51 protein-coding genes and 2 pseudogenes (2 of these 53 cut by a window edge) are annotated in these 57,671 nt (G+C 36.6%); 24 read left to right on the forward strand and 29 right to left on the reverse strand.

Features of this window, described 5'->3' with window-relative positions:
- The 6 genes and pseudogenes from IB67_RS01545 to IB67_RS01570 all read left to right on the forward strand — a co-directional run.
- Nucleotides 1-446: the end of a nucleotidyltransferase family protein gene (locus IB67_RS01545; RefSeq protein ID WP_498875367.1), read on the forward strand. 652 nt of this gene lie to the left of the window's left edge; the window shows 446 of its 1,098 coding nt (coding positions 653-1,098); its start codon lies beyond the left edge, outside the window; the stop codon is at nucleotides 444-446.
- Nucleotides 447-499: 53 nt separating this feature from the next.
- Nucleotides 500-2,251, forward strand: a complete 1,752-nt coding sequence (locus IB67_RS01550) for an asparagine synthetase B family protein (protein ID WP_498875368.1) — start codon at nucleotides 500-502, stop codon at nucleotides 2,249-2,251.
- Complete coding sequence (locus IB67_RS01555; protein ID WP_498875369.1) at nucleotides 2,235-3,512, forward strand: oligosaccharide flippase family protein; 1,278 nt, start codon at nucleotides 2,235-2,237, stop codon at nucleotides 3,510-3,512. Before IB67_RS01550 ends, IB67_RS01555 begins: the two co-directional genes overlap by 17 nt.
- Nucleotides 3,513-3,606: 94 nt before the next feature.
- Nucleotides 3,607-4,673, forward strand: a pseudogene (gene wecB, locus IB67_RS01560) (non-hydrolyzing UDP-N-acetylglucosamine 2-epimerase).
- A 23-nt stretch (nucleotides 4,674-4,696) separates the two neighbouring features.
- On the forward strand, nucleotides 4,697-5,803 hold the full coding sequence (locus IB67_RS01565) for a glycosyltransferase (RefSeq protein ID WP_498875370.1): 1,107 nt from the start codon (nucleotides 4,697-4,699) through the stop codon (nucleotides 5,801-5,803).
- Nucleotides 5,804-5,817: 14 nt separating this feature from the next.
- Nucleotides 5,818-6,702, forward strand: a complete 885-nt coding sequence (locus tag IB67_RS01570; protein ID WP_498875371.1) for an alpha/beta hydrolase — start codon at nucleotides 5,818-5,820, stop codon at nucleotides 6,700-6,702.
- Between the two features lie 823 nt (nucleotides 6,703-7,525).
- Here the strand turns inward: IB67_RS01570 and IB67_RS01575 are convergent.
- The 4 genes from IB67_RS01575 to IB67_RS01590 form a co-directional block, all read right to left on the reverse strand.
- Nucleotides 7,526-8,434, reverse strand: a complete 909-nt coding sequence (locus IB67_RS01575) for a D-alanine--D-alanine ligase family protein (protein ID WP_014451306.1) — start codon at nucleotides 8,432-8,434, stop codon at nucleotides 7,526-7,528.
- Nucleotides 8,412-10,067, reverse strand: coding sequence for a cobalamin B12-binding domain-containing protein (locus IB67_RS01580; protein WP_014451305.1), 1,656 nt, complete (start codon nucleotides 10,065-10,067; stop codon nucleotides 8,412-8,414). Before IB67_RS01580 ends, IB67_RS01575 begins: the two co-directional genes overlap by 23 nt.
- A complete protein-coding gene (locus IB67_RS01585) occupies nucleotides 10,064-11,143 on the reverse strand; it encodes an NAD/NADP-dependent octopine/nopaline dehydrogenase family protein (protein ID WP_014451304.1) in 1,080 nt (359 codons plus the stop codon). The genes IB67_RS01580 and IB67_RS01585 overlap by 4 nt, the downstream gene beginning before the upstream one ends.
- Before the next feature lie 220 nt (nucleotides 11,144-11,363).
- Nucleotides 11,364-11,774: a hypothetical protein gene (locus IB67_RS01590; protein WP_014451303.1), complete on the reverse strand. Its 411-nt coding sequence runs from the start codon at nucleotides 11,772-11,774 to the stop codon at nucleotides 11,364-11,366.
- A gap of 208 nt (nucleotides 11,775-11,982) precedes the next feature.
- On the opposite strand from IB67_RS01590, the gene IB67_RS01595 reads away from it, so the two are divergent.
- The 3 genes from IB67_RS01595 (at nucleotide 11,983) to IB67_RS01605 (ending at nucleotide 15,349) form a co-directional block, all read left to right on the forward strand.
- Nucleotides 11,983-13,086 carry an AAA family ATPase gene (locus tag IB67_RS01595; protein ID WP_072757219.1) on the forward strand — a complete coding sequence of 368 codons (1,104 nt, stop codon included), beginning with the start codon at nucleotides 11,983-11,985 and terminating at the stop codon, nucleotides 13,084-13,086.
- Nucleotides 13,087-13,152: 66 nt separating this feature from the next.
- Nucleotides 13,153-14,223: a non-hydrolyzing UDP-N-acetylglucosamine 2-epimerase gene (gene wecB, locus IB67_RS01600; RefSeq protein ID WP_072757217.1), complete on the forward strand. Its 1,071-nt coding sequence runs from the start codon at nucleotides 13,153-13,155 to the stop codon at nucleotides 14,221-14,223.
- Between the two features lie 172 nt (nucleotides 14,224-14,395).
- Nucleotides 14,396-15,349, forward strand: coding sequence for a Fic family protein (locus tag IB67_RS01605; RefSeq protein ID WP_072757215.1), 954 nt, complete (start codon nucleotides 14,396-14,398; stop codon nucleotides 15,347-15,349).
- A 384-nt stretch (nucleotides 15,350-15,733) separates the two neighbouring features.
- Here the strand turns inward: IB67_RS01605 and IB67_RS01610 are convergent, their stop codons facing one another.
- Nucleotides 15,734-15,946, reverse strand: a complete 213-nt coding sequence (locus IB67_RS01610) for a transposase (protein WP_498875372.1) — start codon at nucleotides 15,944-15,946, stop codon at nucleotides 15,734-15,736.
- Between the two features lie 59 nt (nucleotides 15,947-16,005).
- Between IB67_RS01610 and IB67_RS01615 the strand changes: the two genes are divergently transcribed.
- Complete coding sequence (locus IB67_RS01615) at nucleotides 16,006-16,374, forward strand: hypothetical protein (protein ID WP_498875373.1); 369 nt, start codon at nucleotides 16,006-16,008, stop codon at nucleotides 16,372-16,374.
- 78 nt (nucleotides 16,375-16,452) lie between these two features.
- On the opposite strand, the gene IB67_RS01620 is transcribed toward IB67_RS01615, so the two are convergent.
- From IB67_RS01620 to IB67_RS01655, 8 genes are all read right to left on the reverse strand, one after another.
- The gene (locus IB67_RS01620; protein ID WP_498875374.1) at nucleotides 16,453-17,886 is read right to left on the reverse strand and encodes a flippase; all 1,434 of its coding nucleotides are present in this window, start codon (nucleotides 17,884-17,886) and stop codon (nucleotides 16,453-16,455) included.
- Nucleotide 17,887: 1 nt separating this feature from the next.
- Entirely contained in the window at nucleotides 17,888-18,991 is a 1,104-nt protein-coding gene (gene glf, locus IB67_RS01625) for a UDP-galactopyranose mutase (RefSeq protein WP_498875375.1), read from the reverse strand.
- 135 nt (nucleotides 18,992-19,126) lie between these two features.
- Nucleotides 19,127-20,179, reverse strand: coding sequence for a hypothetical protein (locus IB67_RS01630; RefSeq protein ID WP_498875376.1), 1,053 nt, complete (start codon nucleotides 20,177-20,179; stop codon nucleotides 19,127-19,129).
- A 90-nt stretch (nucleotides 20,180-20,269) separates the two neighbouring features.
- Entirely contained in the window at nucleotides 20,270-21,331 is a 1,062-nt protein-coding gene (gene rfbB / locus IB67_RS01635; RefSeq protein ID WP_498875377.1) for a dTDP-glucose 4,6-dehydratase, read from the reverse strand.
- Nucleotides 21,332-22,189, reverse strand: a complete 858-nt coding sequence (rfbD, locus tag IB67_RS01640) for a dTDP-4-dehydrorhamnose reductase (protein ID WP_498875378.1) — start codon at nucleotides 22,187-22,189, stop codon at nucleotides 21,332-21,334.
- A 25-nt stretch (nucleotides 22,190-22,214) separates the two neighbouring features.
- Nucleotides 22,215-22,793 carry a dTDP-4-dehydrorhamnose 3,5-epimerase gene (gene rfbC / locus IB67_RS01645; RefSeq protein ID WP_498875379.1) on the reverse strand — a complete coding sequence of 193 codons (579 nt, stop codon included), beginning with the start codon at nucleotides 22,791-22,793 and terminating at the stop codon, nucleotides 22,215-22,217.
- A 21-nt stretch (nucleotides 22,794-22,814) separates the two neighbouring features.
- The gene (gene rfbA / locus IB67_RS01650; RefSeq protein ID WP_498875380.1) at nucleotides 22,815-23,705 is read right to left on the reverse strand and encodes a glucose-1-phosphate thymidylyltransferase RfbA; all 891 of its coding nucleotides are present in this window, start codon (nucleotides 23,703-23,705) and stop codon (nucleotides 22,815-22,817) included.
- Between the two features lie 4 nt (nucleotides 23,706-23,709).
- Nucleotides 23,710-24,672 (reverse strand): glycosyltransferase, encoded by a 963-nt coding sequence (locus tag IB67_RS01655; RefSeq protein WP_498875381.1) that lies wholly within the window; start codon nucleotides 24,670-24,672, stop codon nucleotides 23,710-23,712.
- Nucleotides 24,673-24,795: 123 nt separating this feature from the next.
- Here IB67_RS01655 and IB67_RS01660 point away from each other — a divergent pair.
- Nucleotides 24,796-25,563: pseudogene (locus tag IB67_RS01660) on the forward strand (DDE-type integrase/transposase/recombinase).
- 37 nt (nucleotides 25,564-25,600) lie between these two features.
- On the opposite strand, the gene IB67_RS01665 reads toward IB67_RS01660, so the two are convergent.
- Together IB67_RS01665 and IB67_RS01670 are read right to left on the reverse strand one after the other, a co-directional pair.
- Entirely contained in the window at nucleotides 25,601-26,773 is a 1,173-nt protein-coding gene (locus tag IB67_RS01665) for a nucleotide sugar dehydrogenase (protein ID WP_498875382.1), read from the reverse strand.
- 11 nt (nucleotides 26,774-26,784) lie between these two features.
- Entirely contained in the window at nucleotides 26,785-27,996 is a 1,212-nt protein-coding gene (locus tag IB67_RS01670; RefSeq protein WP_498875383.1) for a glycosyltransferase family 4 protein, read from the reverse strand.
- A gap of 814 nt (nucleotides 27,997-28,810) precedes the next feature.
- Between IB67_RS01670 and IB67_RS01675 the strand changes: the two genes are divergently transcribed.
- Nucleotides 28,811-29,959, forward strand: coding sequence for an IS110 family RNA-guided transposase (locus IB67_RS01675; protein WP_164542215.1), 1,149 nt, complete (start codon nucleotides 28,811-28,813; stop codon nucleotides 29,957-29,959).
- 309 nt (nucleotides 29,960-30,268) lie between these two features.
- On the opposite strand, the gene IB67_RS01680 is transcribed toward IB67_RS01675, so the two are convergent.
- The 10 genes from IB67_RS01680 to IB67_RS01725 all read right to left on the reverse strand — a co-directional run bounded on the left by IB67_RS01680 (nucleotide 30,269) and on the right by IB67_RS01725 (nucleotide 41,259).
- Nucleotides 30,269-30,649, reverse strand: a complete 381-nt coding sequence (locus IB67_RS01680) for a glycosyltransferase family 4 protein (RefSeq protein ID WP_498875384.1) — start codon at nucleotides 30,647-30,649, stop codon at nucleotides 30,269-30,271.
- Between the two features lie 32 nt (nucleotides 30,650-30,681).
- Nucleotides 30,682-31,380: a glycosyltransferase family protein gene (locus IB67_RS01685; protein WP_498875385.1), complete on the reverse strand. Its 699-nt coding sequence runs from the start codon at nucleotides 31,378-31,380 to the stop codon at nucleotides 30,682-30,684.
- A gap of 125 nt (nucleotides 31,381-31,505) precedes the next feature.
- Nucleotides 31,506-32,834: a hypothetical protein gene (locus IB67_RS01690; protein ID WP_498875386.1), complete on the reverse strand. Its 1,329-nt coding sequence runs from the start codon at nucleotides 32,832-32,834 to the stop codon at nucleotides 31,506-31,508.
- A gap of 15 nt (nucleotides 32,835-32,849) precedes the next feature.
- Nucleotides 32,850-34,067: a glycosyltransferase family 4 protein gene (locus IB67_RS01695; RefSeq protein ID WP_498875387.1), complete on the reverse strand. Its 1,218-nt coding sequence runs from the start codon at nucleotides 34,065-34,067 to the stop codon at nucleotides 32,850-32,852.
- A 37-nt stretch (nucleotides 34,068-34,104) separates the two neighbouring features.
- Nucleotides 34,105-35,232, reverse strand: a complete 1,128-nt coding sequence (gene wecB / locus IB67_RS01700; RefSeq protein ID WP_498875388.1) for a non-hydrolyzing UDP-N-acetylglucosamine 2-epimerase — start codon at nucleotides 35,230-35,232, stop codon at nucleotides 34,105-34,107.
- 3 nt (nucleotides 35,233-35,235) lie between these two features.
- Nucleotides 35,236-36,345, reverse strand: a complete 1,110-nt coding sequence (locus IB67_RS01705) for a polysaccharide biosynthesis C-terminal domain-containing protein (protein WP_498875389.1) — start codon at nucleotides 36,343-36,345, stop codon at nucleotides 35,236-35,238.
- Nucleotides 36,342-37,388 carry a polysaccharide biosynthesis protein gene (locus tag IB67_RS01710; protein WP_498875390.1) on the reverse strand — a complete coding sequence of 349 codons (1,047 nt, stop codon included), beginning with the start codon at nucleotides 37,386-37,388 and terminating at the stop codon, nucleotides 36,342-36,344. Before IB67_RS01710 ends, IB67_RS01705 begins: the two co-directional genes overlap by 4 nt.
- A 31-nt stretch (nucleotides 37,389-37,419) precedes the next feature.
- Complete coding sequence (locus IB67_RS01715; protein ID WP_498875391.1) at nucleotides 37,420-38,631, reverse strand: glycosyltransferase family 4 protein; 1,212 nt, start codon at nucleotides 38,629-38,631, stop codon at nucleotides 37,420-37,422.
- A gap of 117 nt (nucleotides 38,632-38,748) precedes the next feature.
- On the reverse strand, nucleotides 38,749-39,729 hold the full coding sequence (locus IB67_RS01720; RefSeq protein WP_498875392.1) for a mannose-1-phosphate guanylyltransferase: 981 nt from the start codon (nucleotides 39,727-39,729) through the stop codon (nucleotides 38,749-38,751).
- A 123-nt stretch (nucleotides 39,730-39,852) separates the two neighbouring features.
- Nucleotides 39,853-41,259 (reverse strand): S41 family peptidase, encoded by a 1,407-nt coding sequence (locus tag IB67_RS01725; RefSeq protein WP_498875393.1) that lies wholly within the window; start codon nucleotides 41,257-41,259, stop codon nucleotides 39,853-39,855.
- Between the two features lie 162 nt (nucleotides 41,260-41,421).
- Here IB67_RS01725 and gnd point away from each other — a divergent pair, with 162 nt between their 5' ends.
- Entirely contained in the window at nucleotides 41,422-42,768 is a 1,347-nt protein-coding gene (gene gnd, locus IB67_RS01730) for an NADP-dependent phosphogluconate dehydrogenase (protein ID WP_498875394.1), read from the forward strand.
- A 22-nt stretch (nucleotides 42,769-42,790) separates the two neighbouring features.
- On the opposite strand, the gene IB67_RS01735 is transcribed toward gnd, so the two are convergent.
- Both IB67_RS01735 and IB67_RS01740 read right to left on the reverse strand, forming a co-directional pair.
- On the reverse strand, nucleotides 42,791-43,747 hold the full coding sequence (locus tag IB67_RS01735) for an LCP family protein (protein ID WP_072757192.1): 957 nt from the start codon (nucleotides 43,745-43,747) through the stop codon (nucleotides 42,791-42,793).
- Between the two features lie 7 nt (nucleotides 43,748-43,754).
- Entirely contained in the window at nucleotides 43,755-44,750 is a 996-nt protein-coding gene (locus IB67_RS01740; protein ID WP_014451299.1) for a glycosyltransferase family 2 protein, read from the reverse strand.
- 105 nt (nucleotides 44,751-44,855) lie between these two features.
- Between IB67_RS01740 and IB67_RS01745 the strand changes: the two genes are divergently transcribed.
- Both IB67_RS01745 and IB67_RS01750 read left to right on the forward strand, forming a co-directional pair.
- The gene (locus IB67_RS01745; protein ID WP_014451298.1) at nucleotides 44,856-45,476 is read left to right on the forward strand and encodes an HAD family hydrolase; all 621 of its coding nucleotides are present in this window, start codon (nucleotides 44,856-44,858) and stop codon (nucleotides 45,474-45,476) included.
- Nucleotides 45,477-45,490: 14 nt separating this feature from the next.
- On the forward strand, nucleotides 45,491-46,393 hold the full coding sequence (locus IB67_RS01750; protein WP_014451297.1) for an acetamidase/formamidase family protein: 903 nt from the start codon (nucleotides 45,491-45,493) through the stop codon (nucleotides 46,391-46,393).
- 71 nt (nucleotides 46,394-46,464) lie between these two features.
- Here IB67_RS01750 and IB67_RS01755 read toward each other — a convergent pair whose 3' ends face one another.
- On the reverse strand, nucleotides 46,465-47,721 hold the full coding sequence (locus IB67_RS01755; RefSeq protein WP_014451296.1) for an ATP-binding protein: 1,257 nt from the start codon (nucleotides 47,719-47,721) through the stop codon (nucleotides 46,465-46,467).
- A gap of 175 nt (nucleotides 47,722-47,896) precedes the next feature.
- The gene (locus IB67_RS01760; RefSeq protein WP_072757189.1) at nucleotides 47,897-49,276 is read right to left on the reverse strand and encodes an ATP-binding protein; all 1,380 of its coding nucleotides are present in this window, start codon (nucleotides 49,274-49,276) and stop codon (nucleotides 47,897-47,899) included.
- Between the two features lie 216 nt (nucleotides 49,277-49,492).
- Here IB67_RS01760 and IB67_RS01765 point away from each other — a divergent pair, with 216 nt between their 5' ends.
- The 9 genes from IB67_RS01765 to IB67_RS01805 form a co-directional block, all read left to right on the forward strand.
- Complete coding sequence (locus tag IB67_RS01765) at nucleotides 49,493-49,891, forward strand: hypothetical protein (protein WP_072757187.1); 399 nt, start codon at nucleotides 49,493-49,495, stop codon at nucleotides 49,889-49,891.
- Nucleotides 49,888-50,577 carry a transglutaminase domain-containing protein gene (locus IB67_RS01770; protein WP_072757185.1) on the forward strand — a complete coding sequence of 230 codons (690 nt, stop codon included), beginning with the start codon at nucleotides 49,888-49,890 and terminating at the stop codon, nucleotides 50,575-50,577. Before IB67_RS01765 ends, IB67_RS01770 begins: the two co-directional genes overlap by 4 nt.
- A 30-nt stretch (nucleotides 50,578-50,607) precedes the next feature.
- Nucleotides 50,608-51,516 (forward strand): radical SAM protein, encoded by a 909-nt coding sequence (locus IB67_RS01775; protein ID WP_072757183.1) that lies wholly within the window; start codon nucleotides 50,608-50,610, stop codon nucleotides 51,514-51,516.
- A 17-nt stretch (nucleotides 51,517-51,533) separates the two neighbouring features.
- A complete protein-coding gene (locus IB67_RS01780) occupies nucleotides 51,534-52,283 on the forward strand; it encodes an acyltransferase (RefSeq protein WP_072757181.1) in 750 nt (249 codons plus the stop codon).
- A gap of 35 nt (nucleotides 52,284-52,318) precedes the next feature.
- On the forward strand, nucleotides 52,319-52,978 hold the full coding sequence (locus tag IB67_RS01785; protein ID WP_072757179.1) for a M48 family metallopeptidase: 660 nt from the start codon (nucleotides 52,319-52,321) through the stop codon (nucleotides 52,976-52,978).
- Nucleotides 52,979-53,298: 320 nt separating this feature from the next.
- Complete coding sequence (locus IB67_RS01790) at nucleotides 53,299-55,170, forward strand: ABC transporter substrate-binding protein (protein ID WP_072757177.1); 1,872 nt, start codon at nucleotides 53,299-53,301, stop codon at nucleotides 55,168-55,170.
- Between the two features lie 96 nt (nucleotides 55,171-55,266).
- Complete coding sequence (locus tag IB67_RS01795; RefSeq protein WP_072757175.1) at nucleotides 55,267-56,274, forward strand: ABC transporter permease; 1,008 nt, start codon at nucleotides 55,267-55,269, stop codon at nucleotides 56,272-56,274.
- Nucleotides 56,275-56,299: 25 nt separating this feature from the next.
- Nucleotides 56,300-57,154: an ABC transporter permease gene (locus IB67_RS01800; protein WP_072757173.1), complete on the forward strand. Its 855-nt coding sequence runs from the start codon at nucleotides 56,300-56,302 to the stop codon at nucleotides 57,152-57,154.
- A 1-nt stretch (nucleotide 57,155) separates the two neighbouring features.
- Nucleotides 57,156-57,671, forward strand: the 5' portion of a protein-coding gene (locus tag IB67_RS01805) for an ABC transporter ATP-binding protein (protein ID WP_072757171.1). It continues 483 nt past the right edge of the window; only the first 516 of its 999 coding nucleotides appear in the window; its start codon is at nucleotides 57,156-57,158; its stop codon lies off the right edge, out of view.

Below are 57,671 nucleotides of genomic sequence, written 5' to 3' on the forward strand. Positions count from 1 at the left end.
CGCTACTCAGAGAGAAAGTCGAAGGTAGATGTTTTGTCACAAATTGCGATATTCTTGTTAATGAGGACTACAAAGAAGTACTTGATTACCATATTGAAAGCAAAAGCTTACTTACGATAGTTGGAGTGATTAAGACCGAGACTATTCCATACGGGCTAATTGAGAGTGATGAGAATGGAAGGGTTATTTGGATAAACGAGAAGCCAACAAGAAGTTATGTTTTCAATTCTGGTATGTACGTCATCGAGAAAAGAGCTCTGGAGTTTATACCGGAAAATAGATATCTCAACATGACTGACTTGGTAACAGCACTGATAAGTGCCGGGGAAAAAGTCTCGTATTTTCCAGTCAGTGAAAATTCGTGGTTTGATATTGGTGAGTGGGATAAGTACCTTAAAACGTTAGAAAACTACGAACTGGTTAAAAGATTTTTTGAAAATTGGTAGAGAAGTATGGATAATATAGCCTTGACTAAGAATTAAACTTTGGAGGGTATCGCATGCCGGGATTCTTTTGCGAGATACGAAGCGGTAAGTTGAATAAGCAATTTTCATCGGTTGTCGATAGTCTAAATCTATTAGTTGAAAGTACCGAGGGAAATGGCTTCTACGTTGAGAGGAGAACTGTTAGAAAGTTCCTGAATGATAAAGTTCTTTGGAATGACGAGAGGTATTTAATTCTTACCGAGGGTGTCATTCTGAATTCCAAAAGCCTGATCGAGAAATATGGAAAGAAAAATTTTAGAGACACAGTGGTTGAGATGTATGAGAAAAATGGAGAAGCATTTTTCAACGAATTCAGAGGAAGCTTTTCGGGAGTACTATATGACAAGAAATTAAATAAGTGGCTTATCTACACGAATCACGTGGGTGACAAATGGGTCTTTTATTCTGTATTGGAGGACGGTATTGTTGTTGGTTCTGAACTGCCGTGGGTTGTGTCGTATTTGAAGAAAAATGGGATAAGATATAGCTTTGATGAGTTTGGAGCGTACTGTCTTCTGACGTACGGATACATGCTGGAAGATTATACGCTAATCAAAGAGGTAAAGCGCCTTTTACCTGGACACTATATTAAGATCGAAAACGGTAAAGTAACGGTAAATCAGTATTTCAAGCTTGACAATACGCCAGACGAAACGCAAAGCGAAGAAGAGATTATCGAAAATGTGGATAGGCTTTTTAGACGCGCAATTGAGCTGGAATTTGAAAAGGATAGGGAATATGGCTACAAGCATATTGCTACGTTGAGCGCAGGTTTGGACTCAAGAATGGTAGTGTGGGTTGCGCATGAAATGGGATACACAGAACAGCTGAACGTGACTTTTTCGCAGACCAATTATTTGGATGAGACAGTAGCGAAGAAGATAGCAAGCGACTTGAAACACGAATGGCTATTCAAGTCTCTGGATAATGGAATATATCTTAAGTCTGCAACAGAGATGATAGATATAAATGGTGGTTTGGTTCTTTACTCAGGTTCGGCGCACACAAATAGTTGTGTAAAACTCATTAACTTTTCCAATTTCGGATTGTACCACACAGCACAACTTGGAGATGTGATTCTCGGAACGTATTATGATGCTGAAAGTCCCAATGCACCATACGTACCTGGCACAGGTGCATATTCGAAAGAATTGGTGGCAGAAAATGAGCAGAATTACCTCAAAATGAAATATGAAAATCTGGAGATATTCAAGTTTTACAATCGAGGCTTTAACGGGATACTTTCCGGAAACTTGCCAGTGCAAAGATGGACGGAAGTTACTTCACCTTTCTTAGATGTAGACTTTCTAACATACTCTATCACAATTCCGTTGAAATATAGATACGACCACAGAATTTACAAAAAGTGGATTTTAAAAAAATACCCTAAAGCAGCTGAGTATGTATGGGAGAAGATACAAGGGCGAATAACAGAAAGGGTTTATAGCATGATGGGCTACAAGTTTACACTGAGAGGATTGTACAGAAGGGCTATAAGCAAGTTGCTTTACGGAAGTTCTTCAAACTCAAAGTGGCATATGAACCCGTTTGAGTACTGGTATAGAACAAACGATGATTTAAAAAACTATTTTGAGGAGAGATTCAATAACGTAATTTCGATCGTACCTAACTGTGTTAAGGTGTTTCCTGACCACAATTTCAGAGATTTAATTGGTAAACTGTTTTACAACTATGGAGTTGTTGAGAAAACACAAGCTTTGACAATACTTGAGGCATGGAGGTATTATTTTGAAGACTTGGTTTAACAAGAAATGGGGCAGAGAGCTTGCGTTTTTGGTTAAAAACGGTTTTATCCATATTTTCTCTGCAAATCTCATAAATAGAATAATTCAGTTCGGTATTTCCGTAGTAATAGCAAGAATAATTTCAAAGGAATCGTTTGGTCAATTTTCATATGCGTTGAATATTTTGAATTTCTTTCTATTGTTAGATGGCTTGGGCGTTAGTTCGGGGTTGCTTCAGTTTGGAAGCAAGGCTAAGGAGAATAATGAAGCTCTTTCATTTCTTAAGTTTTCATTACTTGTTGGAGCAAGTTTCAACATATTATTAGCTCTTTCGATATTTGTTTTTACAATCTTTTTTGACCTTCCTATAGCTGGAAGCAGGAGATTCTTACAGATGCTTTCATTTTTACCATTTGTCACTGTAATTTTTAACGTCTTCCAATCTTTTACAAGAGCAAGGTTAATGAATAAGCAATTTTCAATTTTAACGGTTTTCAATACCATGATGCTTTTTGTCTTTACAGCAGTATGGGGATTATTGTTTGACGTAACCGGTCTCGTTGCTGCAAGGTATACCGCTTTTATGTTATCAATCTTTCTCGCTTTGGGCTTGTTGAGATATCAGCTCACTGGATTCAAGAATGTAGATATTCCTGAAAAAAATATCCAAAGGAACTTTTTGACATTTTCCATAGTAAGTATGTTGACAAACAGTATCTCACAGACTTTATACTTGATAGATACTTTCCTGATAGGTTTAATGATACGCTCAGAGACGATTGTAGCAACATACAAGATATCCACATTAATACCATTCTCGTTATACTTCATACCAATGTCGATAATGACGTTCGCATATCCATATTTTGCGAAGTACAGTGATGACAAGATGCTTGTCAGGCATTATTATAGAAGACTAACATGGGGATTATTTGCATTAAACTCAGTGATTAGCCTGTTGCTGATAGCATTCGCTCCTTTTGTCATTCGTTTGGTTTTTGGCTCTAACTATTTGGATGCGGTTGTTCCATTCAGAATATTGTCGTTTGGTTACCTGATAGCTGGCACATTTAGAATACCTTCAGGGAACTTAATTGCAAGTCTTGGAAAAGTGAAAGTTAATTTCTATAATGCGATTATCAGCGGTATTGCAAACGTTATTTTAGACATATTGCTGATAAAATATTACGGAGCAATGGGAGCAGCAATAGCAACAGTTCTTATTTTTGTGATATCATCTTTTGTTTCTGGATGGTATTTAAACAAATATCTAAAAGTTTAGGCGAAGTTACATGATTTGTATCTTTTTCAATCTTTTTTCATCACGATCTTATTGTAAAGTGATTTCATCTTTCACTTTAAAGGGGTGACGAAATTTGAAGTTAGTTTCATTAGTTGGCGCACGACCACAATTCATCAAAGAAGCAGTGGTGCATAGGGAATTGAAGAAGTATACCGACATAACCGAAGTGCTTGTACATTCCGGGCAGCACTACGATTTTAATATGTCGGATGTATTTTTTGAAACGCTTGAGATAAAGAAGCCTGATTATTACCTGAACGTTGGCTCGGGATTACATGGGGAAATGACTGGGAAGATAATGATTGAGTTTGAGAAGGTAGTGTTAAAAGAAAAACCAGACATGATATTGGTGTATGGTGATACAAACACGACACTCGCAGGAGCGATAGTTGGAGCGAAGTTGAAGATACCGGTAGCGCATGTTGAGGCGGGGATAAGACAAGAGCCGAAAGATATGCCAGAAGAAATAAACAGGTATTAACAGACCACATCTCAAGTTTGTTGTTCTGCCCAAGCGAGCTGGCAGTGAAGAATTTGGAAAGAGAAGGAATAACGAAAGGTGTATACTTTGTAGGGGATGTGATGTACGATTTATACCTTGAGATGGAGCCGAGGTTTAAATATGAAGTATATGAAGAGCTAAAGTTGAAAGAAGGGGAATATATAGTCGTAACGATGCACAGGGATTTCAATGTAGATGATAAGGAGAAGCTTGAGGAAATCCTTAAGCAACTAAGAAAGATAGCCAAAGAAAAGCAAGTGGTATTTCCGATACACCCGAGGACAAGAAAAAGGGTAGAGGAGTTTGGGTTGCAGAATTACTTGAAAGACATAACGGTGATAGAACCAGTAGATTATTTGAATTTGATGGGTTTAGTGAAGAGATGTTGGAAAGTGATAACAGACAGTGGAGGATTGCAAAAAGAGGCATATTTTGCGGGAAAACAAGCGGTAGTGTTGATGCCCGATACTGGGTGGAGAGAGTTAGTTGAGATTGGGTGGAATAGATTGGCTAATGAAGAGAATTTGTACCAATCAGTTATGGAAGATAACTATAGAGATTTTTCAGGTGGGGTATATGGCAAAGGTAACGCTGCAGAATTGATAGTCGAGATACTTTGTAAAACTTTGAATAGATGATTTGATAGGAGTGGAGTTCTTAGATGAAGGTGCTTGTTATCGGTTATACACATCCTAAATATGATAAGCGTGTTTTCAGAACTGTTCAAACATTTGCGAAAAAGAACGAAGTCATTTATCAATACCTATCAACGAAAGAAGAAGTGAGTTACACGGAAAAAAATATTACGTATATCCCTTTATTGTATGGAAAGATACTTGAAAAGAAGAATTTCTCCGAGCTTTTGAAAGAGGCTTCAAAGAGACTAACATTCGACAAAGCTGTTTTGGACTTGATAGCAAAAAGTGATTATGATATTGCTTACTTTCATCACTTCCTGCCAACTAAGCCAGTCAAAGCTTTTAAGATTGCTAAAAAAAGAGGAAAAAGGATAATTTTTGATATCCATGAGTACCATCCAGAGAATTTTCTAAAGACACTTTCGGGATTTTCCAAGAGAATAATTGAAAAGATAGCTTGGAACTTCTTCAAGAAGCAGATAGAGCTATCTGACAAGTTGATTTTCGTTTCCGAAGAGACGATGAGCGACATCTTCGAAAAAGTTGAATTCAGAAAACCGGCACTTGTTCTTCCAAATTACGCAAGTTTATCAGTTGAGCCGACCGAGAAGCGTAAGGAAATTGTCTTTGTGGGAAAGATTCAAAGAGGCATATCCAAAGAGAAAGAAATATTAAGAAAGCTGAATGATTTAGAAATCAAGTTCAAGGTCATTGGTATTAATTCCGACATTTTCAAAGACATCCCGCACGAATACACGAGCTTTCTGCCGTACGAGCAGATGATGATGGAGCTTTCAAAGTCGATGTTCAGCCTTATATCTTTCTCGACTACAGGAAATGAGACTTACAAGAACGACATCTTCTCGCTGCCAAATAAGTTCTACGATTCAATCGCTGCAGGAACGCCAGTAATAGTCAAAAATACGTTCGTCTCTATGGTGAAACTGGTGGAGAAGTACGGAATTGGTGTTGTGATTGACCCAAGTGATGTGGAAGGCTCGGTGAAAAAGATACTTGATGCGTTTGAAAACTATGAGTATTACAGGCAGAATGTAGAGAAATGCAAGCACCTTTTTGTATGGGATGAAGAGAAGGAAGGAGAGTTCTTAGAGTTCGTGTTTAAAGATTAGGAGTAACTGAAACTATGCCGAGTTTTGAAACATCAACTATTCAGTTTTTCCTAAGGTCGTTTAGATTTAAGTATATCATTGAAAAGAGAATAGCTGACGGTTCGTTGAAGAGGGAACCTGCCAAGCCGATGAAGAAGTTATTTAGAAAATTCAGCATAGAAGAATTTACTCTGCTTGGTCGGTGTGTATGGGCAGTTGCACAGAAAATTTCAGAACCACACTTTGTGGTTCTTTTTTTGCACGGCGGGGAGTATGTGGGGAATGTGTCAAAGCAGCATTGGGATTTGGTTGGAGAATTAGTTGATAAGTTGAACGCTCTTGTCGTTGTTCCGGATTATCCGCTTGCGCCCGAGAATACGTGGAGAGAGACGTATGAATTTGTAGATAGGCTTTATGAAGTGATGCTAGAAAAATATTCAGACAAGAAATTTGTTTTCATCGGCGATTCGGCTGGTGGCGGACTGGCGCTTGGATTTGCTCAGAAGCTGAGAGATGAAAGTAGAAAGTTGCCTGAGCACATTGTCCTCTTCTCGCCTTGGATTGATGTGAGTATGGAAAATCCTGAGATTGGAAATGTTGAGAGTAAAGATGTGATTTTGACAGTCAAGGGCTTGAAAGCAGCAGCTCAGCAGTACGCTTCTGGGCTGGAATTGAAAGACTGGCACGTTAGCCCGATTTATGGAGATTTTCATGGCTTTTGTCCGGTGAGTATATTCACGGGTACACACGATATCCTCAATCCAGATGCACGAAAGCTGAGAGATAAGCTTAGAGAACAACGGGTTTTATGCAATTATTTCGAGTACGACGGCTTGTTCCACGACTGGGTGATTTTGACATTTCTTAGGGAATCGAAAGATGCTTTGGAAAAGCTTAAAAACATCCTGAGCGGGTTGTAGCCTCCATCACCACCGATTTGAGAGTAAGTTTTCCCCTATAAGTTCCTCTCAATTTGCTCGTCCTCATATTGTAAATCGTTCTGCGTCAGAACGAATTTGCCAAGATTTCGTTTCATTGCAGAACAGAATTTATAAATTTTCTCGATTTTCGTTTTGTTATAGAACGATTTTATGCAAAAATCGTTTCAACGTGAAACGATTGCTGAAGATTATTTATTTATAAATTTTCTAAGCCAGAAATGATTTTTCTGGTTCACAGTGGCAGTGAAAAATGACCTGCGCAAAGGTCAAGTTTTGCAGTTTTTGACCTATGGACAGGTCAATACGCCGAAAATTGCGCAACGAGTGCTTACATAGTGCATCCTTGGTGTTTTGTTTGGTTAGGGAGAAAAAGTAGAAATAAAAAGCTTGATCATTAGGACAGACAAAACCAATGTAGTGTGGGTTGTCCATACAAAATTGATGCATCATTTATGTTGGCTGATGCATCATCTTGTGTCAATGATGCATCACGATTTGTGGTAAGAATACTCTCGTTTTTCTATTCTTAGGAAAGGCATTGTTTTGATTCGAGGATTTATTGATGCTACAAATTGGCGGGTTTTGTAGGACTGTTATCACACTTGGTTGGTTTTTGTAAAGTCCACTTTATAAATTCCTACCAATTCGAATTGGCAGGTTCTTTACAATGACAGTGAAGAAGGAAGGTTTGTTAAAGACGATTTTTTGGTATAGGATGACACGTGTCAGAATCTATTTAACTAAAAAACACGGGCGGAGGATAAGGAGGAGGGGGCGCCCGTGTTTTCAAAATTGTCTTTAGTTATTTTCTCAACGCGTCTTCGAAGATGGTAAGTATGAATTCGTCGTATGTATAACCTGCAGCCTGCGCCATTTTGATTATGTCTGAATAGTTTGGCGTGAGCATTGGCAATGAGTTTGCTTCCAAGAAGTATATTTTGCCATCTTTTACTCTTAAATCCATTCGAGCGTAGTTTCTAAGCCCGAGGACTTTGAATGATTTCAATGCGTAGTGTTCGATTTGTGCTTTCAGTTCTTCCGTGAGTTGCGCTGGGCAGATGTAGGTTGTCTGTTCTCCGTATTCGTGTTTGACACGATGTGAATAGAATCTTTCGAGCCCTTCCGGTAGCGATGAGAAGTCTATCTCGAGTATTGGCAAGACTTTACTGCCGACTATTCCTATGCTGTATTCTCTGTCTCCTTCGATAAATTGTTCAACCAAAGCTGGTTGTTCAAACTCTTTGTGTACTCTCAGAACCTTTTCTTTCAACTCTTCGTGGTTATGCACAACAGAATCGGCGTATATGCCTTTTGCACTCCCTTCTTTCACCGGTTTGACGATTGCTGGATAAAAATCTATTTCAGGGACTTCTTCATCTAAGTCAACTGAAATGAAGTCAGGCGTTGGAATGCCGAAGTGTTTGAGAATTATTTTGGTTTTAAGCTTGTCGATGCACAGTGCATGAGCGGCAGCTGACGAGCCGGTGAATGGGATTTTCAATACTTCAAGTATTGCGGGTACGTGCATCTGTTTGTATGCCGTTGAGAGGTTGAAAACGGCATCGTATTTTTTTACCTTTTCGCAGAAGTTATCTTCAAAGGCGACTGGTTCTGCATCGTATTTTTTTGAAAGCGCTTCAGAGACTGATTGGACCATCTTCCAGCGCTCGTTGTCGAGATTTGATTTGTCATATGCTATCGCTATTTTCAACGTCAGCCACCTCCGAAAGGATATTCTCAAGCCTGACTTCTTCAGGTAATGGCCTGCCGAATTCATCAACAGAACGGGCTATGCCGTCGATAATCTTTACTTTTACTTCGCCTTTTGCGACTGAGAAGCTCTTAAGTGCAGGAGCGTCTAAGATGCCAAGTCTTACTGCTTCATAAAGCGTATCGGGGTCGGCTAATGCATCTTCGCTTCCGCCTTTGAGTTCTTTTATAGCTTCGATTATTGCCATCGCTTCTTGCATTATTCTGTTCTTTTCTCTTCTGACCCATCTGTCGGCAAGTGGGTCAGGTGTGCCACGCATCGCAAGGCTTATCGCACGCTTTGCCATTTTCACGCTTTCGATTATCTCTTTGGCTGTGGCTCTCTGGATTGCTTCTGAGTAAGCTACAACGTGAACTATGTGAGGCTCTAATGCCCAACCGTAGTACATTGAAACACTGAGTTGAGCCATCGCTGCGTGCGGGTCCGATGGCATCGACATCAAACCGGTGCGAATCATTCTGTAGATTTTGAAGTTCTCGTCTTGGAGCGGTTCTATAAGCTCGCGTTTAGCAAGGTTTTTCGCAAGGTCTCCTTTTGGTGAATAACCGTTCGGTGTTTCGAGCATGAATTGCTGGACATAGTCTCTAACGCCTAATTTTTTTGCTACAAAAGCTGTTATGTAAGTCATTGCAACTTCGACTGCATCGTGAGCATATCTCAAAGCCCATTGGTGCGGATCGTTGATTTCAACAGGTACGCCGTGCTTTGCATTCCACCTTATGGCTTTCATATTTTCTTTTATCGCTTCCCTAAGCGGTCTGTCTGAACGCCTGTCGAGGTCACTATACCACATCAATGGTATAGCTGCCCAAGCGTTGTTAATAGTCTCTTTCAGTAATTTTGAGAATTCAAGCAAGTGCGTTGTGCCTGAATAACAGCGTACTAGTGGATAATTACCTCTTCTTGACGCTTCGTACAGCCTCACGAAATCTTCCCTTTTCCTTATTGGCACACCGCCAGCGCCATCTTGTGCCGGGTCCATCTTCTCAGGTTCGAAAAAGTACTGTTGACAATTCTGATCAGGCGCAATTGAGATAATGTCAAGTTGTCCCGATTCAGCAAGTTTTCTGATTTCTTCCTCAGTCTCTTCTAATGTTTGCAAACCTATGTGATGCCTTATCAATGGGAACGGTGCTTTGAACTTCACACGTTCAGATAAGGTTTGTGGATAGGTTACATCCAAAAACTCTGCACGAACGGTTCCTCTCAGGAACATGACTACGTCTTCAAGCTCTTCAGTTCCGTCGAATACGTGCTTGATAAATCTGAATTCTTTAGCTACCTTTCCAGTTTCATACGCCCCACCGAAAATGTATAGTTTGTCTAACAATTTTCTTTTCTTGAGCATCTTTTCAAGTTTTCTTAAGAGTTTTCGCAATGGTTCTGCGCCGAGTCTGTAACTTAGCGCGACTATATCCGGATTTTCTTCTTCTATAGCTTTCACCAAGACTTCCAGAGGTACTGCAGAACCGAGATATATAGTCTCGTACCCATTGTCTTCTGCTAATCGGAGGAAGTTGAATAACCCGGCGTTGTGAACGCAACTTCCTATCGCAGCGCCCAAAATTCTCATATTCCCACCTCCATGATCCTTTTAACTTCTTCTGGACTCTTGCCGAGAAGTCCAAGTTTTTCAAGCGTGCGACCCTCTTTTCTGAAATCACGTCCCAGCATTACTGATGCTAATGAAATAATCGTGTCTATTGTTGGTGTTCGAACGCCTGTAACTTTGCCGAATTCTGAAATCGGCACTAAGCTCATTGGCACGTCCTCGAGTATGTAGCGGTTATCAATCGAACTTGGTGCCTTTATACCCTTGTAAGCTTTGTTCAGTTGCAACGCTTCGTATAGGTCTTCCCCCTCCACACTGTAAGCATATTTGAGCCACTCGAGTGCACTCATGGTTTCTAATCCAAAAGATTTGGCAACCGCACATCTTTCATCATCAATCGCCTGTAAAACTTTAGCTACACTCGGCGATATCCCGTTTGTGTAAAATTCAAAATCACCCGATGTTGATTCAATCCATCCAGCGTTCAGCAAGACGCTTGCAGGATGGAAAACAGCCCCTATGTTTGCAAAAGAAGTGTGAAGCGTGTTTGGAACAATTCTGAATTCCGGAAGCACTTTTTCAATTGCATCTTTGAGTATAGTATTTTTCTGAGCGGGAAGTGCGGCAACTGGCACGGCATTCTTAACTCCAAATATCTTTACAACTCCCGGACCGGTTATGCGTGAAGCGAAGAGGAACGTCTGAGCCTCTGCTACTGTGATGTCTTTATCAACACCAAATTGCTTCAAAGCAGTGTAGAACTCCAAAGCACCAGCGGTCCTGCCTGGGTTCAAGATTATTATCTGTCCGTCTTCTAAATATGGGGCTAACTTTAAGGCAATCTCTCTGTGGGCAAAAGCGGGAAGCACTACCAAAAGTAACTGCCTGCCTGATATTGCTTCTCTTAGGTCTGTTGTAGCGAAGGAAATATAAGTTATGCCTGATATAGAACCTTGCAACTCAATTTTTTTGGTTTTTATAATCCTTTCAATTCTTTGCTCACTTCTGTTGTACAATGAGACATCAAATCCTCTTAAAGCAAGTACTCCAGCAAGCGCCTGACCGCCATTACCGCCTCCTATGATACATACTTTCATCAATACCACCCCTTTCTTAGGAGCAGAGGCGGACCGCTTACTAATTATATACTAAAATTACAAAATTGTCAACGATGTGCAAAAAACATATTATGTATGCGAATTTCCGCACTTGATAAATATGTAACAAAATATCGGATTTCTAAAACGGCTTAAATAAAGGCAAATAAAAAAGCCTCCGCAAAATTTTGCGGAGGCATTCTCCTTAAGTATGCTTTTCTTATTCCCCATCCAAATCCGAGTAAAATAGTTCGTTTACTTCGGCTAAATCATCCGGCGAGACGTAGTCGAACCTTATAGGTGTGAATGGTGAATGTACACATTTTGGAGGTTTTTTGCCGTACATGATTACAGAAACAATTTTGTTTCTGATATACCAGTTAAGGAATTGTTCCTCATCTCCCCTACCGTCGAATTCTTGCAATCCAACCATTAGTATGTACCATATGGTCTGTTCTAAATCTTCATATGAGTATAGGTACGCTTTGTTGATTTTCCAGAAATAGCTCGTCCATCTGCGCACAAGGTGCGCATAGCTGAGAACCTTTTCGTGCCACTTTCTTGTGCTTTCTGCACAGTTGTCAACCGCTGCTTGTGGTTCTAAGTCTTCAATACTTTTGGCAATTTCCACATTAATCCCCCCACGGCTTTATGCTTCTTTTCTCTGTTTGAGGTGTTGGGTTTTTAAATATGTATACAAATGTATACTAATTATAGCAAAAAAATTTCTCCCGTGTCAAGGGAGGCTGAATTCGTATTCCAAAGATATGTATCTACTTAAGTTTATTAATACGTGGATACATCTTATTGGATATTTGTTTAAGCGGGAGGGGATGCTGATGAATCCATTCAAGATTGGCAGGTCTTACAATCCTGAAAATTTCGTTGATAGGGAACAAGAGTACGCTGAGTTGTTGGAGAGTGTTAGGAGTGGAAACAATGTTGTAGTTATCGCACCTCGGAGGTTTGGCAAGACTTGGTTTTTGCAGAAATTCGCATTAGAAAGTGGGTTTAATTGTTTGTATGTTGATTTGTTCGGTGTTTATTCGGTTAATGGGTTTGTTAGTGCATTAGTTAGACAGATTTTTGAGATTTTGCGAAGGACGGATTTGATGGCGTTTGTTGTGAATTATCTGAAAAGTTTACCTTTCAGTATTGAGCTTAATCTTGGTCTTGTCGGAATTTCTTTTTCGAAGGAAGTTGACGATGAAGCGCTTCTCAACGGATTGTACGAATTGCTGAACAAAGCGCAAAGAGAGCTCAATGAGCGGCTGGTCGTTATCTTGGACGAGTTCCAAGCCTACAAGAATATCCACAAGAATTTGGCGGAGAGTTTGAGGAGTTATTTGCAGTCCAGGGAGAACGTTGTGTTTATCTTCTCCGGTTCTTTCAAGCACATGCTCGAGCAGTTGTTTTTTGAAAGTTCTGGCATATTGTACCATTCATGTCTGAGATTCGATTTGAATTCGTTATTGCCAGAAAACGATTGTGTTGAATATCTTGTGAGGCAGTTCGGAAGAACAGGGAAGGTTATTTCTCCTGATTTGGCAAAAGAAGTTTATGCCAGGACGAAGGGACATGCGTATTATTTGCAACTGTTTGGATACGAGTTGTGGAACAGGGCTGATGGAAAGGTGAGTTTTGATGATGTGGAGCATGCGTTTTATGAGATTGTCGAGAAGGAATCTTACAACTACGATGTGTTAATTGAAACCCTTGGGTACAAGTATGTAAAAAACGCACTTAAGTTAATCGCAGAACAGTCGAGCGATTTGTTCTCATCTGAGACGTTAGAGCGATACGGTATTCCAAGTTCATCGGTACTGAGCAAGATTTTGAAAAAGCTTTCTGAGTATGGGATTGTGGAAAAGCTTGGAAGGGGCAGGTATGAGATAGTTGATCCGATTTTTGAGCAGTATGCAAGGAAGAGGTTTAGCAATTGAATGGATGGTTTTGTATGGTAGAATAATTTTAGATTTCAAAAGATTATTTGTAAAGGTGGGATGGTAGTGCGTATAGGGATAGTGTTTGGGACGAGGCCCGAGATAATCAAGGTTGCGACGGTTTATTTGAAAGCGAAGGAACTTGGTGTAGATACAGATTTCATCTGCACGGGCCAGCACAGGGAAATGGTCGATATGATGAAGGGGATATTCGGCGTTGAGTCTGATATAGATATGAACATCATGACTGCTAATCAGACACTCAACGACGTTATGTACAAAGTAGTCCACGGTTTTGAAGAGCTTTTCAAAGAGCGAAAGTACGACTGGATATTCGTCCAAGGCGATACGACGACGGCTATGGCAGCAGCCCTTGCGTCTTTCAATAAGGGTGTTAAGGTGGGGCATATAGAGGCAGGTTTGAGGAGCGGTGATTTGTACGACCCGTTCCCGGAAGAGATGAACAGAAGGGTGATTGACCAAGTTTCAGAGAAGATGTTTGCACCAACGGAAAAGTCAAAAGCGACACTTTTGAAGGAAGGTTTCGATGAAAGCAGGATATTGGTGACGGGGAATACTGTTATAGATGCGCAGATGTATGTTGTCGAGCATTTCGATTTGGATAAAGAGAGAAAGAGGATATTTGAAGATGGAGATTATTTCTTGGTCACATTGCACAGGAGAGAGAATATAGGGGAGAGAATGAGGAATATATTGAAAGCGTTGAGAAAGTTTGCTGAAAGCGAGAAGATACACCTCGTCTTTCCTGTTCACAAGAATCCAAAGGTGAGGGAGATTGTATACTCAGAACTTGACGGATGTAAATATGCGAAGTTGACCGAGCCGGTTGACTACGTGCAGCTCACTGCGTTGCTTAAAGGAGCAAAATTTGTTGCAACTGACAGCGGTGGAATTCAAGAAGAAGCACCAACGTTCGGCAAATTCGTTGTTGTATGCAGGGAGACAACGGAAAGGCCGGAACTCATTGAGAGCGGGTTCGGTGTCCTTGCTGGCACACAGACAGATGGCGTATTAAATGCGATGTACAAAGCTTTTGAATTCCAGCCAGGTGAGCTTAAAAACCCATTTGGCGATGGACATGCATCGGAGAGGATAATAAGGTCAGTGATGAAATAGGTAACTACAACGTATCTTTTTGATTATTGTTGTGTAAACAGTTGTCCGGTTTGGCTATTTTGGGCGGAAATTGGACAAATTGCGATGTTCTGATATGCATTTATGTAAAGCATTCGTCGCAAATATGGTTTTGCACTATTTTGAAAACCGGACACAAATGAGGTGATGTCAAATGAATAATGTGTTACATGACCTAATAAAATGGAGAAAAAGCTTGTGCAATTTTGTACCCATTGAAGTGACGAACAAAGAGTGGCTATACATGCTCAAAGAAGAAACTCGAAACTCAATAATGATAGAGGGAATCTTCGCAACAGAAGAAGAACTTGAAAATGCAGTTGGCGGAAGGTATAAAGCCGCAAGTGAGGTTAGCAATTATTTCCGAACTGCCAAGATGCTGTATGGAATGGCGCTTGAGTATTCGAAGACAGGTGAGTCTCCATATTTTCTTGCGTTTGTTAAGAGTGTTCATAGATTTTTATTCGATGGTTTGTTAAACGAAAAGAAGCTTGGAGCTTTTCGAAGTGGACCGATAAGGATAACTGGCGCTAAAATCAGACCTCCAGAATATGATTTGGACGACTGGATAAGATTGTGGCTTGAGTTTACAAAATATGCCTACTCAAAATTCCCTGTGCACGAAGCAACAGCTATGTCACATGTCTTTTTTGAATCGATACATCCGTTCGAGGATGGGAATGGTAGAGCTGGACGGTTATTGATGAATTTCTTTCTGATCTATAACGGATATCTGAACGTCACAATAAAAGGTGTAGAAAACGAAGACAGAAATATGTACATAAAATCTCTTGAAAGTGCAGAAAGAGGGCTTAGGAAAATTCTTCGAGAATCACCGAAAAAGCTCACAGTCGAGAACATCGAAAGTTGTTTTCGGGAATCAGATATACAGGAACTTGCTGAGATAATCGGATATGCGCTAATCGATACATATGATAAAATTATCTGTAAGACTAATGAAGAAAAGCTGATGAGTGTAGATGAGTTTTCAAGCATCATTGGCAAGTCAGCCGATGCAGTTAGGAAGATGATTGAGAGGAAGACGGTTATAGCCATAAAAATCGGTGGACGATGGGCAGTGTATCCAGAATATTTTAAATTACGGTGATTATTTGAATTCAAAAGAAGATCTTAAGGACATTTCACACCACGTCAGTTGTGAATATTTATGTGCTACTCTGACACTCTCAAATAAACGCCACGCCTCTAACAATTTGAATGCCTTCCTCGAATGTCATTCCTGCACTTTGAAGAAACAAGCGTAATTCCTTAAGTTTTTGCTTGTTGAAGCCATACAATAGTCTGCAAGAAGCAATGTGAGAAATCCAAGAAAAACGAGAAAATTTTAGTTTAGATGAGAATAAGAATTCTAAAGCCATTTCTCTGGAAAAAAAGACAGCAGAGTGGTATTGCAGATTAAACATTCAAAGTGATAAAATGCCTTTCGATAAGTGGTAAGACCACCATACCATAAGACCACAATGTGTGAAAGTCAGAATAAGATTTTGTAAATTTCCATGACATGGTTACAATGAACACAACGAGGATAAGGGAAAGAGAAAAGTTTGTGTTTTTTGGTGAAAGTAAGTTTAAAGTAACGCTTGCAGTCTTTGCAAAAGAAGATTTGGTTTTTGAACTTATCATGACCGTTTTTGATGAAGTTAGAAGAGCCGCAATGAGGGCATTTGGGTTGGATATTAACCATATCGGGATACCTCCTTATTGAGAGTATATTGGGGGGTGTCCCCTATTTAAGAAGATAATATGATTTTTGAAATTTATCAATACCTTTGGTTAACAAAATCTCAAAAAGTACTTAGTTACCAAAAACTTGTCGATAGGTGGACTAAGTATTTTTGGAATATCAACAAGTCATATTTGTATTCTTTCGAAGACCTTAGGCAAACAATCTGGTATATAACGATGGTTGGATTGAAAAGTTATGATGGAAGAGGAAACGAAGAAGACTTTCTGAATTGGTATGTGAGAAATAAAGTGATATCGGTGATAATGTACGGTAAAAAACCACCAAATTGTACAGATGCACCGTTCACACCGATGAGATTTGACTATGTATCAGATGAAGACTTGACAGAAGTAAGTGAACTATTCTATTCGGATGGAAAGGATTGAGAATACAATAAAAATCAAAAGTGGGCTATAGCCCACTTTTGTGTGTTTAAAAGTAATTTTGTAAACAATAAAAAACATTTATCCTATTTTTAAAGCTGACATTATTTTCTTTAGTAAAAAACTGTTAGTAGATGATTTCAAAATTGATTCGACTAAAATATAAACAATTCCTCCAGCTAAAATTATTAAAAAAATATTCGTAATTGGTGAAATATTAATCTTAGTTATTAAAATCAACACAAGTGATGTTACTAAACCAGATAACATATGTTTCCATATTTCGTTAAAAAGGGGTTTTAAATTGATTAGCTTCCTTACCAAAATAATTTGAACCAATGTAACTGTGAATTCCGCTATAACCGTTCCAATGACAGCCCCAAGTGATTGATATTTTGGGATAAGTATTAAATTCATCGTGAAGTTTGTTATTGCTCCAGCTATCACTGATATTGTTAAATAATTTTCCTTTTTCATTGGTACCATTATTTGTATTCCAAATAAATTGCTCCAAGAAATAAACAATATTATTGGAGTTATATATACTATCAAATCCTTAACTTTTAAAAACTTGCTTCCGAAGAAGATAGGTACAAAGTCGTTCATTGTAAATATGGTTAGAATAATTGCTAATATAGAGGCATAAGTAACAAAATCAAAAATTATTCGTGTATATTTTTGCACCTGCTCGTGTTGATTATTTGAAACAAGATTAGATACTCTTGACATCATAACGGGCCCTAGTGATGTAATTAAAGATAAAATCATTTTTACTAATCTTTGAGACATCGTATAATAGCTAACTTCTGCTTCTGTTGATAATATTCCAACCATTGTTTTATCAAGAACCACATAAACTTCTATAGCAGCAAGAGGTACAAACAATTTGAATGAACCAATTAAAGTTTGTTTGATTTTTTCAAACGAAGGCTTTGTAATGCTTAAATTTTTTGGCAAATAAAACCACATTATAATACTTCCGAAAACGTTTGATAAAACATTTATTAATGCATAAAGATAATAGTCTTCTGGTTTCTGAATAACAATAAAAATCAAGATCGTGCTTACTATTCTTACTAATAGACCTCTTGTTGTTATTTTTGAAAATTCCTCGAGCCCTGAAAACAAAAATGTGATATCTAAAAGTGTGTTTATTATGGTAAGTGATTGCATTATATATAAAGCTCTGTATTTTTCTTGACTAAAGAGTGTGAATATGATAAAAGCCAAATAAGATGCAAGTACTGTAAGTATTTTCGTATATTGTATATTCCAAAAAGTATCTCTTAATTTTTCTGGATTATCTCTGACGGATGCTATTTCTCTTGGCCCGTATAAAGTAATTCCAAGTGCCGAAAACATAACAAAATATTCAACTATTGAACCGGTGAATGCAACAGCGCCTATTCCTTCTGGATTAAGTACTCTCGTGATGTATGGAATAGTTATAAAAGGGATAATAATATTGCTAATTGTTAGTATTAAGTTGTAAACATAATTTTTGGCAATGCTCATCTTAAACTTTTCTCTCCTCAATTTTCTTCATAGCAGCCTCTATTACTTGGTCCATATTGTAATACTTGTATTCAGCTAACCTTCCAATGAATATGTATTCACCTGTTGATTCTAATTTACTTACTTCTTTCATATATTTCTCTCTCTTTTCCATGTTTTCTTGGGTCATAACTATATAATATGGTTCTCCTTCTGCTAATGGATATTCAAAACATACTGTCGTTTTCTCACTTTTCTCATCTAAAAAGTGCTTGTATTCAGTTATCCTTGTCCAATCATAGTCGTTTGGATAATTAACTACCGCCACTGGTTGATAATATTCTTTATCAATCGTTTTTAACTCAAGTCTTAACGAACGATATTCTAATTTGCCGTACATGTAGTCAAAAAATCTATCCAATTCTCCTGTATATACAGTAAGTTTTGGTTTAAATAAATCCCTTACTTCAAAGTAATCTACTCCCAACATTAATGATATATTGGGATGGTTTAGCATGTTTTCTACCATTTTCGTATATCCGTTCTTTGGTATGCCTTGATATTTATCTGAGAAATATCTATCGTCTCTGTTTGTCCTTATTGGTATCCTCTTTGCCACATCTGGTGCTAATTCTTCCGGATCTCTTTCCCATTGTTTTATTGTGTAATTTTTGAAAAACATATCATATAATCTTTCTCCGATTTGTGATACAACAACATCTCTGAAATTTTTTGGTGGATTGTTGAATTTTGATTTCTTGACTTCCTTTTCCAAAAACTCCTCAACTTCGTATGTGGCAAGTTCAATTCCGAAAACTTGAGCAATGGTATCTCTATTAATTGGGAATGGTATAAGCTTACCTTCTGCGTAACTTAGTACTTTATGTTGGTAATAATGGAATTCGCCGAATCGATTTACGAAATCCCAGACTTGTTTATTGTTGGTGTGGAATATATGTGGTCCATAGGTATGGACAGTAATGCCATTTTCATCTTTATAATCATGACAATGCCCTGCTATATGCTTATGCTTTTCAACAACAAGAACTTTATATCCCTTTTCAGCCAATATTCTTGCAGATGTTGAACCTGCTAATCCCGCTCCTATTATTAAGATATTGAACAAAATAATTCACCACCTGTATATATTTTTTTAACTTAAGTATTGAATTTTTTTAAATTTTTTTGATTATAATTTGTTGAAAAGCTTTTCTAAAGGGTATATGAAAGAACAATTTTATGATTTTTAAGTTAACAGCAATTAAATTATTTTGAAAATGTTTTTAACATCATTTACAAATTTCTGCTTTTCATTTTTTATCATTTCTCTGTACTCATCGAAGTCTTTTATGCATTCTTCATAATTTTCTAAACAGTAATTTATTGTATTAAGAATTGAGTTTATATTCTTTTTATTACATTCGAACTTGTACTTGTCAGGTATGGGCATATCCTTTGAGTTTAAAGCTGTCCCTCTTTTTCCAACAATTACGCAATTTCCTAAAATAGCTGCTTCACGAGGTGGTCTGTCTTTGCCTGGATGATTTCCAAAATCAATGTACACTTTTGATTTCAATAAATTTTCTATTACTTGTGATCTAGTCATATTTTCTAATGGAATAAATTTAAAATTTCTTTTCCCTTTTTGGACTATTTTACTAACAAACTCTGAACCTTTTCTTGGATTATATACAACGACATTTTCTTTTGAGCTAAAATTTACTTTGTTTGTAGCAATTAAAAATTCTTCATTTATGAAATCTGATAGGTAAAGAACATTTTTAATACCCTTATTTTCGAGAAATTCCTTTATCTTGTAGCTTTGTGCTAAAAAGAAATTTGCTTTTTTTATATCAGGATCTTCAATTAAATTGTAATTTGAGATAACTCTTTCTAAGTTTATACCAAACAAATCTCTTTTTAAAATTTTTTTCATTATCTTATTTAATGATCGATTTATCTTAATTGTTGTAAATGAACGGCTTAGGAAAAAATTGTCAATGCTTAAGAACCACAAAACCTTTCGTATTTTATTAAACTTATGTAAATAAGAGCAAGCACTACTAATTTCGGGTACAATTAAAACATTCTCAATACTATCTTCAACATCATTTTGGAACACGTATGGTACATTATACTTTATGTATTCACTATGAACAGGGTCATTAATTGTTGGATAATACATTACATAAGCTTCAATACTAACAGTTTCTCTTAAAACTTTGACTAGTTGGTGCAAAAGTTCAGGACCTCCTGTTGCAACTTTAGCTGGGCATGCAACGTAGACTTTAGAATTTTTATAAATTTGTATCATATTAGAGCCTCCTTTTTATTTTTAAGTTCTTCATAAATAGAAAAACTAAGGTTTTTCAAGGTTTCATTTCTCATGAAAAAATATCTTGAACTATCTTTTAACATAATTCCTCTCATACCAACTCAAATACTCCCCACTTTTTACAGATTCCAACCATTCTTTGTTTTCCAAATACCATTCTATTGTTTTTCTTATTCCTTCTTCAAAGGAAGTTTTTGGTTCCCAGCCCAATTCTTTCTTTATTTTACTCGCATCTATTGCATATCTTCTATCATGCCCTGGTCTGTCTTTTACGTGTTTTATCAAACTTTCATTTATGCCTTCATCTTTTGTTATTTCTCTCAATATTTCTATTATTTTTTTGACTATGAATATATTTTCTCTCTCATTATTCCCACCTATATTATAAACTTCGCCTATCTTTCCATTCTCAAATACCATGTCTATTGCTCTGCAATGGTCTTCAACGTATAGCCAGTCTCTTATTTGCCTTCCATCTCCGTATACCGGTAATTCTTTGTGTTCCAATGCGTTTGTTATCATCAAAGGTATTAATTTTTCTGGGAATTGATATGGTCCATAGTTATTCGAACATCTTGTTATATTAATCGGCATTTTGTACGTATCATGATATGCCTTTACCAACAAATCAGCTGCTGCTTTGCTTGCTGAATATGGGCTGTGTGGATCAAGTGGTGTTTCTTCTGTAAAATATCCAGTTGGCCCTAACGAACCGTATACTTCATCCGTTGATATTTGAAGAAATTTCTTTCCTTCTTTCCATTTATTCCCATCAAACCAATGTTTTTTTGCAACGTCAAGTAATACCTGTGTGCCAAGAACATTGGTTTTTACAAATATTTGAGGATCAAGTATAGACCTGTCTACGTGGCTTTCCGCCGCAAAGTTTATTACTCCATCGATATTGTATTCCTCAAATATATATTCTATTAGCTCTGAATTGGTTATATCACCCTTGATAAATTTAAACCTTGCTTTCTGTTCATCGGTTAGTTTTTCGAGGTTCTTCAAATTCCCAGCATATGTTAGTTTGTCAAGTCCAATTATTTTCCTATCTTTATATTTTTCAAGGTAATAATACACAAAATTACTTCCAATAAAACCTGCGCACCCTGTGACAAGTATTGTCATTTAAATTTCACCCCTTACTTTAAGAAAATCTATATATTCTTTTGTTGCTTCTTTCCAATCACGCATTGTTTTTCCAGTTGTTTCAAAATAACCAAAATTATCCAGTGTGGAATTCTTCGGTCTTTTGGCAGGAAGATTGAAATCTTCCTGCTTAGCTTTTAATAATTTTCCATTCCAGCCAATTTCTTTAAGAATAAAATCTGCCCATTCATATCTTGAACATGGTGTGTTGGTTATATGGTATATCCCATACGCTTTAAGTTTTATCAAATCATAAGTAGCTTCAGCAAGGTCTGGAGCATAGGTTGGAGCACTTATTTCATCCTCTACTATTCTTAATTCACTATTTCTCTTACTCCATTCAATGACTTTTTTAACAAAGTTTACTGGTCCATCTCCAAATACCCAACTTGTCCTAATTAAGTACCACTTTTTAGCTATTGTGGTAAGAAATCTTTCACCTAAAACTTTACTTTCGCCATATTTATTTATTGGATTAGGTGTATCGTATATAGTATACGATTCTCCTTTATCTCCTGAGAAAACATAGTCGGTTGAATAGTGAACAATTTCAGCATCTATTTCATTTGCTGCAATTGCAAGATTTCTAATCGCTAATCCATTGACAAGATAAGCATTTTTCCAATCTTGCTCAGCTTTATCAACTTGGTTATACGCTGCACAATTGATTATATGAGTTATTTCTTTGTTTTTACCAACAAATGAAAGCACTTGTTCTAATTTGGTTATATCCAACTCCTCAGTATCAGTGGCTATGTAATCTATATTATTTTTTTTGAACAATTTTTGAAAAGCTTTTCCAAGTTGACCATTAGCACCCGTTAGTAATATTTTCATACCTATCCCTGCCTATTGTTATGGATTATTTCCATATGTTTGAGTTAACAAAATCTTTGAATGTCATTAATCTCCTGTCTTTTTCAGATATTGTTAAGTCATTTCCACTAAGCCCGTATTTTTCCAATTTCCAATCTATATTCAATGTTTCATCACTCCAAATTATTCCACTATCCGATTTTGGATCGTAATATTCATCTACTTTGTAAATGATTTCTGCTTCATCTGAAAGTACCAAAAAACCGTGAGCGAAATATTTTGGAATAAACAGCATGAGTTTGTTTTCTTCCGAAAGTTCTATGGAAAAATATTGACCAAATGTTTTTGAGTTCCTTCTTAGGTCAACTGCTACGTCAAGCACTTTACCTCGTATACACCTAACTAATTTCAATTGAACATTTTCTATTTGAAAATGCAGACCTCTTAAAACTCCTTTTTTGCTCTTTGAATGATTGTCTTGCACAAAATTACAATTTATTCCTATTTCTTCAAATTCTTTCTTATTCCAGCTTTCCATGAAAAATCCCCTTGAATCTCCAAAAACCAAGGGTTCGATAACGTATAACCCTTCTATTGGTGTATCAATTTTTCTAAATTTTCCCATTTCATTCACTCCCATGGTTTATTAGTTTTTTGCGTATATTATCTTTCCTTCAGCTACTTTTCTAAGGTATTGTCCGTATTGTGATTTACCGTATTTGTCTATTGCCTTGTAAAGTTGCTCGATTGTTATCCAGCCATTCAAATAGGCTATTTCTTCTGGTGAAGCAATTATTATACCTTGCCTTTTTTGTACAGCTCTTACAAATTCCGCTGCTTCAAAAAGTGATTCAACGGTACCTGTATCAAACCATGCATATCCTCTACCCATTATTTTAACATCGAGCAAACCTTTTTCAAGGTATATCCTATTCAAATCTGTAATCTCAAGTTCATTTCGCCAAGAAGGTTTAAGTGATTTTGCGTATTCTGAAACACCAGCAGGGTAAAAATACAAACCCGTCACTGCATAATTAGACTTTGGATTTTTTGGTTTTTCTTCTATGGAAATTGCCCTGAAGTTATTATCAAATTCAACAACACCGTATCTTTCTGGATCATCAACGTAATATGCGAAAACTGTTGCACGGTAAATATTTTCATTAGCTTCTTTGAGCAATTTAGTTAAATTGTGACCATAGAATATATTGTCGCCAAGAATCATGGCAGATGGATTTGTACCTATAAATTTCTCTCCGATAATGAAAGCTTCAGCAAGGCCATTTGGTTGTGGTTGCTCAGCGTATTCAAAAGATATACCAAATTGTGAACCATTACCAAGTAATTCTTTGAATTTTGGTAAATCTTGTGGAGTGGAAATAACCAAAATTTCTCGAATACCTGCAAGCATAAGTATACTTAGGGGATAGAATATCATAGGTTTATCGTACACAGGCAATAACTGTTTACTATTTACAAGTGTCATTGGATAAAGCCTTGTTCCAGAACCACCTGCAAGAATTATTCCTTTGCGCACGGTTTCACCTTCTTTTAATATTTTCTAAAATATTTCTGATTCTTTTTATCACAGATTTGATTTTTCTTATCATAGGTTCAAGAATGAAAAATCTATAATATCTGCCAATTTTTACTAAAAATAGCCTAAACTTTCCGTAATTTCTATATTTTTCATAATAATAAAGCCCGGATTTTAGACTAAATAAGAATTTTTTCTTTTCTCCATGTTCGTTAGAAGATAACCCATGAAGGTGTTTTATATAAACATCATTTCTGTAAGCTGTTTTTTTTCTTATTAGTCTCATTTTTTCAGATAAAATTTCCTCCTCAGAGTATAAGAATGTATTTTCATCAAAAAAATCTACTTTTTTCATGCATTTTAATTTCAGCAACATGAAGCAACCAATTACTCCGTACGGGAAAATTATTTTTTTATTGTAAACTTTTTTCTTATAGTATATATAAAAAATGTAAAATATGGGGTAAAAAAGTTCACTGAATAAATTTGGTCTAATAAAATATGGACCTTGTGTTTTTCCGTTGGGGCCTATTATTCTTGGGCCAACAACACAAACGTCTTCGTTTGTTAAAATAACTTCCAAGAGTTTGTCGATAACTTCTTCTTCTAAAATGACATCGTTGTTGGCAATAATAGCATATTTATATCCTAACGAATCTGCAAGTCTTAATCCAAAATTGTTGCCTTTTGCATAACCATAATTTTTATTCAAAATGTAAAGAATAGTATTGCTGCTTCGACCTTTATCTTCAATTAGATTTTCCAAAAATTCATAACCTTCTTTCAAAATCTTCCAATTCTTTCTTTTGGCATAATCGATTAATTTTTCCTTTTCGCTATTTTCGGAACCGTTGTCTACGATTATAAAATCTGTTCTATCTTTTTCTATTTCACTGATGTTTTCAAAAGTTTTAATAGTCATTTCAGACTTATTCCAATTCAGTATTATGGTTACAATTTCTTTCAAGTTAACCACCTCTCAAAAAATATTGATATTGTTAACTAAAGTATTGATAAATTTCAAAAATCATATTATCTTCTTAAAGAGGGGACACCCCCCAATATACTCTCAATAAGGAGGTATCCCGACATGACTAATGTCCAACTCAAATGCCCTCATTGCGGCTCTTCTAACTTCATCAAAAATGGTCATGATAAATTCAAAAACCAAATCTTCTTTTGCAAAGACTGCAAGCGTTACTTTAAACTTTCTTTCACCAAAAAACACAAACTCTTCTCTTTCCCTTACCCTCGTTGTGTTCATTGTAACCATGTCATGGAAATTTACAAAATCCGCCGTTATTTCGTTCGTTTCAGATGCAGAAAGTGCAACTTCAAAACTTCTGTTCCACTTTCTCTTCCTCAGCCTGTGCCTTTCAACTTTCATCCTTTCAAATTCTTTCGCTTCCCTATCTATATCGTTCTCAAAGCTTTCATCTTGTACTTCAAATACAACCTTTCTCTTCGTGCTATTAAATCTTGCTTGAATATCAATGTCTCTCATGTCGCTATTTACAAATGGATTATCAAGTTATCTTCTGTTATTTCGCTTTTTGAGTTTGAGAATGTATTTAAAGTTCATGGTGATGAAGTCTAAATAGAGTTAATAACCGACGGACTAAAAGCGTACGAGATAGCAGTGAAACTAAATTTTGATAATGTTGAGCACAGAGAAGTAAGACTAGGTAAAAACAACGAATGTGAATCGAAATTTTCGTTATTTAAGATGTTTGTTAGAGCGAAAAGGAGCTTCAAGAAATTTAGCAACATACGGTACTATGTAAATGGTTTTTGTGTAGTAAGGAACCTATGCAAGTTATATGATTACTGCTTTATCTTTTATAATTACTCTGGTTAGTATTGTTGAAATTCGCTTTTTAATTCTCTTATATTTCTTAATCTCTTTCAAATAAATCTCTTGTATAAACTTTTTCTTTTATAACCTTTAATTCTTCATATAATCTATTTGCCACTATCAAATCACTTTCTTTTATAAACCTATCAAAGTTTTTCTCCACTTTTATACCTCTAAAGCTATCTTCTTTTATTAAAGGTTCATATATTACCATGTTTATATCTTTTTCTTTTAAAAAGTCAATAACATCTAGTATTGATGAATGTCTGAAATTATCTGAATCTTTTTTCATTGCTAATCTATATATTCCGACAACTTTTGGTTTTCTATTAGCTATCATTTCGGCAATGTGTTTTTTTCTTATAACGTTTGATTCAACAATGGCTTTTATTAAAATGTTAGGAACGCCATTTCCTAGGTAATCTGCTAGTATTTGTTTTGTGTCTTTTGGCAAACAATAGCCTCCGTAACCAAATGAAGGATTATTGTAAAAATCACCAATTCTTGGATCTGAACATACACCTTTTATTATTTCAAGTGTATTTAATCCTTTTATTTCAGCAAAGGTATCAAGTTCGTTAAAGAACGCTACTCTCATTGCCAAATACGTATTTGCAAACAATTTAACAGCTTCTGCTTCTGTTGAGCCCATTAAGAAAACTGGTACATCTTTTTTAATAGCACCTTCAAGCAAGAGCTTCGCAATTTTTTCTCCTTTTTCTGTCTTATCTCCGACAACTATTCTTGAAGGATATAAATTATCATACAGTGCCTTTCCTTCTCTTAAAAATTCTGGTGAAAATATTATTCTATCTGTACTAAACTCTTTTCTTTTTCTTTCAGTATAACCAATTGGTATTGTTGATTTTATTACAATTAAAGCATTATCATTCATTTCCAAAAAATCTTCTATTACTTCATCAACTGAAGAAGTATCAAAATAATTTGTTTCAGGATTATAATCAGTAGGTGTAGCCACAAAAACAACCTCAGTATTTTTGTATGCCAATTCTTTATTAGTTGTAACTGTAAGATTTAAATTTTTATTTTTTAAGTATTCGATTATTTCGTTGTCTTTTATAGGAGAAATCTTGTTGTTTATCTTTTCAACTTTATCCTCTGAAATATCTAAACCTATTACTTCATGATTTTGAGATAAAAGTATAGCTAATGACAATCCTACGTATCCTAGACCTACTACTGTGATTTTCATTTTAAGCCCTCCTAAATTATTTTTTCGTAATCTCCATAATTTTTGTCTAAAAATTTATCATTCATAAAATAGTTATGAATATATCTAGGCCTTAAATCATAATAATATTCTATACTTTCTTTGGCTATATTTTCATAAGATAAAATATTAATCATTTTTTGTGTTTCTTCACTCATCTTTTGCATCAATCCTTTATTTTGCACAATTATTTTTATCTTATCATAGATTTCCTTAACTGAATTGCTAAATAAATACATTCCGTTATTGTCTATAAAGTGGGCTGTTGAACCGTAATACCTTAATATAAGAATATTCCCTGCAGCTAGAGCATCTTCTATTAAAGTTGTATGTTGAGTATTCCATATAGCAATGTCAGACATTTTTAAAATTTCTAAAGTTTCTTTCCTATTTTTCCACCCCATGTATATTATGTTGTTATTTAATCTTGCTAGGTTTTCTACCTCTTTATCAAGTATCTTGCCAATAATTAGTAACTTTATATTACTTAATTCTTCACAAAGCATATTAAAAGCCTTTAGAATATTTGACATTTTCTTTTCAGGAGTTATTTTTCCACCAGTAATAATTAAAACATCCTCATCTTTAAAACCATACTTTTGTCTCAGAGCGGACTTTGAGTCGGGAGGGATATTTCTTAAATCCAATCCAATAGGTAAAAGTCTAACTTTGTTTTCTGGTGCGCCTAGATATTTAACTGGAAATTCACATCTTAAAGGAGTTACTCCAAAGATAACGTTGATATCTTTGTATAATCCCTTTAGCAAACTTTTCCAAAGGAATTCGTAATATCCTATTCTCCAAAATATATTTCTTCCGGAAATATTAATATCGGAGTGATTGTCTACGGCCAAAAAAGTACCATAATTGCGTTTATACTTTGCTGCGGTAAATAATGATGGAGAAGTCAAACCGTGGTGAAAAATGTAGTCTGGCCTTTCTTCTTTTAGAGTTTCATAAAGTCCTTTGAAAAGAACAAAACGACCTTTAAATTCACCTTTTGTAGGTAATCTTATTATTTTTACATTGTTGTCAATATAATTTTTTACACCCACAATACGTTTATCTAAAGGCACAAAAGCAGACATTCTGTCTGAAGTTATGTGAACCACTTCATGACCAAGCAATGCTTGATAATAAGGTAATATATTTTCCTGGTAACCATAACCATCATTATAATATTGGGAAATATGAACTATTTTCATTATCTCACCTCAATAAACTTTTCAATAAACTTCATCCAGCCCCATTTCAAAAACTTTTTTATAAGAAAATAATAGTTCTTTTCTACACCAACAATTTTTAGTGCTTTGTGCTTATCATAGACAAAGTTATTTCTTATCAAATACTGGTTAAGCCAAAGTAAACCAGACATTTTTTCAAAAGGTAAATGTAAAATCTCAAGATTTATATCTTTTTTCTAGATTATTGTCTTTAAAAGTCAACCATATTCTTTTCAAAGAATCATTAACTTCAATTCCCTTTGCTCCATCAATTAAATATGAGAAAAGGTAAGACAAATAATGTTCTTCTGTTAAAAAGCCATCTTTAGGAAATATTGACAAAAACTTTTCAAAAAATGAGTCTAGAAAATCTCCTCTTAAGTATAAAAATTCTCCTCCAACTAGTTTGAAGTTTTTATATTTGAGATACTTCTTATCTATTCCATTGAAATCAGTTAATCAAACTCCATTTTTAATATATTCTTCAGAAATATCATAATAAGCATAATGATAGTCATCAAAACCTAAATCATTAAGATTTCCATGAGTTAAGACATCGTTATCAAAAAAGAAGTATTTACAAGTTTTCTCATTATTTTTGTAGAAATATTCAATAGCATCAAATAAATACATGGAACCTGCCCACTTTTCTTGTTTTGGGTTAACAAATTTGCTTTCTTTGCATATAAATTTTATATTTTTTTCTCACAAAATTCTTTGAAATCAAAATTTTTTATATAGTTTATACTATGTACCGCGAGGTTGTAAGGCTGTACTCAATCCGGAGGTGATTCCTTTGGCTATTTTAGCTATTGATGTCTCAAAGAACTATCTTTCTTTCTTTTCTGATTTCATCGGTAGTGGGACTGTTGAGAACTCTCCTCAAGGCATTGTTGAACTTTTTAACAAAGCTTTTGCTTCTTCTTCCGATTTTTCTCTTGTCCTTGAATCAACTGGTGTTTTTTCTTTTAATGTCGCTAACTTCTTCTTTCAAAACAACGTACCTGTCTTTTGGGTTAAAACTGATAACATTAAGCTCTATCGCAAAATTCTCAATCGTCCTAAAACTGACAAAATCGATGCTGAACTTATTTTCTCTATCGCTTCTAAATTTCCTGAGTCTTTAGTCCCTTTTGTCAATAACTCATATATCATCTCTGAGCTTCGTAATCTCACCAGACTTTATTTAAAGTTCAACGAAGATATCGCTCGATTGAAACTTAGGCTCTATTCGTATGTTTCTCTTTATTTCCCTAAACTTGACTTTAAACTAAATAAGACTTTCGAATGCCTGCTTAAAGATTATACAATCGAAGAAATCGCAAACATGCCAATTGAAGAGTTATTTGAATATATTGCGAAAATTTCCAGACACAATGTCTCTTCACAAGTCTTAGCAGAAAAACTCCAAACTCTTGCTAAAGATGCCTTGAGGTTGTCTGTTAATCCTTCAAACACTCTGAGAATATCTATTGTTTCCACTATCGATTTGATACAGCACTATGAAAAACAAATCGAACTAGTAAAGAAAGAAATAAGTAAATTACTTAAAGTAATTCCGAACACACTAACAACAGTCAAAGGGATAGGAGAAATAACTGCAGCTGGAATTATAGCCGAAATAGGAGACATCAATCGTTTCGAAAAAGCCTCAGCGTTAGCATCATACGCAGGGCTTGTATGGACAATCAATCAAAGTGGAAATTACAAATCAGAAAACAACCAACTAACGAAAAAAGGGAACAAGTATCTAAGAACATACCTAGTAATGGCAGCGAACGGAGTAAAGACATACGATCCTGTATACAAAGAATATTATCGCAAAAAGTACGCAGAAGCAACAACACACAAACACATGAGAGCGCTAATATTAACTGCAAGGAAATTAGTAAATTTAGTGTATTATTTACTAAAGAACAACGTACCGTATGTACCGATGAAATAGGTAAAAAGAACGAAATCAAGTATGTGAAGAATGAAAGTGAAATATTAAGTTATTGAAAGTCAAAGTGTTGACTAGGTTTTTTATTTTTCTATTTTTTCTCCTCTTGACTTATTACCGGAAATCTTCTATTAATATTTTCATTATTTTTACCTCCTATCACCACAATATTTTTGTCAACTAAATTATTGAAAAAACTGTTACTTTTTTTAAAATATATGGTCCTATTTAAAATTTTCTGATTTCTTGACAAAATTATTAAATTTTAATGATGTACACTTTTTTCTTACATAATTTTCAGTTGGTAAAAAACTATTTTTGAATGATCTTGTTGAAAATATTCACATGTTCTTGAGCCATTTTCTCTATTGTATATTCTTTTATTTTTAAGATATTGTTTTTAGACATATTGTTAAATAATTCCTGATTGTTCAAAATCAAAGATATTTTTTCAGCGATTTCTTCTGCATTATCCACATGGCAAATGAAACCATTTTCACCATTTTTAACCAGTTCAAGTCCTGCAATGCACTTGTTTGTAGTAATAATAGGCAGTGCATTTGCCATAGCTTCGTTAATCACTAAGCCCCATATATCCTCTCTTGTAGGAAGAACGAAAATATCACTAGCAATATAATACTTTTTCAGTTCTTCTTTGGTTTTGAATTCTATAAAATGTATATGATCTTTCAAACCAAGTTTTTCAACTAATTCTGTATATTCTTTTAATGGCTTGCCACCAACGATATATACGCCTCTATATTTTTATCAAGTTTTGAAGTAGCTTTTATTAAAATATCAAAACCCTTTCTATATATGAATTGCCCAACTGAAAGAACAATCTTATCTTCCAAAATGCCTAATTTATTTCTGAGTTCTATTTTCTCTTCGATCGTGGGTATATGACTAAGAATATCACTTTGTCTTATAGAAGTAAATGGATAAGTAAATATTCTATCCTCTTTTGCACCATAATACTTTAAAGTTTCTTTAGTAAATTTTCCCGAACAAATCCAATAATTAGCATTGGAGATTAACCATGTCTTAATTTTTTTCTTCAACTTTGACTCGTTTTCCCTTATAAATGCACCGTCAGCATTAAGAATAAAAGGAATTTTTCTGATTCTCAAGTATAATTCAGATAAAATGGATGTTGGAGTTGAATAACCTCCGAGAACTATTATATCAAAGTCTTGGTTAATAAATTTTAAAATTTTAAAGCTTAAAGACGAATCAACTCCTGCTCTTATTCCATTCAAAAAATAAGCTTTAAAGTTTTTAAAATTTAATTTGTGCCAAATTTTCTCTCTATCCTTTGCATGTGTTCTTTCAAATACAACAGTCAAATCCACATTTTTACCCAACTCTTCAAAAAAATCCACACGATAAGGACTCGGAACGTTCGTTATGAATAAAACTTTCAAATAAAGCACCTCCAGGATTATCTTTTGGATTATTAAAATAATTCAAAAATTGCTAGAAAAATTATGAGAAAATTCCTGAACAAGGCTAGCGAGTCTTTTGTAGTACGCTTTTCAAATTTTCTTTTTTATATTTTCAGACGAAAATTATTTTCATATATAATTTTCCATGTAAAATAAACCGAAGCCAAGATACCCATTGAATAGGCAAAGGAACTAAGTAAGTCACCACGTAAGATGAAAATTTCAAGACCTATAAAGAAAAGATAGTAAACTTTTCTCCAGTCGCTTAAGTTCTCTTTAGAATGCCAGAAAAATTTATCATAGATTGCATTTGTAAATGAAAGAATAATTACAAATAAGAACACACCAAATATTCCAAAATTTATATATCCTTCACCAAAGAAATTCATTGAAATATTAGACCAAGTAAATTTGTAAGTATTTGCTAAAAGACTGCCACTTCCAACTGATTTATTAGTCCACAATGACCTCGGAACGAAAAATAAAAGAACTGTTAAAAGCTGTTTGCCGTAAGTAATATAATTTTCTTTCACAACTTTCATAAACATTTGGAAGGAATCAAAGTCTCCCGCTAAGAAGCTATATTTCAGATTTAAGTTTAAATTCCAAGTAACGTTACTTCTAAAGTTATTTAAAAATGGGAAAAATATTAAAAAAGCTAAAATAAGAAGATTGTTGAAGAGCATATATTTTTTAAAAAAGCTCCTTATATATACCAGTAAAATTGCGATATAAAGAGTGCCAGTATAATATCTTGCTTCTGACGTAGGGAAATTTGAAATAAGTACTAGTAACAATAGTAAGGATTCAATAAACTTATTATTCTGTTCCATAGTTTTGTAATAAATAAAAAGTATCACAGGGATAGGTCTTATAAAATTAGAAAAAATTAACATCAAGCTTCTTTCTTCAAACTTATGGGTTACAAAAGCTCTAAATAAAAGTGAGTTAATATTAAAGTTAAAATAGTACATTACAAAAAATGTAGTAATCAAAGAAAATAAAAAGATAGTAACCGTTTTGCTCCTAGGATTATATAACTTTCTATTTGTTGCTCTTGGTTTGTATTTTAATTTCGAAAATAAGTAATAGAAAGTTTGGTATGAAATCAGTATGAATATTATTAGTAAGTTAGTCCTAAAATAATCTTCGTCATTAAAATCGCCCATATTCCAAAATACTACGTTATATTTGTATTGAAAGGCAGGGGCAATGCCGAAAAATATGAGCGAAAATGTATAGAAAATTTTATTTAGACTGAAGTTATATCTATCACCAAAAACCAAGAAAAACACGCTGATTATAGTTATTATAAGATTAGTAAACATAACTCCAAAATTATTTTTATAACCAACTTCAGAATATATTTCATAAATTACGAAGAGCGCTATAAAAATCCATAATGCATAATTAATTAATTTTCTTTTGTTCATGGATTATATCCTCCATCAAAGAGTATAATATTCAGACAATTTATTGTATAGATTCAAGTAACTATTAAAATTTAAACACTTATTAAATAATTTTGTAGCTCTATCCCTACAATATTGACTATATTTTTTCTTTCCAGCCAATTTTACTATTTTTATTTTTTCATATAAGTCGTTAACATTTCCTTTCTCAATAATGAATCCAGTATTCTCATCTATTGTTTCTACACTTCCACCAGTGTTAAAAGTTATCACAGGAGTTCCACAAGATAAAGCTTCTAAGTTTACAGTTGGAAAATTGTCTTCCAATGTTGGATTAACAAAAACATCAGCGCCTGAATATATTTCTACTAGTTCTTCTACACTATTTGTCCTTTCAATTCCAATTATATTATATGGCATTTCCTTCAATTGTTTTTTATTCAATCCAACCAAAACTATTACCTCATCCTTATCTAAAGTTTTTGACAATTCAATAAAATACTTTAACCCCTTTCTTTCCTCCCAAATGTTGGCAACTCCAAGTATAACAAATTTTCCTTCTAAATTGTACTTCTTTCTGAAATTGCCTTGAGTTGGTTTAAAAACGTTCGTGTCTATTCCGTTTGGAATAACTTCTATGGGATATTCTTTAAGAAATGATTGTTTAACTAAATTTGCAAGCCATTGTGAAGGAGTAACTATTACCATTTTCTTTAAACCAGTAAAAATCATTTTTTTCATTTCATAATTTTTCTTTGAGTTATCCAAAATATAACTTTTAGGATATCTATTTTTTTGTGGGCAGTTAAAACAGCCAGTTTTCCATTTTTCGCAACCTATATAATCAAAATGTGAACAATGACCTGTGAATGCCCAACAATCGTGAAGAGTCCATACTACTTGTTTGTTTTTTTCCTTGAGATAGTCAAATAGAAGCTTTATGTTTATATAATAACCATGGATATTGTGTAAGTGAATTATATCTGGATTTATTCTTTCCAATTCCTTTAAAAATTTAATTGTTGCACGTTTTGAGCCCAATCCATGTAAATCAAAAATTCTTGTTAAGGCAACGTGCGAATAGACATCAAATTTAGAGCCTATTTGAATAGCTTCTGGACAATTTTTGGCAGGTGATCGACCATATGCTATGTAACTCTCGTGTCCAGAGTTTAAAAGTGTTTTATGTATATCTAAAACTATTCGTCCTGTACTACCTATTCCACAGACTGAGTTTATTTGTAAGACTTTCATAAAACCTCCTAGCAATTATACTTTTTTAATACATTTCTCAGTACTCTTGCCAAACAACTCTTTTTACATAATCAGTATACGATAAAATAATTCTCAATACTTTTTCAGAAACATTATCAACATCATAGTCTTTTGTTATTCTTATTGTGCCATCTTTTTGTTCTTCTAGTATTTCAAGCCCTTGCAATATTCTTTCTTTATTTAAACCGACCATCATTACAGTTGCTTCTTCCATCGCTTCTGGGCGTTCATGAGCTTCTCTTATATTAAGCGCTCTTAATCCTAAAATAGATGTTTCTTCACTAATCGTACCACTATCGCTTAAAACTGCTTTTGCACATATTTGAAGTTTCACGTAATCTGAAAAACTTAGTGGTTTTAAAAGCTTAACAAGTTCATTGAATTGAATTTTCTTCTGTTCTATCATTTTTCTAGTTCTTGGGTGTGTACTGAAAATGATGGGTAATTGATATTTTTCTGCAATACTATTTACACTTTCAACAAACATATAAAAATGTTTCTCGTCATTTATGTTTTCTTCTCTATGCGAAGAGAGAACAAAGTATTTACCTTCATCCAAATTTAATTGTTCAAGAATTTTTGAATTTTGTATTTTATGCCAATTTTTCATTATGACTTCTTTCATTGGGCTTCCTGTTTTTATTATTCTGTCTGATGGAAATCCTTCACGGATGAGATATTCTCGGGAAATGCTACTGTATGTTAGATTAATATCTGCAATGTGGTCAACAATTTTCCTGTTTATCTCTTCTGGGACTCTTTGATCGAAACACCTGTTACCTGCTTCCATATGGAATATTGGTATTTTTCTTCTCTTGGCAGCTATAGCCGAAAGACAGCTATTTGTGTCTCCGAGTACCAAAAAAGCATCTGGTTTTTCTTTTTCAAGAATAGGATCTATTTTTAATAATATATTTCCTATCGTTTCTACAGGGGAACCTATGGCCGCATTTAAGAAGTAGTCTGGTTTTCTTATTTCTAAGTCTTCAAAGAATACTTGATTTAGTTCGTAGTCATAATTCTGACCAGTGTGAACTAATATGTGTTCAACAGCACTGCACGAATCTAATCTTTTAATAACTTCAGACAGCCTGATTATTTCAGGTCTTGTGCCAACTACTGTCATAACTTTAAGCTTTTTCATTATTCAAACCTCCAAATAATATGTGTCTGGTTTTTCAGGATTAAATATTTCACTTGCCCAAAAGATTGTGATTAGGTCACTTTGTCCGATGTTTGTTATAGAATGCGTATAACCTGGTGGGATATCAATTACTTGGAGTTTATCACCACTAACTTTATATTCAATTATTTCGTCAGAATCAATTTTTCTGAGTCTTATTAAAGCTTCACCATAAATAACGAGAAATTTTTCAACTTTTGTATGATGCCAGTGGTTTCCTCGAGTAATTCCAGGCTTTGTTTTTGAAACAAATATTTGTCCAAAATTTTCAGATTTTATAAATTCACTTAACCATCCTCTATTATCTTGCTTCATTTCTAATTCATAATTTAGGTTATCTTCAGGAAAATAAGAAATGAAAGTTGCAAATAATTTCTTATCGAAAGAGTCTTTTAAATCTGGCATTAACAGTGATTCACGACTGTTTTTAAAATTGTAAAGTTTTTCAACAATTTGCGAAATCTTTACTTTGTATTCTATCTTTATCTTATGATACCCACTTTCCATATTTTCAAAGTTTTTCATAGTTCGAATGAATTCATCTACTACATCGTCAATGTAAACAAGATTCAAAACTTTCTCAGGATCATCTATGCGTATTGGCAGATTTCTAGCTATATTATAGCAAAAAGTAGCTATTGCGGAATTGTAATTAGGTCTGCTCCATTTTCCGAAAACATTTGGCAAACGATATATGAAAACTTTGGCATTAGCATGTTTCGAATATTGAAGAAGTACTTCTTCAGCTGCTTTTTTACTCTTTCCGTAAGGATTATCTAGTTCTGCTTGTATTGAAGAAGAAAATACAATAGGTATGCTTTTTTTATTATCGATTAGATAGTCGCATATGAATTTCGTGTACTCAAAATTTCCCTTCCAATACTCCTCAACATTTTGAGGTCTATTTACTCCGGCAAGATGAAATATGAACTCAGCATTCAAAAGCGCTTGCTCTAAATCTTGCATTGTAGAATTTGAATCTATCTCAATTATATCACTGAATCTTAAGTTATTTAACTGTGAAATTAGATTTTTACCTATGAAACCATTTGAACCAGTTATTAGTATTTTCATTTTATCACTCCAAATTCACGTAAATCTTCTTGGATTTCATACAAATTAAGAAGAATTTGTTTTAATTCTTCTTTATTAAGCATATAGGTATCATTAGATGTGTATTCTTGAACCTCTGATACTTTTTCATCACCAATGGAAAAATACTTGTCGTAATTCAAATCTCTTGTGTCTGCCGGTATTTTGTAAAATTCTCCAAGGTCAATTGCTTTGGCCATTTCTTCACGAGTAATAAGTGTTTCATGCTTTTTTTCCCCATGTCTTGTTCCAATAATTTTTATTGGATGATTTTCTCTTCCTAATAATTCTCTTATAGTTTCCGCAAGCAAACCTATTGTAGCAGCAGGTGCTTTTTTGACGAATATATCGCCACTTTTCCCGTTCTTAAAAGCATACAGCACAAGTTCAACAGCTTCATCAAGACTCATCATAAACCTTGTCATTGTAGGATCGGTTATTGTAATTGGTACATTTCTTCTTATTTGATCGATAAACAATGGTATTACCGATCCACGTGACGCCATTACATTACCATATCTTGTAATACATATCGTTGTTTCGTCGGTTTCTCTTGACTTTGCAATAGCAACTTTTTCCATGAGAGCTTTTGACATACCCATTGCGTTTATTGGATAAACTGCTTTATCTGTGCTTAGGCATACAACTTTTTTAACACCGTTATTAATAGCTGCTGTCAATACGTTATCAGTACCTATAATATTTGTTTTAACCGCTTCCATTGGGTAAAATTCACAAGATGGAACTTGTTTAAGTGCTGCAGCATGGAATATATAATCCACACCTTTTGTAGCATGTTGAATGGAATTGTAATCTCTTACATCGCCAATGTAAAATTTTAGTTTTGGATTTTTGTAAAAGTTCCTCATATCATCTTGTTTTTTCTCATCTCTTGAAAATATTCTTATTTCACGAACGTCTAAATTCATAATTTTTCTTAAAAATGCATTACCGAAAGAGCCTGTTCCACCTGTTATTAATACCACTTTATCTTTAAAATCATCTTTGAAAAGTTCTATATTCATAGTGCTTCGCCTCCAGTAATTTAATATTATATTATTCAAAATATTTTAAAAGTTTTGGTATCAAAACTTGTTTACTAAAATGTTTAATATAATATTCGTAACCACGATAGCCTATCAATTGAAGGTCAGTATTTTTCATTTCAGAAAGTTTCAAAATTGCTTCAACAATTCCATTTATGTCATTTTGTTCAACACAAATTCCGCATTTTGCTTCTTCAATTATGCGTTTTGTCTCACCGTCAGCTATTGCAAGTATTGGTTTACCGCAAGCCATATATGATTGTAATTTTGCTGGTATGTATTTTGAGAGGAGCTCATTTTTTTGGTAACTAAGTAAAACAACATCACTTGCGGATATGTACCTTGGAATTTCTTTAGAAGATTTATAGTCTACAAAATTGAACATTTGTTCTACATTATTTTCTTTAATTATTTTTATCAATTTCTCTTTTGCTCGTCCATCACCAATTAAATTAAAGACAATCCTTTTAGACGTTTTTTCCAAAAGAACTTTAGCAATTTTCGGAAGTATTTCTAATCCCTGGGCATATCCAATATTTCCTGTAAATGTTATGTTGAAAGCCTTACTGTCAAACTCAGGTACAGTAGATTTTTCAATAGGTTTGTAAAATTCTTCAGCATATTGTGGTAAGTATATTACTTTATCTTCTTCGATATTTCTTTTTAGTATTTCTTCTCTTAGCCCCTGAGATGTAACAAAGATTAAATGCGATTTTGAATATATATAATTCACAATTTTATCAACGACACTTAGGACATATTTATTTTTTATTCCACCAGCTATTATAAGACTTTCTGGCCATAAATCTTGTACATACAAATAAACTGGTTTTGAGAAACGTTTCGAGTACCATATCGCAGGAAGTGCTTGAAATATAGGTGATGTTGCAAATACAAATACATAATCAAAGATCCCTTTCTCGATTTTTGACCAAAAATATCCTGATACAATAAAAGATAGATAATTAATAGTTAACGTGATTTTGTTCTTAAATCTAGGGAATATAAATAACCTTTGTATATTTATTCCATTCCATTTTTCTTTTCTTCTTTTCCAAAAACCGTAGCCTTTATAAAAACGTCCAGCAGGATAATTTGGAATACCAGTTACGACTTTCACATCGTAATTGTTTTTAACAAATTCTAATGCAATATCGTTTATTCTAAATTGCTCAGGATAAAAATGGAGGGAAATTATTAAAATTCTTTTTTTTCTGGACAATTTTATTCCTCCTAAGATAAAGTAAAAACAATATTTTTAAATTAAATGAATTCATTAATTTTCATTATTTGTTAATAGTTTTCACTATTATTTAACATCTAAAGATAAAAAATAATTTCATATTTGTCTCATGATTTTCATCGCTTCCCTAATCTTCTCAACTTCTTCAGCCTTGCAGACTAATATCCCATTTTCACTCTCAACAACTATTATATCATCTATCCCTATCACTATCGTTGGTTTGGTTGTAAGTACAAACGCATTTTGTGAGTCTATGGTCACAGAATTTTTGGAATTGCTTACTCCTAATTCTTTCAGCGACTTGAAATTCCCAACATCTGACCATATGAATTCGGATTTGATTGTGTATATTCTGTCTGCTTTTTCCATTAATGCGTAATCTATGCTTATCGATGGTACTTGTTCGTAAATTTTTTCTATATCTTTCTCTTTTAAGAATGGTTCTATAACTTCTAATGCGTGTTTTTTCATTTGTTCTATAAAATATTTTGCTTTCCACATGAACATTCCACTATTCCAAAAGTAATTGCCTTGGTTTATGTAAAACTGCGCTGTTTCGTAATTTGGTTTTTCGTGGAATTTTTTGGCTATGGATATGTTTGGTTCAATTTGTTCACCTGATTCTATGTAACCATAGCCTGTCTCAATTCGAGTTGGTTTTATTCCAAAGGTTATTATACCATCATTTCTCTCCAAAAATTGCTCGGCTGTTTCAACAGTTTGCCAGAATTTTTCAATTTCTGGAATGTAATGGTCTGATGGAACAACTAAAATTATTTCTTCTGGGGCCATTTTCAATGTCCCATATGTACATGCTGGTGCTGTGTTTTTCTTGAGTGGCTCAGAGAGAATGTTTTCTTTTGGAATTTCAGGAATTTCTTGGTGAGTGAGTTCGGTATAAATTTTATTCGTGACTATGAAAATGTCTTCTGGTTTTAATTTAAATGAAAGTCTTTCGAAAGTTTCTCTGAGGAGTGTTTTGTCAGAGAAAAGTTTTAAAAATTGTTTTGGAGTTTCTTTAGTCGATAGTGGCCAGAATCTTTCGCCACTTCCACCTGCTAGGATTATTGCTTTCATATGTCTTCCCCCAGATTTTTTGATATTTCGATTGCGTAAGTTATTATAACCAAAAAAATTCTTCAGGTCAATGTTTTGTTCAAATTTATACATTTCGGTAATATAATTTTAAACTTGCTTGTTTTAGTGATTTTTTATTATTTCCGACGCTTTCTGCATTACTTCATCTTTTTCTCCATTTAGGTAATTTATTCTGTCTTGTGTTGTGATTTGGATAGTGTGGTCAGGTTCTAGTGGTTTGTTGCCGTCTGGTTCGTTTATTTTTGATGTTGGATAAGTTAAGGCCAGTCTTATGCTATCTAAATATTGGTACGTTATGTCCGTTGTGTGGTTGATTTTTGTTAATGTTGGTTCGCCTATTGTTCTGCCTGGGTTGAGTTTTTTGAATGTGTAAGCGAAATCAAGCGCTGCGTTGTTTGTGTATCTGTCAAATAAAAGCCAAACTTGTGCTTTTATGTTTGGCTCTCTTGGTTTGAATTCATGCGAGAATGTTTGGTTTAGGATTTCTCCTGTGGTTTGTGTGAATTCTATGCCGTATTTTTCAAGTGTCTTTAAGATGTACGCTGTGTTAATTAATGATATATTGCGTGTAAACTTTATGTTGCTTTGTATGAGATGTTCGTAGATCTCCTTGAAGATATTGAAGTCCTGGGCTTGGGAGTTTCGGATGTCGATGATGATTTTTTTCAGGTCTTTGTTGTATATTATTGTGTTGTCAAGGAATTCTCGGAATTTGTTGTAAGATGTACCTGAGAGTGAGAACGTGCGAATCTTTATAATCCCAACATCGTCTATGCGTTCAAAGGTGTACGGTGGCTCTGAACCGATTGATTGGTACTTTGCGCTTAAGGTTGGATAGCTGAAGAGTGTTACCGTTTTTACTTTTTCGGTTTGTTGTTGGTTTTCAAATGTGTATTGCACTTCATATTCTTCTTGGTTGTAGAATATCCATACGAATCTTTGTTTTTTCCAAAGCAGTTCTGGTGAGAGCCAGATTAGTTGAGAAAGTTGTTGTTCTCTAAGTTCGTAATTTTCTCCTGAGGTGTAAGGAAGGAGTTGGTCTATTAGATTTTCTATTGGAATTTTGTTTATCGATAGTATTTTGGCGCCTGCAGGGATTTTGTCTGTCGCTGTTGATGTGACTATTGCGTTTTTATCGATGATTTGTACTCTGAATGGAAGGACGCTGTAAACAGGTTCTGATGGTACCATGAACCTTAGGTTTTGGTCGTTAACAGCTGAGAGGATTGGCTGAATTAGTGAAAAAGCCTTTATTGGAAGTACTTTTTTGGTTTTTTCGTGCTTTAGGTTTTTGATAAGTGTTTGTATTTGTTGCATTTTCTCTTTAGGAAGTTTTTCTGGATATATTTCAGTTAGTATTCTTTCCAAATACGCTGTGTTTTCGATAACGTTTTCAACGGGTACAAGGCGTTTTTGGTATTTGTACAGCTCAATAATCCATGAGAGAACAAATGTTGTTACAAGACCAGAAATGATGAAAATGAAGATGAGTTTAGCCCCTATGCGCAATGTTGATTCCCCCTTCTTTGTTTTTGTTTTTTGCTTTTGTTTTTTTGGTTGTTATTTGTTTCAGATTGATTATATCATTTTATGGAAGGTTTTTGAAGGATAATATAATGTGATAAAATTTTAATAAAGTATGTATTTATGAACGATAAGGAGTGAGTTGAGTTGAATGTTTTGGCAATTGATTGTGGTACTCAGAGTTTGAGGGCCATTGTGTTTTCCGAGTTGTTAAAAACAATCAGTGACACTGGCAAGGTTTCTGGTTTTAAGAACGTGTCGGATTTTGTATTTTCTTTAGATAAACCAAGGATAGTAATATTGCTCATTACAGCAGGAAAGCCCGTGGACGAAGCAATCGAGCAATTACTGCCTTACCTCGAACCTGGAGACATAATCGTTGACTCTGGAAATTCGTACTATAAGGATACAGAGAGGAGATACGAGTATTTGAAGTCTCAGGGTCTTAGATTTGTTGGACTCGGTATATCAGGTGGTTCTGAAGGTGCACGTAAAGGACCGGCACTGATGCCCGGCGGAGATTTCTCTGCTTACAAGGACTTAGAAGACTCACTTAAACTTGTTGCTGCAAAGAGCCATTATGGACCGTGTGTAGAGTACATGGGGAACCGGTCGGTTGGCCATTTTGTGAAAATGGTTCATAATGGGATAGAGTACGCTATAATCGGTGCTATTTCGGAAGTTTTCTATGTAATGAGAAACTTAATGAGAATGACACATGAAGAAATAGCAGACGTTTTTGAAGAATGGAATAAAAAGGATTTTGACAGCTTTTTGCTAAGAACTGCTTCGGCTGTATTGAAACAAGTAGATGAGAAGACAGGGAAACCTTATGTTGATGTTATCTTAGACTTAGCAGAGCAAAAGGGTACTGGGCTTTGGTTTACCCAAACTGCACTGGAAATAGGAGTACCTGCAATGTCTATATCTGCATCAGTAAATTCAAGGATAATCTCTACCTACAAGGAGCTTCGACGTTCTGTGGCAGAAAAGAGGGAAACAATTAGCAGTTCTAAAGTTATTGAGAGCTTCGAAACATTAAGAGACGCTTTGTTCTTCTCATCTTTGATCGCACACGCCGAGGGGCTATGGCTTTTGACAAAAGCGTCGCAGATATTTAATTATGGAACTGACTTGGAGAAAGTGCTTAAAGTTTGGAGAAAAGGCAGTATTCTTGAATCTTCGTTAATTGACTCCATTTTGAAGCACAACTTGAATTTCAGCAACTGTCTCATAGAAGACGGGGATTTTAGAGCAGTTTTAGAGAAGCTGTTGCCAAGTACTATGGCGTTGAGCAATCTCTGCCGTGGAGCTGCAATACCTATTCCTGTCATTAATTCAAGTATCGACTTTTACTTATCGGTAACCTCCGAGAATTTGCCAGCAAATCTTGTGCAAGGCATAAGGGACTGGTTCGGCTACCATGGTTTTTATAGAGTAGATCAGCCAGGAACGGTATTTCATTTTGTAAAGCCTGAAAGCCAAAGTGACTAACGTTAAATGGGGGATATCGTAATCACTTTCCCAGAAATTCATGCAATGCTTTTATGTTTTTGGGTATATCTGTTATAAACACCCACTGATTCACACCATCTATCATTGCGTGTCCTTCTTGGAATGAACCGTTTATTGGCACTCTGAATCTTTCGAGTGTGTATGTCGAGTAGTTCCTGCTTCCGAGCGAGATGAGCTCTGACTTTGGAATGTTGGTTTCTATATATGGAAGCACCATGTTGATTACCCTTAGTTTTGTAGATACCGAAGCTCTCTTCAGCTTTTCAAATACCTGCTCGAGGACTCTCTGTTGGCGTTGAACGCGCTCGTAGTCAGCATTGCCAACGTATCTTATCCTTGCATATGCAAGAGCCTGTCGCCCATTCAGTTTTTGCAAGCCGGGCTTTTTGACTTCAGGAAGTTTTCCGCCAAGCAAATTTTTTACCTCTCGCATGTTTATGTTTATATGTTCAACTTCTTCTGGTTTAACATCTATTTCAACGCCACCGACGGCGTCTATTATCTTTTCGAACCCTTCAAAATCGACGGTAGCGTATCTTGTTAAAGATAACTGGAACGTTTTGTTAAGCGTTGCAAGTGCAAGTTTCGGACCGCCGAGTTCGTATGCACTGTTTATCTTTCTTTTGTCAAATCCGGGGATTTTAACGTACAGATCTCTCATTATCGAAGCAAGCTTTATTTTTTTATTAGCATGGTCTATTAGCAATACCATTATCGTATCGCTCCTTGCGTGTTCTCCTTCTTGCCTTGCGTCAAGACCAAAGAGCACAGCCGCAAATTTTTCGTTGCTTGGAGCTGTCGGGTTGTTCGTATCTTTTGCGGCATAAACTTCTTCGAGACTGAACAAGTCTGTGAATTTAATTTTTTCAAGCCTTGTGTTGAGGTATACCCCGACGATGATTGCTGTTATTATCAAAGATAACGAGAATGCGACAATGAATTTCAAGAAATTTTGCATATCTTTCTCATCTCCTATTCTTAAAGATTCCCACTATCGAACCGATGCCATATGAGATGTGCAAAACTAAGAATGAAAAGAATGTATAAGGAACGAGCGCAATCTTTTTGTGCTTGATTGCAACCTGTGATGAGAAGTAAATGCTCAGAGCCAGGTACAGAGAAGCAGGGAGTGCGTATAAAAACTTCAGAACTCTATTCACTGGCAAGAGCAATAAGAGCAAAGAAATGAGATACAAGACAAAGAGCATCGGCACTAAATGTCTTGGTCGATATGCCCTTTTGACGAATTTGGAGCTGTGGGTTACCCAAAAGCCGTTTGAGTAGTTATTTTGCCATAGTTTTGTGTATGTGTCCCTCGCATAGTAATATGCTCGAGCTTCTGGAATGAGCAATATCTTGTAGCCAGCGTTTTTTAATCGGATGTTGAATTCAATGTCTTGGTTTCTTATTAGTTCTTCATTGAAAAGCCCTACTTTTTCAAAGATTTCCCTTTTGTATATGCCGTACGCAACGGTGTCGACGTATTCTTTCTTCTGGTTGTTTGTTCTATATTTCGCACCGCCTATTCCGAATGGGTGTTTCAATATTTCGCTTATAGCAACGGCTTTTACGTTGCTACTTCTTGGCAAGACTTCCATAACCCCGCCTGCTACGTCGCATTCGTTGTTTTCAAGCGCTTGGACACAGGCAGAGATGTAATTTTTTGAGTAAGACGCATGTCCGCTTGCAAGCATAATGTACTTTCCGTTTGCATTCTTGATGCCGATGTTTATACCGGATGGCGTATATTTTTTGGAATTCTCAAGCAATCTTATTTTGTTTGGGTATTTTTCTTTGAGCCTTTCGACTATTTCTCTCGTTCTGTCTGAGCTCATGCCGTCGACGACTATGAGTTCAACATTTTGGTAATCCGATTCGATAAAGCTAATTATTGTCTTTTCGATTGTTTTTTCTTCGTTGAGAGTTGGGAGAATTACCGAAACGAGTGGTAGAACAGCCATATTTATTTTCTCTCCTTTTAAGATGATTAGAAATTCGACGGAATTTATTATATCATGAAGATGTGATAAAATGTAATCCAAGAAAGCAGAGGGAGGTTGGATATTATGGGGGCTAAACAGATAGATACGATTGTTTTCGACCTTGGGAGAGTTTTGATTCACTGGGACCCTTACGGGTACATGGTAGAGCACTTCGACGAAGAAGTTGCGAAGGTGCTAACGGAGAAGGTTTTCTCGATTGAAGAGTGGAACTTGATGGATAAGGGAGAGATCTCAGAAGCCCAGTTTTGGAAGATGGTTGAGGAAAGATACCCCGAGTATGGCGAGTACATTCGCCACATGAAGAGTGCGGTGCTCAGCCTTTTGAAACCGATTGAGGAGAATGCCAAACTGTTGCCGGTGTTGAAAAAGATGGGATACAGGCTGCTCGTGCTTTCTAATTTCAGCTACAAAGCGTTTGAGCATGTGTACAATACGTTTGAATTCTTTAAGTATTTCGACGGTATGGTCATATCGAGCCACGTGAAAAAGATAAAGCCGAATGAGGATATCTTCTACGAGCTTATGGAGCGCTACGGTGTTGTGCCGATGCATTCGCTGTTTATAGATGATAGGAAGGACAATATCGAGACGGCAAGTAGGTTGGGATTTTCAGTAATACACTTGACCGACTACAGGGTTTTGAAAGAAGAGCTTGAAAAAGTGTTGGGGCATCCTGTAGAGTGATCTTAGTAGGGGGGATGGGTGTGAGGCATTTTGTAGATACGCAAAAGAAGGTTTTCGCATTTTCGCCGGATAATGCTCCTGCTGTTTCTGTAAATAGCGGTGATGAGGTTGTTTTCGAAACGCTTGATTGTTTTTCCAACCAGATAAAGACTTGCGAAGATAAGCTTGAGAGCCTCGACTGGAACCAGGTAAATCCAGCAACTGGTCCAGTCTTTGTGAACGGTGCAGAGCCGGGAGATGTGCTGGAAATACAGATAGTGGATATAAAAGTGAATAATCAAGGTGTGATGGCAACGGGAAAAGGACTCGGACCGCTTGGAGGGAAGTTCGAGGGGTATTATACAAAAATAGTCAAGGTTGAGAATTCGAAGGCTATTTTCAACGATTTGGAGCTCGATATAGAACCCATGGTAGGTGTAATCGGTGTTGCACCGAAGGAAGGGACGATAAATTGCGGAACGCCGGGTTCGCACGGTGGGAATTTGGACACGAGGTACATAAAGAAAGGTGCAAGGGTGTTTTTACCAGTTTCCGTCAAAGGTGGTTTGCTTGCACTTGGTGATTTGCATGCGCTCATGGGCGATGGGGAGGTTTGCGGTACTGGAATAGAAGTCGCAGGAGAAGTTCGAACAGTAGTGCGTGTACGAAAGAACTTGAGTTTAAAGAACCCCATGGTTGTGTCCGAGGGAATAGTATTCACATTGGTCTCATCAAAGACGCTCGATGAAGCTGTGAAAGAAGCTGTGGGCGATATGTTTGAGTTCGTAATGAGCCGAACGAATATTAGTCCCGAAGAATTGGTGATGTTGTTTAGCATAGTTGGGAATACGGAGATTTCTCAGGTTGTGGACCCGCTTGTCACCACAAGGTTCAGCATGCCTGTGGATATCTTAGAGAGATTAGGCGTATCTATTTGATTTTATGCGATTGTCGAGCCTGTCCAGAATTTGTCGAGCTTGTCGACGGTGTCGAGACAGTGAAGAAACTCTTAGGAGAATAACCCCGATATCAACTTGTCAAGCATGTAGAACGGAACTAACTCCAGCGTAGTATCTTTTATTCTTTCTGTTCGTCTTCCGAAGATGTTTACCAATATTGCCTTCTCAGGGTCGTATCTGTTGATAAAGCTCTGCAAGCTTCTTGTCGCAGCTGGCTCTTCAATGCTCTTGTATTTGACTTCAATTGGGATGATTTTGTCTTCTTTCGTGAGGACGAAATCTACCTCAGCATTATCTTTCGTTCTCCAGAAGTGCACGGTGAAATCATGCTCTTTAGAAAGTCTTTTGAGCTTCAAATAAACGAAGTTTTGAAAGACGAAACCAAAATCAGCAAGGTTTCCAAAAACACCTGCAGCGTAGTTTCTCAAGCCCAAGTCTGTGAAATAGGCAGTCGGTGCTTTTGTTAATTCCTTAATTCGGTTTGTTGAGAAAGGTGTTATCAGGTCTATTATGTATGTTTGTTGTAGATACCATAGGTATTGCTTTACGGTTTTCGACGATACTCCCGCCTCAGAAGACAGGTTTGTTAGATTAAGCATTCTTCCTGACAGAGAAGCTAAGATTCTTACAAGTGTGGTGAATTCTTCAATTCGCACAACGCGGAGCAGGTACGTTATGTCCTTTTCAACATAGCTTCTGTATATCTCGCTTATCGTTAGTCTTTTTTCCTTTAATTGGTCTTCTAATACAACTCTTGGATATCCACCAAAGTGCAGATACTCATTTAGTAGACTTAGAGTTTTGGCTTTTTCTAAGTCAAAGAATGTCTCTAAGTTCATCTCGTATCTATAGTCCGTCTTGAAGTTAACAAATTCCTCGAAAGATAGCGTAGATATCTCAAACAAGCGCTTTCGACCTGCGAGCGATTCGTGAAGCCTCTCTTTGAGCTCCACACTTCCAGAGCCAGAAACGATGAATTTATACGGTAGACCCATGTCGTATATACCCTTTAAAAAGACACCTGCATCTTCTTTTCGTTGGATTTCATCGATAAACACGAAACCTTCTTTGCCAATTTCGAGCTCTATCTTCTTTAGAAGGCTGGATTGAGAGGAGAAATGCATCTTATCTTCCTCGATATCGAGGTTGAGGAAGAGTGTTTTCTTTCCCTGAGCTTTCAGCTCGTTTTCTAAGATTCTGAGAATAGTTGTCTTCCCAGCTTGCCTTGGTCCAACGAGAAACGTTATCTCTGGCTTTTGCAAATGCTGTCTTAATTCCTTTACGATTTCTCGTTTTATTAACCTCATCGCTCTCATCTCCCTTGAGGATTCGACAGCTCAGGTACAATTATACCATAATCCGAGAATTCTGGAAGTCGACTTCCTAAATTCTCGGACTAAAATGGAAGTGGATTTCCACATTAGTACGAAAATCACAAAAGTCTATATGTTTTTGCGCTTGTTTGATAGTACCGAGTTTCTGCTATCGTTCTGCCGATGAATCAGGAGAAAATCTAACAACCCATCCATTTTCTTTTGTGAATTCTATTAGATAGAGATTCTCGTTTAGTTTGAAGAGGTCTTCTTCAAATCCACTCTTGGAAATGAGTATGAAATAGTCTACGGGTATTCGTAGCTTGTCGGCTTTTGTCTTTAGGCCGATGTATTCCTTCAACCCAACCTTTTTGTTTCTCCATTTAACTTCTCCAGCATATATCCTCCCGTTATTATCTTTTCCAAGAATGTCTATCTCTATATCTTTCGCCCAGTATCTTCCTGCTTGCACAAGATTAAAGGCTTTCTTGACATATTGAGTGCTTTGCTTTTCAAATTCGAATGAGACGTATTGTGTCAAGTCCGCTTTTATGTTTTCTAAAACATGTTGATACTCGTTCAAGTCGACGTTCTCTTTGTAAGGGAATATGTATCTATACCAGAATCTGAATAGTTCATCTTCAATTTCATATCGGAAATCTTTTGTTCTGTGTGGATTCTTGAATAACGCAGGCGAGACGCGTTTGATTAATTTTAGTGTCATCAACGACTTTATGTACGGTTGGAGTTTTCTTGAATCGGTTTCGCCGATAAATGAGGTTATCTCGCTCAATTTATTTCTTCCGCTTGCAAGTGCCTCCAATATTGATTGGTACATTGCTGGTTCGCGAAGTTCCTGAAAGAGAATAAAGCTCGGTTCTTCTTTAAGCGGGGCACCGAGTTTTAGAAACAGGTTCTGTATATTTTCAAGCACACTTTTTGTACCATCCCATAGCGTTAAGTGGTAAGGCACACCACCGACTATAGAGTATGTTTCTAAAAGTTGGTGATAATCGTACTGTGGGATAAAAAGCTTGAGGTGCTCGAAAGATACAGGATTCAGCTTTAAAACTGCACTTTTTCTTCCAAAGAGTGGGTTGTTGTGTGATAATACACCCTCCATGAAACTTATGCTTGAGCCACAAAAAAATAACTTTAGCATTGAATTTTCATACTCATCAAGAAGAATCTGCAAAACAGATAGGATTTCTTCGTTATTCTCTGCAAGGTACTGAAATTCATCAAGGACGACTATAACTTTCTCCTTCGTAGAGAGAGTGAATAGCGATCTCAGAGCATCTTCCCACGTTTTGAAAGACACGTTCCCGATTTTGAGAAATGAGCCAAGGACTCTTGAAAATGTTTCGAGCTGTTCAGCTTTTGATACCTTGCGTGCCGTGTAATAAAACACCTTCTTGTCTTTTGTAACTTCTTTCAGCAACGCACTCTTTCCAACTCTTCTCCTACCGTATAGTATCACAACTTCGCGTTTGTTTGAGCTTATAAGGTTGTTGAGGAAATCCTTCTCTTCAAACCTGTTAATAAACATCTTTCATCACCTCTGCGGTTTGATATTATAATCGTGATTATACTAATCTAAATTAGTATAATAACGCTTAGTATATTATACCATAAATAAGCCGGCGACAATCTTGTGATATAATTTCAATAGACTGCTGTCGAGCCTGTCCAGAAATTGTCGAGCTTGTCGACGGTGTCGAGAAAGTTATCCGAACAGCAACATTCCCAGATTGGAGGCGGAAGGTTGTTTAGAAAAGTTTGTTTAGTTTGCTTTGTTGTTTTGATATCAATCGACACAATGCTCATTGGTCAAACGTACAAAGTGCGCTCGGCAGATGAGATAGAGAAAGTTATTGTGACCGATATTTTGAACTTTGAACCGACAACAGTTTTGTTAGCGTACGGGACGAATAATTCAACGATGCTCAAAGTCGTAGATTCGGTTATTAAGAGCATCGGTGAAAGTTTATTTTTGCAGCGATGGGAAGAGAATTCAGTTGAACAGCTCGGTACCGTAACAACGACTATCACGTACACTTACGTCGAAACACCCGCAGAGCGAAAGGCTGTAGATGATTTTATCCAGAAGAATATTTCAGCTATATTGAATGGTATAAGAGTGATACAAAGAAGGTCTTCATGATAAACGAATGGATGAAGCTGAATATCGAATACGATAGTTCGTATACGTACAAAAGCGCTTACGCAACGCTCAAGAACCGCAGGGGTGTGTGCCAGGGTTACGCACTGCTGTTCTATCGGTTAGCGAAAGCGGCTGGATTGCAGGCATATTTGGTAAGCGGGCAGGGGAAAGTACCAGGAAAGGATGCGACAGCTCTTCAATCGCACGCTTGGAATGTCGTGAAGATAGGCAGTGAGCTGTTCTATGTCGACACAACGTGGAACGACAGCATGGGAGTAAATGCATATTTGTTTTTCGGCACGAATCAAGCAAAGTACTCGCACTATCCGGAAACAAAGCTTCCAGGCACGATTTCTGCGAAGAGTTACGCAGAGAAGTTGTATGAGGAAATAGTCAGGTACAACAGTAGCTCTGCGAGGGAAACATTCAGTTTGCTGTATGGATATTTAGTCTTGAAATACGACGAACTGGTGAATTACATTTACTATATGATTAAGAATGGGAAGGAAGTACTCTTAGTAGGTGAAGGAGATTTTATAGCCAGTAATCTTTCAAGAGCGGTGAATGATGCATTGATTTATGCAAACATTAACAGTGTGAATTATACGTATTCATATAACTATCTGTTCACGAGCTCGGACAAGAAGGATTTTTACATTTGGAGAATTAGTTTTAAGCGAAAGTAATTTCTGCGAAATTGTAAGGCGTGGGTGAGTATGTACGCACCTTTGTATATTGAGAAGTCGAAAGATGGAACGCTTGAGAAAATTGCAAAAGAATTAATGGCTCGCCTTGAAAAGTGCGACATATGTCCACATGTCTGCGGTGTAAACCGGTTAGCAGGGCAAAAGGGTTTTTGCAAAGCAAAGGCCGAAGTAGAGATTTCAAGCTTTGGACCGCACTTTGGCGAGGAGTCTGTTTTAGTCGGGAGAAATGGTTCAGGGACGATATTCTTCACGCATTGCAACATGCGATGTGTGTTTTGTCAGAATTTTACGATTAGTCAGCTTGGAGAAGGAATGAAGATTAGCATTGAGGAACTTGCAGACATCATGCTTCGGTTGCAGAACATGGGGTGTCACAACATAAATTTAGTTACGCCAACGCATTATGCTCCGCAGATTGTGAGTGCTATCAACATTGCTGCAAAAAATGGACTGAAAATACCGATAGTCTACAACTGTGGTGGGTACGAAAGAAAGGAAATTATCACATTATTAGATGGTATAATTGATATATACATGCCAGATTTTAAGTACGGAGACGACGAAAACGCTCGTGTGTACTCTGGTGTTAATAATTACACCTTATATGCGAAAGAATCGCTTATAGAGATGCAAAGGCAAGTGGGTGATTTGATAGTCGATGAATACGGCATAGCGGTTAAAGGACTGATAATTCGGCATCTTGTGTTGCCAAACGATATTGCAAAAAGCGAAGAGGTGCTGAGATTTATTGCCCGAAACGTCTCACCGAAGGCTTATGTTAATATCATGGCACAGTATTATCCGACGTATCAAGCGCATAAATACCCTGAAATAGCAAGGAGAATAACAATAGAAGAGTACAGAAAAGTACTTAAAATTGCAAAAGAAATAGGTCCGGAATTCAGGTTGGCAGATTAATTAACGGAGGTGGAGATATGATATCCAGCAGTGCGAAGATAGGCAAAAACGTTGTGTTTGGTGAGAATGTTGTTGTTGAGGATAATGTCGTGATTGGGGACAACGCTGTGATCGGTCACAACGTTGTGATACGAAAGGATACAGTCATTGGTGAGGGGTGCGTTGTAGCTGACAACACAGTCCTTGGAAAGAAACCTTTCAAAGCAAGTGCGTCTGCGACAACCGATGAGAAAGAATTACCACCTTTGTTGCTTGGAAAGTACGTTACAGTCGGGGCAAATTGCGTGATTTATAGAGGAGCGACACTGGGTGATTTTGTTTTCGTCGGTGATCTGGCAAGCATTAGGGAAGATGTTGAGATCGGGGAATATACGATCATTGGTAGGGGAGTTGCTGTTGAGAATAAAACGAAAATTGGGAAATACGTAAAAATAGAGACTAACGCATATATTACAGCAATTTCGACAATCGAAGATTATTGTTTTGTAGCGCCGGGTGTCACGTTTACAAACGACAACTTCTTAGGCAGGACTGAGGAGAGAAAGAAATACTTCAAAGGTCCAACGCTGAGAAAAGGTGCTCGAATTGGCGCGAATTCTACGATATTGCCCGGCATCGAGATAGCAGAAGATACGCTCGTTGCTGCCGGGTCTGTTCTAACACGGAACACTGTTCCAAGAAAGATATACATGGGCGTTCCTGCTAAGGAATACAAAGATGTTCCGGTTGAACAATTGCTGGAAAACCAAAGCTATTATAAAGGATGATTTTTTTGAGTACGTCCTCCTTTGAGTACAAAATAGTGCACAAAAACACCCGAAAAATCTCCATCTACATAGACTACGACGGAACGCTGAAAATCTCAGTTCCGAAGTCGATGACCGAAAAAGAGTTAGAACAATTTTTGAAGAGGAAAGAGTCTGAGATTAAGAAATTGGTCGAAAGTTTTTCCGCCCAGAAGTCTGCGTTCACGAGTAAAAATGCGATACTCTATTTCGGTGAAGAGAGAAAAATAATCTTAAACGGTGATTCAAATGTCCCATTGCGGTACGTCAATGGGACGTTCTTTTTAAATCCGCGGTACGTGGACGACGCCAACAAATTGGCAATTTGGTGGCTTAGAAAACAAGCGGAAGAATATCTGCCTAAAAAGGTTAACGAGATATCGGAGATTATGGGGATAAGCTACAAAAAAGTTGTCGTGAAAGATGCGAAAACTCGCTGGGGAAGCTGTTCCACGAAAGGAACGATTTCACTCAACTGGAGATTAATTATGGCGCCAGTGGGTATTGTTGAATACGTGATAGTCCACGAGCTTGCACATATAGCACATCCTGATCACAGCCCAGAGTTTTGGCGATTCGTTGGAAAATTTGTACCTGATTACAGATTGTTTAGAAATTGGCTTAAGAAGAATGGTAAGAGCCTCTTTTTATGGTCTTTGGAAATAACCCCAAAGTAAATGACATGACCTCACTTTCTCCCATCCTCAAAAATTAATTGCTTTATAATTGCGGTAGATAAAGATAACAGATATTTTTTGAAAAAATTCGAATTCTTAAGAAATTAAAAGAATTCATACTATAACTTCAAGACATTTAACGTTACTTTTATTAAACGAATTTTGTCTAAAATTACAAGTGTGTTATAAAGCTAATTGATTACACTCTGGAAGTAATTAATAAAATTATTGCCTGATTGTTAGAATCCGCGGTGAGTATCTTAGAGAGGGGTTTTGTTGGAAGGTATTTCTTTCTATCCTGTGAAGAGGAGGGAGTGTATATGAGGCGGTTCTTGGCTATTTTGGCGGTTCTTGTTGCAGTTGTATTGTTTGCAGACTTACCAGGGGGAATTCCGAGAAGTGAGACATTCATAGCTAATGCATTAACAGGAAGAGCAGCTAACCCCACGAATTTCAACGTATGGGCAACTTGGGTGTGGCAGGACAGGGGAATTCAGAACTTGTTGCTCGAGCCACTCTGGTGTGTTGAATACGCTACAGGAAAGATCATCAACGCACTCGCAGCGAGTGGACCAGTGTACAGTAAGGACTTGACTGAAGTAACGTTCAAGTTGAGAAAAGGCGTTTACTGGAGCGATGGAGTGCCTTTTACTGCCGATGATGTTATTTACACAGTTGAGCTTGCGAAAAAGATTGAGGGTATGGGATATCACGACCAGATGATGCAGGTTGTTCAAATCACTAAGATCGATGACTACACGGTGAAGTTCAAATTGAAGGAACCAAACGGAAGGTTCCACACGTATTGGCTCGATAGGTGGGGTGCTTTGAGACCACTTCCAAAGCATGTGTTTGAGAAGGTTAAAGACCCACTCACGTTTAATTTCTATCCTCCAGTTGGTACAGGTCCGTACGTGCTTAAGGATGTGGATCAAGGCGGTTATTGGACGTTGTGGGAAAGAAGAAGCGACTGGCAGAGGACACCGACGGGCATGATTTATGGTATGCCACAGCCAAAGTACGTACTGTTCATTGCAAGCGGTACGGTCGAGCAACAGATCCTTTCCATGGCTCAGCACCAGCTCGATGCAGCGGACCTTACGATCGCCGGTATGCTGGCTGTTATGCAACGTGTGAATACTGCAAGAGCTTGGAGAAAAGATTTTCCATGGACTGTCAATATTGACCCATGTATAACGGGGCTTGCTTTCAACACTGCTGTAAAACCATTTGACAACAAGGATGTGCGCTGGGCGCTAACTTTGGCTATAGATATCGTTGAATATGCTGCTAATTCATTCGACGGCGCTGTAACGTTGAGCCCAATTCACATTCCACTTACAAAGGCATACTACGATATGTTCTATCTGAGAATGGATTCATGGCTCAGGAATTTTGAAATTGACCTCGGAGGCGGCAAGAAGTTCAAACCATACGACCCAACTGCTGGAACGAGATTGGCTGAGTACGCCAAAAAGAGGGGATACAATGTTCCAAGCGATCCAGCAGAGGTCAGGCGAGTATTCGGACCTGGATGGTGGAAATATGCACCGGACGTTGCAGAGCAACTGCTGATTAAGAATGGATTCAAGAGAGATAAGAATGGAAAGTGGCTCTTACCGGATGGTACGCCGTGGAAGATAACGATAATTACTACGACTAACCCGGCACACCCATCGTACAGAAATGCATTTGCTGCATCACAAGCTTGGAAGAACTTCGGAATCGATGTAACAGTTATGACAACGGATGCCTTGGCAACAATGGGGCAGAAAGGTGAGTTCCAAGTCAGCACAGATTGGCCCGCAGGAGAGCCGTGGGGTGCCGGTGCCGATTTGTTCCGCGTTCTCGAACCGTTCTTGTCTGATTACAAGGCAGCTATTGGCGAGAATGCACCGTGGGGTAACTACATGAGATGGTCCAATCCAGCGATGGATGAGATTATAAAGAAACTCAGAGTCACCTCGACTGACGATACTTCAAACCTTATTAGTTTAGGAATTGAGGGTCTCAAGTTGTTAGTAGCGGAAATGCCTGGCATACCAACGTTCAACTATCCTGGCGTTATAGTTTGGGACGAATACTACTGGACGAACTTCCCAGGCGCAGAAAATATGTACTCACAGCCGTATCACCACTGGCCAAACTTCAAGTATATGTTACCATTCTTGAAACCTACCGGGAAGAAATAAGATAAAGCAGTTCATTATTGGGGAGGGAGACGCCTCTCTCCCCGGTTTTTTCAAATTGTCATTTTTTACGTTTGAACTCAAGGGGAGGTATGCATTTTGAAGTTTATAAAGAGCTATCTAATTCCTCGGTTGATTGTGTATTTCCTTGTAATTTTTGTAGGCATAACGATGGTTTTCTTCATTCCAAGGTTGTTGCCAACTGATCCAGTTCAGCAGTTCATCGCTCGTTTCACAACGCAAGGGGTCTATATGGATCCTAAGTCGGTTGACCAGATGATTAAAACCCTAAGGCAACTTTATGGTCTTGAGGGTACGTTATGGGAGCAATATGTTAGTTTCCTTAAGAGGTTTGTAAGGGCGGATTTTGGACCGTCTTACTATCAATTCCCAACGCCTGTAAAGCTTCTTATTGCACAATCACTTCCTTGGACGTTGGGACTTATGCTCATCACAACGCTCTTGGCGTGGATAATCGGTAATATCGTCGGTGGTTTTGCAGGATATTTCTCGAATAAGAGATGGGTTAAGGTTGTCGATTTCATAGCGATGATAATAAGGCCTATGCCTTACTATATACTGGCACTTACGTTACTCATAATTCTTGGGTATATCTTTCCTATCTTTCCAATTAGGAGTGCTTTTGCGACAGGTATGTCCAGTAAGTTCAGTTGGTACAGTATTGTAAGTATACTAAAGCACTCGTTCCTACCTGCGATGTCATTGCTTTTGATAGGCATGTTCGTTTGGTTCCAGGCGATGAAGCTTGTCGTTCAGACGGTTAAGTCAGAAGATTACGTGAAGTATGCAAAGCTCGCTGGTGTACCGGAAAAGAAGATAGTTTACAAGTATGTTATTAGAAATGCGATGTTGCCACAGACGACTGGTTTAGCACTATCTCTTGGTCAGATATTCAGCGGTGCGCTAATCACAGAGATGACATTCTCTTACCCCGGTGTCGGTACTCTGCTCTACAACGCTGTTTTTACAGGCGACTACAATTTGCTGATGGGCATAACGAGCATATCTATCATAGTCATCACAACAAGCGTGCTCGTGATAGACCTCATTTATCCGTTATTAGACCCGCGCGTGAGATATAGATGAGATGCAAGTGAGATGGGGTGAAATGATGAAAACTTTCAGGGAGCTACTTAAAGATAATAGGTTCAAAGTCTCTTTCGTGATTTTCTTGTTACTCGTTGTACTTTCGTTCTTATCGTTCTTTTCTCCTTACAATCCGTATAGGTGGAATGTAGTGGAGAGGAATTTACCACCACACTGGCCGCATATCCTCGGAACAACATCTATGGGACAGGACGTCTTTTGGCTACTCACGTTTGCAGTGAGAAATTCATTGATAGCTTCACTCATCGCCGGATTAGTTTCGCGCGTTATAGCTGTCTTGATCGGGATAATAGCAGGATTCAAGGGTGGGGCTGCCGATAGGATTTTGACGTTCCTAAGCGATTCTTTCTTGGTAATACCTCTCTTCGTGATAATTGTGCTTTTCGCGATGATTGCTAAGGCAAGGATGGGAATCGCGTCTCTCGGGTTACTGCTTGGTGTCTTTGGCTGGGCTTGGGATGCGCGCGTTGTGCGCTCTCAAGTTCTCAGCCTCCGTGAGCAGGATTTTACATATACATCAGTTCTTTCGGGAGCATCTACCAGTTCCATTATTTTTAAAGATTACATGCCGTATTTGATTCCGTTGATATTCGCCACGCTAATTGGAAATATGTCGTGGGCAATAGGTATGGAGATTACTTTGGCAATACTCGGGGTTTTCAACCTCGAAACGCCAACACTGGGTACAATGCTACAGTGGTCGATATCGAGTCAGGCATTGCTCTTAGGATATTGGTGGTGGGTTCTTACACCCGTTTTGTTCTCCATCCTAATTTTTGTGGCTCTGTACCTTATGTCTTTAAGCATTAGCGAGTACCTGGATCCAAGGATGCGTATCCAGAGGATAGGAAAGGCTTGAGGTGATAACAGTGGCTGTGCTCGAAACGAGGAATTTAAAGGCATATTACCATCTCGATGTGTACGGAAAGAAAATTGTTGTTAAGGCTGTTGACGAAGTGAGTATTTCGTTCAATCAAAACGAGATATACGGCATCGCCGGTGAAAGCGGGTGCGGAAAGAGTACGCTTCTCAAAACTCTTTTCGACGCTGTCGAGCCTCCATTGAGGGTTGTTGATGGCGATGTGCTGTATATAGATGAGAATAAACCGGTTTCGATTTACAAGATCCAGCCAAGTGAACGCAGGAAGTTTAAGTGGAAGTTCATATCCTACGTGCCACAGGGTTCTATGAATGTCTTGAATCCGGTAACCAAGATAATGGACACGTTTGAGGACTTTTTGAAACCGCACGCTAACGGCTTCAAAATAGGCGAATTGAGGGACAATATCTTGCAACATATTGTCGAGCTTGGGCTTAGAAAAGAGATATTGGATGCGTATCCTCATCAGCTCTCAGGTGGGATGAGACAGAGGGTT

It is taken from the genome of Fervidobacterium riparium (assembly GCF_025370035.1).
Taxonomy (GTDB): domain Bacteria; phylum Thermotogota; class Thermotogae; order Thermotogales; family Fervidobacteriaceae; genus Fervidobacterium; species Fervidobacterium gondwanense.

Bases quoted from the DNA above. Each gene is read 5' to 3' on its own strand.
- IB67_RS01550 (WP_498875368.1), top strand. From the start codon at position 500: ATGCCGGGATTCTTTTGCGAGATACGAAGCGGTAAGTTGAATAAGCAA.
- IB67_RS01565 (WP_498875370.1), top strand. From the start codon at position 4,697: ATGAAGGTGCTTGTTATCGGTTATACACATCCTAAATATGATAAGCGT.
- IB67_RS01570 (WP_498875371.1), top strand. From the start codon at position 5,818: ATGCCGAGTTTTGAAACATCAACTATTCAGTTTTTCCTAAGGTCGTTT.
- IB67_RS01580 (WP_014451305.1), bottom strand. From the start codon at position 10,067: ATGAGAATTTTGGGCGCTGCGATAGGAAGTTGCGTTCACAACGCCGGG.
- IB67_RS01585 (WP_014451304.1), bottom strand. From the start codon at position 11,143: ATGAAAGTATGTATCATAGGAGGCGGTAATGGCGGTCAGGCGCTTGCT.
- IB67_RS01595 (WP_072757219.1), top strand. From the start codon at position 11,983: ATGAATCCATTCAAGATTGGCAGGTCTTACAATCCTGAAAATTTCGTT.
- IB67_RS01605 (WP_072757215.1), top strand. From the start codon at position 14,396: ATGAATAATGTGTTACATGACCTAATAAAATGGAGAAAAAGCTTGTGC.
- IB67_RS01610 (WP_498875372.1), bottom strand. From the start codon at position 15,946: ATGGTTAATATCCAACCCAAATGCCCTCATTGCGGCTCTTCTAACTTC.
- IB67_RS01615 (WP_498875373.1), top strand. From the start codon at position 16,006: ATGATTTTTGAAATTTATCAATACCTTTGGTTAACAAAATCTCAAAAA.
- IB67_RS01620 (WP_498875374.1), bottom strand. From the start codon at position 17,886: ATGAGCATTGCCAAAAATTATGTTTACAACTTAATACTAACAATTAGC.
- IB67_RS01630 (WP_498875376.1), bottom strand. From the start codon at position 20,179: ATGATACAAATTTATAAAAATTCTAAAGTCTACGTTGCATGCCCAGCT.
- rfbB (WP_498875377.1), bottom strand. From the start codon at position 21,331: ATGACAATACTTGTCACAGGGTGCGCAGGTTTTATTGGAAGTAATTTT.
- rfbD (WP_498875378.1), bottom strand. From the start codon at position 22,189: ATGAAAATATTACTAACGGGTGCTAATGGTCAACTTGGAAAAGCTTTT.
- rfbC (WP_498875379.1), bottom strand. From the start codon at position 22,793: ATGGGAAAATTTAGAAAAATTGATACACCAATAGAAGGGTTATACGTT.
- IB67_RS01665 (WP_498875382.1), bottom strand. From the start codon at position 26,773: ATGAAAATCACAGTAGTAGGTCTAGGATACGTAGGATTGTCATTAGCT.
- IB67_RS01670 (WP_498875383.1), bottom strand. From the start codon at position 27,996: ATGAAAATAGTTCATATTTCCCAATATTATAATGATGGTTATGGTTAC.
- IB67_RS01690 (WP_498875386.1), bottom strand. From the start codon at position 32,834: ATGAACAAAAGAAAATTAATTAATTATGCATTATGGATTTTTATAGCG.
- IB67_RS01695 (WP_498875387.1), bottom strand. From the start codon at position 34,067: ATGAAAGTCTTACAAATAAACTCAGTCTGTGGAATAGGTAGTACAGGA.
- wecB (WP_498875388.1), bottom strand. From the start codon at position 35,232: ATGAAAAAGCTTAAAGTTATGACAGTAGTTGGCACAAGACCTGAAATA.
- IB67_RS01705 (WP_498875389.1), bottom strand. From the start codon at position 36,345: ATGAAAATACTAATAACTGGTTCAAATGGTTTCATAGGTAAAAATCTA.
- IB67_RS01710 (WP_498875390.1), bottom strand. From the start codon at position 37,388: ATGAATATAGAACTTTTCAAAGATGATTTTAAAGATAAAGTGGTATTA.
- IB67_RS01720 (WP_498875392.1), bottom strand. From the start codon at position 39,729: ATGAAAGCAATAATCCTAGCAGGTGGAAGTGGCGAAAGATTCTGGCCA.
- IB67_RS01735 (WP_072757192.1), bottom strand. From the start codon at position 43,747: ATGCAAAATTTCTTGAAATTCATTGTCGCATTCTCGTTATCTTTGATA.
- IB67_RS01740 (WP_014451299.1), bottom strand. From the start codon at position 44,750: ATGGCTGTTCTACCACTCGTTTCGGTAATTCTCCCAACTCTCAACGAA.
- IB67_RS01745 (WP_014451298.1), top strand. From the start codon at position 44,856: ATGGGGGCTAAACAGATAGATACGATTGTTTTCGACCTTGGGAGAGTT.
- IB67_RS01750 (WP_014451297.1), top strand. From the start codon at position 45,491: ATGGGTGTGAGGCATTTTGTAGATACGCAAAAGAAGGTTTTCGCATTT.
- IB67_RS01755 (WP_014451296.1), bottom strand. From the start codon at position 47,721: ATGAGGTTAATAAAACGAGAAATCGTAAAGGAATTAAGACAGCATTTG.
- IB67_RS01760 (WP_072757189.1), bottom strand. From the start codon at position 49,276: ATGTTTATTAACAGGTTTGAAGAGAAGGATTTCCTCAACAACCTTATA.
- IB67_RS01770 (WP_072757185.1), top strand. From the start codon at position 49,888: ATGATAAACGAATGGATGAAGCTGAATATCGAATACGATAGTTCGTAT.
- IB67_RS01775 (WP_072757183.1), top strand. From the start codon at position 50,608: ATGTACGCACCTTTGTATATTGAGAAGTCGAAAGATGGAACGCTTGAG.
- IB67_RS01780 (WP_072757181.1), top strand. From the start codon at position 51,534: ATGATATCCAGCAGTGCGAAGATAGGCAAAAACGTTGTGTTTGGTGAG.
- IB67_RS01790 (WP_072757177.1), top strand. From the start codon at position 53,299: ATGAGGCGGTTCTTGGCTATTTTGGCGGTTCTTGTTGCAGTTGTATTG.
- IB67_RS01800 (WP_072757173.1), top strand. From the start codon at position 56,300: ATGAAAACTTTCAGGGAGCTACTTAAAGATAATAGGTTCAAAGTCTCT.